We start from the raw sequence: 56,531 nt of genomic DNA, 5'->3' as shown, positions 1-56,531 counted from the left end.
TGTTTGTCTCTCCTCGACATGACACCTCCTCTCGTTAGGAGGCCCACATTGGCGCAATACGTTGTGAACGAGATTGCCGGCTTGACAGTCACGGCGCGGCGCTCGGGCTGATCTCGCACACGACGCGCGTCCCCTCCGAAATGGGGTGAGCAGCACAGCGTTCCGCCAGCCCCAGCCGATCCCAATCGACCGCCGTGCGAATGACAAAGCCCGACAGAAACACAGCGAGCGTCATCGCGCCGGCCAGCGCCATGCGCTGACGGCCCTTGTCCTGGTTCCAACGCCGCTCGCGAATGACCAGCGCTTCCTTCATGTGCTGCGCGAACAGTGGCAACGTGTCGTTCACCAGCCGGCTGACCAACGTCTGTTCCGAGAGGTGCAGATGATATTGCGCAGCGCGCGCCTGGGCGAGGACAACCTCGCCCTGCGCGATCGCCTTCTTGCCCTGTTCCAGGGTTGCAGCGGCCTTCGCAAGCTCGGCCTTCGCGGCCACGTCGATGCCACTCAACAGCGCGTCCGCACGGTCGGCCTGCGATTGCAGCACAAAGGCCAGGCTCTCCAGCGCGCCGGCTTGCGCGGCGAGCCAGCGGCCCAATGGGCCGTCTGGCTCGATGCCATCGCGACGGGCACCCTCGATCAGGCGAACGACGCTCTCGCGGAGCGCCGCCACTTCATCAGTCACGGAAGCCACTCGGCGATGTCCTCCGAGGACCGCTCGAACGCCCCCAGCCACACCTTGGTCATATGCTGAACGGTCGGCGGGACCTTCGCCCCACTCCGATCCGGCCGCCCAGCCGCCGCATCGTAAAAGCCGATACCGCGCTCGCGCAGGACATGCATGCAACTCAATCGGCGAAGCAGGATATACTGAGCGCCCCCCTTTAGCGCAGCGACAAAGTCGGGGTGTTTGATGATGGTGGTGAACGCACCCTCCGTCGTCTGGCCCTGCCGGATCACGCCCTCGTTCAGGACGAAGATCACCCGATCGCCGCGCGAGTCCTCGGCCTTGAACCTCTCCATTGCGTGATTGAAGTCTTCGACGTCGGGACCGAGCATGACGATGTTCGTCAAACCGATCCCGAAATCGCCGCAGAAGTCCTTCAGCATCAGGTCGAGCACCAGCTCCTGCATGACCCGATCGCCCCCACTTAGATCGAGGATCCGTGACACCCGGTCCTCCGTCATCTGGTTGAGTTGCTCCTGTATCCAGTCCTTCTGGTGTGCGATGTCGTCGCTTACAGGGCTACTCGCCCCATCCTCGATCGCTCGGCCCCTGGGATCCTTCGAAGGGTAGAGCGTGCTGAGCGTTCGGCTCTTCAGGTCCCCGTCCATCGGCTTGACCCGGCGCCCGTTCGCACGGGCCCGCTGTATCAGCAGATCAAGAAACATGGTTCCGCCGAGCCGCCCCCGGCCTTCGCGAACAATCAGGTCGATCCTGCCCGGCGAACTGTCCGGAACCGACCGCGGGAGGGGCCCAGCCCCGACGTCAACATCACCGTCCATGGATGCATTCTCCTTTGTGCTAACCGCCCCGCCGGCTGGCCAATTCTGCCTCAAGCCGAGCAAGCTTCTCCTCCCCGGTCAGCTTCCTGCCGGTGACCGCATTCTCCTGCCCAGGCTTGCGAATGAGGCTGGTCCCCGGCGGGTGAATACCTGGCGTCAACTGGCCACGCGGCGCCGGCTCCACCGTCGGCGAAGAGACGACCTCTGGCCTCCAGTCCTTTGAAATCCGCGAGGGATAGTTCTTGAACCGGTACACGGGTGGTGAGTCGTCAAGATCCCGACAGACCCGCTTCCATGTGTTGAGCACGTTGTTCAAGGCGATGCGGTCCGCTGGGATGCTGCCAGCAAGGTCCGCCCGAAGGTCCAGAAGCAGCTCCGACCAAGGTCGATCGTCCCCAACCTTGAGGCTTTTGATCTTCTTATGGTGTGCCCTGAGCCAAGCGTAGATCTCGCCACGCCCGCTCCACTTGTCCAGCTTGCGCTTCCGTACCAGCCGTTTTCGTTTTGGTTCGCTCATGCGGCTATGATCGTGCGCGACCTTGCGAATGAACTTGAGGCTGTCGCCAGCCCAGGTTGCTCACGCCCAGCACACTCCTAGCTCACGCGGAGCACACTCCCAACACACGCGAAAGGGTGAGCATATGGACCAATGCACCCTTGGTGCTTTTTGTCAGGGTGTCCGAAAGGGGCCGGCGAGGCCGGAGGTTCCGGCGGCGGCATACCGTAGAGCTGCTGAAGCAGCGCTTGACGACGCTGCTCGGAGGCTACCGCAACCTACACAGAAATGCTTCGGGCTCTGAGGGCGATAGCAATTGCACCGACCGAGGCAGAGCAGAATCTGGAGTCCTGCTCAAGGCCGTGGTGGGCCACCTTGCGGACCAGCGCCTGCTGCTACCCTGTATACGCGTTCAGCCTGAACCATGCGTGCCGAACATGTCCGTAAGGCTACGAAAGCAAGATGCCGGAACCAAGGTGACGCAGCGAGGAGACGCTTAAACATGTCAGTCAAGATCGGCGCCCGTGACCTGGACCAAGTTCGCGCCCGCGCCACCTGCCAAGTATGTGTTCAATGCGAAGGCAACGGGTGACATTCGGTGGAGGGCGGGCGGCACCTCGACGTCGAGGCGCACTCGCCAGTGCGGAGTCGCACCGAAAGACGCGAGCCTGGCATCGAGCTGGCGAACGAGCTTGGCGAAGGCGTGGGCGGATGGGGAGCCGGTGCGCAGCGGAGCGACAACTGGATCCAAAGGATCGACGGCCATCAGCGCGAGCAGCAACTCGCAGGCGTCCCTGAACGGAGTGCCGTAGAGCCGCGCAACCTTCTGGCCCTCCTCGTCAGAGGAAACGTTGACCGGGATGCGCAGGAGCAGTCCCTGCAACGAACGTCGGCACTGCCTGAGGATGAGAGCTGCACCGCCGGACACTGAGGACAGCGCTCCCACGAAGTTTGGATGCCTCCAGGCGGCGTTGCCCAACGCTCGCATCGTGTGGCCCATCAGTGCAGGACTGAAAACCTCTCCATCGGTGTAATGTCGGAGCCGATCGACTAGATGGTGCAGGATCGCGTTCCGTTCGCCCGCCCCATCGCCGACGAGCATAGCCAGCATGCTCGACGTCTTCCGGTACGTGTCCACGTCGTCGCCAGCCTGGCGATCCAGATCAAAAAGCAAACCTGTGAGTTCCGGCGGTGCGTCTTCGTGGAGCAGCGACAGGATCTCGAGAGTGCGCGGTATCTCGCGGCAGTGCAACTCGGGTGGAAGGGCGGTCCACAACTGTTCGCGGAATCCAGGGAAAACACGCTGAACGTTGTCCGGAGCGGTCGCGAGGCTTCGTCCCTCCGACCAGCACTCGCGCGTCACGGCGAACAGAAACCTCGCAAATTTCTCGTCACTGAGACGAAGTGACTGCGTCGCCTTGACGAAGGTGTCCGCACGATCCTTGTCCCACGGCACCTGCGGAATAAGTAGGGGCTCCCGGCTAAGCACCGACGTGGTGCCCTCGCCTCCCTTGATCCACTTGGCCTGCAGCCCAACGAACGGAGCATCGTCCGGGGAGGCAGGCTCCACCGAAAGAATGTAGCTATTTTCGAGGCCGTACCGGTAGGAAAGTCGCAGCCGCGCGCGCACTTCGTGGTCAAGAGGGAACGCGGGCGAATCGAGCCGCGCCTCCCACGCGACTGGCAGGCGTCCCTGGCGACCGACGAGCAGCGGGAAGGAGAACCACCGGTGCCCGCGCGCCAGCGTGAGGGTCTCCGGGACCGTGAACTCCTTGGCCGCACCGAGGAACGGGTCGGTAAACGTCCCTCGCTCGAGCAGCGGGAGTTCACCGAAGTGGCCGTCGCGCACGACCTCGAGCGACAGCTCGGGCAGCCACTCACGCCAGGTGGGAGAGCCCGTGTCCAGTCGGAGCAGGCACTCACGCGCGCCGGCCGCGAGTGTCCCCGACGTGACCACCGTTCGTCGCCGCAACCACGATGCGAGCGAAGACACCGTGGTGACGCGATGGGCTTCGGGCCCCTTCCTACCCTTGCCGACGTCGAACTCAACGGCAAGGTCCCGCCGAAGCGCCACTTCGTCGGCTACCTGCACGGAGTTAATATGGAAGAACACATCAGCGCTACCGTCGTCGGGATGGATGAAACCGAAGCCCTTCTCCTCGTTGAAGATCTTGATCCGACCCGTCTGTCGCCCAGCCCCATAAAACCGTTGGTAGTCGCACGGGCCGCCGATCAGCACCGCACGGGCCTTGCCGATCTCCGAGAGCGCATCCCTCACGCTCTGATCGAGGCGATCGATCCATCGCGCCACCTCGTCGTCGAACCATGCAGGGTCCTCGAAGAACTTCACGACGTCGGGCGTCGCTCGCTGTCTTGAAGCGATTTGTACAAAGATCGAACCGCCACGCGCGACAAGCGCACCGATCTTGCCGCTGCGGAGGAGGTCCTCGACAACGCGCTCCTGGAACTCAGGCGCCAGCGTGCTCACGTCTCGTTCGACCAGCATCCGCGCGTAGGCGCGGAGGACATGTGGCCAACCGAGCATCTCCAACTGCTCGTCGGGAGGGAGCAGCGGTTTGCGCTCCCAGTAGATCCCGCGCGACGACGGATGTGCCTGCTCGAGCTTCTTGTCATGCCGGGCGGTCAGCACGGTCAATGAGATGCCGCCGAACTCCATGTCGACGACCACCACCGTCTCTCCCGGGCGGGGCCCGCGCTCACCTGCCGCCGAAGCCCAGGACATCGCGGCCGCGACGCTCCTCCACACGGGAACCGGACGATGGAACGAGCCTCCGAACGCGCTTCGCAGGCTGCGCTGCGAGAACTCATCGACGGCATCGGGGACGGCGTACGCGACCCGTGCATCGGTCGGCACCTGAAGTTCTGACGCGAGATTCCCCAGCAAGCGGTCCGCCGCCAAGGCGAGCATCCCTGCGTCGGCCTGCTCGCTCGCGTCCAGGACGTCGCCGGTGGCTCGCAGCGAACGACCGGCAGCGCCGAGGACCAACTCCCGGTCCGTGCGCCCTTCAACCCAGTCGATGCCACCCTCTTCGCCCGGCACATCGAGCGCCAAGGCCCACGGTGCCGAGAGCAGCGGCAGACCCTTCTCCGCGCCGACGTGCAGCGAGGCGGTGCCGAGCTCGATGCCGAGCCTTGCACCGTCCGTCAGCACAACGGCGGTGTGTTCTCGGCGCTCGAGGTTCGGGTTCACATTGCAGCGCTGGAGGATTTGCCGAGCCATCTGCGTGGCAAGGGGCGTCAGCCCGGCGAGGTCGGCGAACGCGCGGTCTGCCCCAAGAAGCGAGGTCTCCAAGCCGTCGATCGCGATACCGATTCCGCGCTGAGGCTGGAGTCGCTCCGAGGTGGGACGCATCTCGAAGGCGAGCGCAGAGACCGACTCCTCCACGAGGAGCCCTCGCCCGCCCGAGCTGGCGACGTGGGCGAGGATGAACTCACCCTCCAGCGAGAGGCGGATGCGGAACGCCGCGTCGTTGTGCCCGCTCGGCAACACCAAGAAGTGCAGCGGCGGATTCAGAAACCAGTCGGCCCCGACCGCCTCGGCGCCCAGCACCTCGACTCCGAGGTGGTGCTCGTCGCCGCGTTCCGTGAGGACGCGTCCCAGCGTCTCCACGACCACCACCCGCTCACCGGTCACGAGCTGCGCTGCGACCATCCAGCACAGAAGGACGCGCGTACGCTGGAGGGCGTCGTTCCAAGACTCGCGCAGTGCCTCCTCATCGTCGCGCAGCCACTTCCATGCGCGAAACACCCGCGAGTAGTGCGGGTCGCTCAGCAGGACGTTGTTGGGCTGCAAGCGGGTCAGGGTGGGGATCTCGGCGAGTTCGGAGCGTCTCATCCGCTCATCGCAAAGGCGAATGCACTCCTCCAGCCGACGCACACGCTCTACGTCCTCGGTTGTTCCGTCGTAGGCGTCTCTGTGGTCCAGCCGGCTGCCGGCGCGCCGAACAAGGAGCTTGGCGAACGACCGAAGGAGCCGGTTCTCGGTCGTGTCGACGGACACGTCGCGCTTCACGCCCAGCGCATGGGTGCGGCCCGAGAGCTTCTCGCGGATGTTCCTTCCGGGCTGTCGGGCAAGCCACGCCATCGATCGGGTGTCGACCTCGCGAAGCTGATGGAACGGGAGCTGCTCGTGGGTCCTGACAGTTCGATGGCGATGCCGGTCGAGCAAGTGCTCGAGGGAGTCCGCGGTGAACTCGGCGGCGACGAGGAGGCGATCGCGCGGAAACGGCCGACTCCCCTTCGAGGTGGCGATTCGAACGTCGCGCAGGATCTCCGTGAGAGGTCTCGGGAGAGGGGCGCCTGTGCGCGGATCGCGGTGGGCGATCGTGGCGAACACGTGCTCCGCGACCTGGTGGGAAATCCACCAAGCCGCTTCCACGGTCGGCGCGCTGGATGCCGCCAAAGCGTCCAACTCGTCGAACTGCGGGATCGGCGGCGGTAGCGCCGCTGTCTTGGGAGCGGCGCGGTCGCGCGCCGCGCGCGCCTTCTTCATTCAGCGTTCTCCAGGTACCTCGCGCTGTTCCAGACGAACGCGCCGTGTCCCACACGGCATGCGATGTCGAAGTCGTCCGATAGCCCAAGACCCATGTCGGCGCTGTCGAGTTGCTTGCGGATGGGGTCGAGGCAGTTGCGCTTCGAGTCGCCGGTAGTCTCGATACCCCGGAGCTTCGGCATAACCTTGAGGACGAGTTGGTCCTCGTAGGCACGCCGCAACGTGCGCTGGAGCGCGTCCGCATCCTGGCGCGCGCGAGCGTCGATCACCTCGGGGTGGTTCGCCATGTAGTACTCGACCGACTGCCAGACGCGGTGACCTAGAGCTCGGCCCACGTATTCGAGCCGCGAGTTGATCTCCTGGAGCCCCTCCTTGAACGGCTTGAGCTCGTCCGACGTGAACGGCGAACGAAACTGCACCCACTCGCGCCACGCGCTCTCCGCGAGCAACGGCGACTCCGGTCCGAGGATGACCTCCTTACGGCTGTGAAGCTCACGCGGACGCGGGAAGTACAGCAGGTTGGAACGGTCGACGACCTTGTCGGACAGAGCCTTGGTCGTCTCGTCCTCGTTCATCGTGCCTACCCAAAGCACGTTCCGTCCCAGGCGCAGCGGGTACGGCGGCGTGCCGGCACCGAGGTCGATGTCGAGCGTGACGTCTCGACTCTCGCCACGACGCTGCTCGAGTCGGCTGAGGAGATCGCTGAAGTACTGCTCCACGTGGGCAAGGTTCATCTCGTCGAGCAAGACCAATAAGAGCCGGTCCGAGAGCCCATTCTTGTAGGTCTCGTGGTGACGGTCATGCTGAGCCTGCACCATCGCACGCAAGACCGTTGTCGCGTTGAATCGGTTGTCGACCGAGTTGAAGAAGCCGAACAACGACTGCGGGCTGTCCCAGTTCGGCTGGACCGCGAGCGAGAGGAACGCGAGCCCGCCGAAGCGCGAATAGAGCCGAGGAAGCTCCGACTTGCCGGTGCCGCTCACTCCAGCGAGCACCGTCAACGGTGACAGCTCTGCGGCCTTGAGCGACGTGTGAAAGGCCTGGATCAGGCGCTTCGGGAAGCGCATGCCGCTGCTTTCGCACGCGGCCGTGATCGAGTTGAGCCAGTCGAGCTCCTTCGGCGTGCTGCCCTCGGCGCGCTTGAAGTCCGTACGCCAGGGCTCCTCGATGGCGCCAACACGCGCGGCCCGCTCCTCGGGGCGCTCGTACAGGGCACGCATCCGGTCGACGTCGGCCTTGTACTTCTCCATCTCTCCGGCGAGCACCTCGAGTCGGCGTTCCGCGACCTCGCGACGTTCTCGTTGCTGCTCGAGATCAGCAACGCCGGTAAGCCAGCGGCTCTGCTCAGCCTTGAACTGCGTGAGCTCACGAACCAACCGGTCTCGTTCAGCCGCCCAGGCACGCTCCTGCTCCTGCAGGGTCACCAAGAGTTCCTTGTCGCTTGCACTCGGGCGGCGGAGAAGCTCCTTCTCGAGGTCGCTGATCTTCTTCGACTGCTGTGCGATGCGCTTCTCGATCTCGGCGGGGTCGTCCCCGAACCTCGCCAAGAGGTCGCGCGACGCGGCCAATTGTGACTCGAGCGAGATGACCAAGTCGCGGTCCCGTCGGTGGTCCTCACGCAGAGCGTCCAACTGGCGCTCCAGCGACGTCACCTGGTCACGCGCTCTCTCCTCGATGGACCGCTCGATACCCGCGCGGTACCCGGCGAGATCCTCCTCCTTCCCACGCAGGTCGCCAAGCCCGCGGCGAAGCTCAGCCTCCAGGTCAGCGAGGCGAACGCGCTCTCGCTCGATCTCCTCAAGGGCGGATTGCTGCTCCTTGGCGAAGCGCGCTCTCTGCTCACCAAGCGCAGCATCCTGTGCGGCGCCCTCGGCAGCGAGCTTCGCGAGGTGCCGCTTCCGCTCCGCCTCGAGCTCTGCGTCGAGAGCCTCGGTGCGGGTTCGCCGCTCATCGGCGAGCCGCTTCTCAAGATCTTCGACTCCTTTCAATCGACCCGCGTCCAGCTCGGCCTGGAGGCGCTCTACCTCAGCGCGCAGCGACGCGTGCGCCTTGGTGAGGGCGCCGAGCGCTTCACGGTTCTTCGAGGCGAACCCTTCGCTCGCCTCGATCTCACGGTGAGCCACGTCACGAGAGCGCACTTCGAGCGAACTCTCCGTCTCTGCCGCCTGCTTCTGGCGCCTCGCGAGATCGGCGAGGTCACGCTGGACCTTTGTCTTCGCAGCCTCAACCTCCTCTTCACGCTCCTTGAGCGCCCCGGCTTGGTCGTTGACCTGCTGCTCGCAGTCCTTGAGTGCCTGCTCACGTGCAGCCAGGGACTGCTCGCGCGCGTCGAGTTGCTTGAGGCGAGCCGCAGCGTTCACGTCGAGCGCATTGGCAGCGCTCGTCTGGCCAGCGTCGACGGTGGTGGCTTCTTCGTTTGCGCCGCTCATGGTGTTCGGTCTCCCCTCAATCAATCGCTTCGAGCATCGCCCGAATGTCGTTGGCAACCATCGTCTCGATCTCGGCGACTTCGGCTGCCGTGACGACGACATCATCTCCGTGCCCGCGAGCATCAACGAGGCGGCCCACGTCCAGGAGCAAAGTGGGAAGCCGCTTCGCGACCTCGCGAAGCGGATGGTCCGACTGCTGCTGCGCTGCGAGCAACTGCGCCGCGACGCGCGCCGACAACGTCTCCCCCTGGCCCAGCGCGGCTCGCCGGATGCGGTTCGCCTTCGCATGCGTGAGAGCCTTGGGGAGCTGGCCCGACGGTTCTACCTCGAAGCCGACCGCAACGGCAGCGGACGCGAGTTGAACCGCGTTCTGTTCGCGGTCGTTCGAGATCGTCTGCACGATGGAGGCTGGCGTCGATGCCTCTGCTTCGAGCTCGGCGAACGCCGCCTCCATCACGATAGTGAATGCCACGAGGGCATCGCGAGCACGTGTGCTCAAGGTCCCCGATGCGGTAGCTGCGGAAGCAGCAAGCAGCTTCACGAGCAGCGCCGCGTGGTGCATCTCGATCACGCGCGAGCGAACGTTGGGGCGCTCGGCGAGTCCTGGATAGCTCTCGGATGCCCGCTCGGCTCGAGCGCGCACGCGAAGCAGCAGGTCGGCACCCCAGGACGGCTCGAACGTGTCGGTTTCCACGTCCACTGCACCAGCACCGACAAGCGCCCGGAGGACCGCGAACAAGCGGTCGCGCATCTCGACCGTGACCCCGGCGCTCGGGATAGTGGAGGTATCGTGCGAGGCGTTGATCCTGAGTCTTCCGATCTCCGCGAAGCACTCGAGCGCGTCAGGCTCTCGAGCGGCCAGGGTGACGAGCGGGTGATCGCTGTTGCGTTGCGCTGCTAGAAGGGCCGCCGCCAGTCGGCCAGGAAGCGTCTTGTTGCCGAAGCAGATGGCCCCCTTCACGATGCCACGGGTGACGCTCAGGAGCGGCAGCGTGCGCGACGAGACGGTGAAGCCAACTTGCTCGGCGACTCGCCGAAGCAACGGCGCGTTCTCGGGCGCGTTGTCTCCCAGCGCCGAGAACAGGCTCGGGTCAGGGTAAAGGGACACCATCCAGCCGAACACGCACTCGAGGGCCGCATAGGCGTTCCCGAGGAAGTCCTCGATCGGCTTGGCTGTCTGCGCGCCTTCGAGGCGGACGTCGGCATCGGCAAGCCGAGCGAGTACGTCTGCGGGCAGCAGCGTCGCGGCGTCACCGAGACGACGCTCAACGCGCCCCGTGGCGGCCTTCGTTGCCTCTGCCAGATACAGGGCGAGGTCTCCTTCATCGACGTGCCACGCCTGACCGGCGACCTTTTCTAGCAGCTCCGGGAGGCCGTGCTTCCCCTGCTTGGCAAGCTTCGTCAAACCCGGGCGAAGCACGTCGCTGATGCCCAGTCCAAGGGGATCGGCAACAAGCCAAGAACGCTGCCGCGCGTCCTTCGGGAGAAAGACGTACGACGCTACGAAGATGGGCTCCGGCTCTACGTCGATGACGCGCAGACCGGCAGACTTGAGGCCATCGAGAACGTCGTCCGCGTCTCCGCGAGAGACCTCTCGTCTGAATGCGCGCACGCGGCGGGCGTGGTGTCGAGCGGCCCTCTGCGCTTCGTACGCGCTAGGTGCGGAGGGTTGTGCTCCGGATCCCGGCCAAACCACGTTGGCGAGGACTTGCTCCGGCCTTCCGGGGGTGCCCCGCTGGAACTTGGCCTTAGAGTGCTCGAACTCGGCATCGACAATCGGCAGACTGCCGCGATGGACGCGCGGCCAGACACGCCTTCCATCGACTCCATCGACGAAGACGTAGCCAGCGTCCTGCACCTCGCTGGGCTCGTCGTCGTGGTTCATCAGGCGCAGCGCTCGGTGCGTCGGTGCGCGCGCCTCATCGAGCATCCCGATGCTGAGGAGTTGCTCGATCACGAAACCAATCAGGTCCAAAGGGAGCGCGAGGCGGCGCGAGATCGCCTCGGCGTTGCTGACGCCGGCGCGGCACATGTCGAGCGCGGCGCGCTGAAAGACGTTGAAAGGCGGGTTGCCCCGAGACGGCAGGAGGACCTTGTACGCGAGCGCGGGCCACACCAGCCATCGATGGGCCTCGCGCCTGAGCGGCGACGACGTGGCGCCGAAGTCTACGATCGGCGTGGTGCGATCAAACACGGGCGGCATCTCGCACCTCGCTCAGCTTGTGGAACTCGACCAGCGGGCTGATCGCCTTCGGCGCGTTGGCCGCGTGGAGCATTCCGTCGTCGCCCGCAACGATCAGGAGCCGCTTTTGACGGCTCATCGCCACGCAGAGCCGGTTCGGTGAGGTGACGTGCCCGAAGATCCCGCGCGGATTGCTGCGGACCATCGAGAGGAACACGACGTCGAACTCCATGCCCTGGAAAGCGTCGACGGTGCCGAACCGGAGGCGCTCCGCGACGCGACCGTTGGGAAGCACCAACTCGCGGTAGGGCTCAACGATCTCCGTGGCGTCGTCGGTGCGAGCGACGATGCCAGCGTCCACGAGCGCATCCTCGATCACCTTGACCTGCTGCTTGTAGAAGGAGATCACGCCGAAGGTGAGCTCGCGACCCTCCTTCGAGTCCATGAGCCGCTTCAGCTCCGCGACGATCGCCTCTGCCTCGACGGGACGTGACTTGCTCTGGCCATCACGCTCCAGGCCGAGTTTGCGCGGGACGCTCAGCCACGACGCCGACCCGCTATACCCGGGCAGCGAGTGAACGAACTCCGAGGCAGGGCGGGGCGACCTGAAGGCCTCCCCGTGCGGCTTGTAGAACTGATCGCTGACGAACTGCCCCAGCACCGGGTGCATGCGGTACTGCTCGTCAAGGGTGACGACGCGAGGGATTCCGTCGCGCTTCTCTCGGTCCCCAAGATCCTTGAACAGCCGTTCGAAGAGGCTCTCTTTCAGCATCTCGCTCGTGCGCTCTCCCGCACTCTTGCCGCCCGACAACGCCTCCTCGAGCTCGCGCTCAAGCTCCTGGTCGAGGATGTGAGGGAGCTGGCGGTGGTCGCCCACGAGCACGATCCGTCGCTTTGCGCGGGCCATAGGGACGAACAGGTCGAGTGGCATCGCGCGCGCGGCCTCATCCACCACGACGGTATCGTAGCCCTCAGAGCCTTTGAGCGCTGCGAGTTCCTGCCTTGCCGACTGCTGGCAGGTCGCAGCGAACACGGACGTGTACGACAATATGGCGCGCTTGACGGCTTCGGGCTCCCCTTCGAGCGCGGCGAGAAACCTCCAAGTCGCCTCGTCGGCCCCGTCTCGCGACGTGTTCTGGTGCTGCTCGAGGTGGTCACGCACCTCGCCCAGCAGCTCGAGAATATCGGTCCGAACACGCGGAATGGTGTCCTCGGTGCGATCGGGAGGTAGCATGTCGAGCAACAGCCGTCGGCGAAGCGCTCGAAGGTCGTCGAGGAACGGCGGGTCTCCAGCTCCAGTCCATAAGGTAGCGGTTTCGAGCAGCTTCTTCGCCTGCTCGTCTCGACGTTCTGCGCGGGCAAGCGCGCGCGCGAGCCGATCGGCGTTTCGCGGCCCATCATCGGCGAAGGACCGCCCGTCGCAGCGCAGCGCGCGCACGCAGCGAACGAGCCGCTCGTGGTCAGGGTCTCCACGTCGTGCCGCTCGTGCATGCTCGGACAGGTCGCGCGCAAGCGTGACGAGGCGATCGACAAGCGCGGCGGGCACCGCTCCTAGGAGGTGGGGCGTGAAGCTGCGAAGCAAGGAAGCTGTGTGCGCGCGCGTGCCTGGCGCCAAAAGATAGCCCTGCACCAACTCGGAGAGCTCTTTCTGCAGCGCCGAAGCCGGCCGTGACGGCAGGTTCTTGCGAATCTCCGCGCTTCGTTCGTTGCACCACCTGTCGATCGTAACGTCGACACGGTCGGCGTCCTCGGTGCTGTTCGATCTCCCGCCGAACTTGATGGGAGGGAGACCATTGATGTTCATCCGCTGGATCGCGTTCTCTACCGCGTCGTGCTGGAAGCCGCTAAGCAGTAGACGGCCCTGGACACCGTCCTGCGTGTCCCAGACCTCCTGGAGCCGCTCTACAAGTGCGACGATAACTGTTGTCTTCCCGGTGCCTGGTGGGCCTTGGATGAGTGCGATGTCCGGAGTGTTCAGCGCAACCTGAAGTGCCTTCTCCTGCGCCGGCGTCGGGCTACGCGCCCCGAACACCTTTCGCCTTACGTTGGGCGTCACGGGGGCGATCGCGCCTCGACGGGGCGTTGCCACGGGACGCCCCTCGAGCAGCAGACCAAGCTGTGGCATCGGACAGCGTGCTTCTCGGATGGCGCCTTCTGCCTCGGCTCGACGCTTTAGCCTTGTCTTGTCTCCATGAAGCGAGACCACCAGTGCGCCCGTGCCCGGCGGGGTGCCGTCGTCGCTCCGCCGCTGAAGCAACGTGATGGTGCGATCTCGCCGGTGGAGTTCCACGCGTCCGTCGAAGGTCGCCGGCGACGGGGCATCCTTCGGGCGAGGCTGGGCCTCGTACTCGGCCCATGACATCTCGCGTGTGAGCACCTCCGGGACCTCGCTGACGGCTTCGACGCCGAGCCCTTGCTCCTCGGTGAGCGTGCGCTTGAACTGGTCTGCGTCCTCGAGTGTGCAGTCGTTCGCCAGTGAGAAGCGATACCGTCCGTCCGGTAGCGACTCGACGTGGTCGTACTTGAGCCAGCCAGCCCTCCTCGCCCTGCGCAGCGCTGCTTCGTTCTCCATCGAGCCGTAGCGGCTCCACAGGTCCAGGAAGCTCGAGCCAGCGGTGATCAGCGACGAAAGCTGAGCTGCCGCATCGGCGCGGAGCTTCCCCGCTACGGTTGCATCGACAAACCGGACGTCCCCCGACACCAGCGCGAGTTGCTCTCCGCCCTGACCGCGCCCGCGAGCGACGCGATCGACGAGCAGCCCCTCGGTGGAGTCCGGGCGCTTCACCCGACGAATGAACGCGCGCGCCGTCCGGCCAAAGAGCGCGAAGGCTCCTGTCGTGGACTCGGCCGTCGCGAACCCTCGCCTGCCGGCCTCTCCGTCGAGGAAGAACTGCTCGTCCAGCCAATCCAACGCACGCTCGGGAGAGGCGAGCTTGCGGTCGATCCGCTCCAGTGCCTCGAGCGCCTTCTCGTCGATGCCGAGTTCGATGGGCGGGAGCGTCAGGGCGTGCAGGAACGTGCGGACCTGCAGCGTGAGCACCTGGGCTCCTGCATCGACGACCCACGCGATGTGGGGAAAGTGGCGCGTGCAGAGGTCGTCGAGCAGCACCTCGTGCTTTCGACCATCGCCCTGGACGCCCAACACCTCTCCTCCGACCCGAAGCGTCGCCTGCGCCTCTCGCTCAGAGAACTGAAGCAGCGCCTCGGCGCCGGGCACCGCCGCGTTGGGCAGCGCGCCGCTCGCCGACGTCCAACGAAGGCGAAGGCTCTCGAGCTGGCCATAGGGTACCTGATCGATCTTCACGTTCCCTCCGAATACAGTCGGAGGACAGCCATGCGGTGGGGGCGGTCCAACGGGCCGAAATGCAGGACCGGTTCGTTTCCAGCCTTGGGCAGCGGCAGCTTGAGCTCGGCGCCCAGGCGCTGCATGCGTCCACCAAGGACCACGTGGACCTCGTGGTTCGCGAGCGCTTGGATGGCGATCCCACTCTTCAAGACTCGCACGCGGAGGACCGGCGCGTCCTCGGCATCTGCGAGAACCGGCTCGATGACGTGACGGAGCACGACGCTGTCTTTCGTGACGTCGAGCATCTTGTGCCAGACGGCCCGGGAGCTGACCGCGGATGCCCCAGCCGCGTCGTCGAGTTCGGGATCCCAGCGGTTCACCTGCATGTGGATGAACGACGCGCGCGGGCTTGCGGTGCAGAACTGACAACTCCCAGCGGTCACATCGAACGACGAGCCGCAGCTCCTGCAGGAGACGACGCGATCGGCTGCCCGACGGAGTGCCTCGGCCCACTCGGACATACTCGGCCGCGCCACACGATGCTTTCGACCAGCATCGAAGGTCCGCTGAAACAGCTCGCGAACGGGCTTCGAAAGTACGAGGTGCCGGGCGATCCCTTTGCTGGTGCGGTTGGAGTCGTCCGCGGCGTCCTCGATCCACGGTAGCTCGCCGCGAAACGCAAGCTGCTCGCGGTCCTCGTCGCCGTCGTCATCCCAGCCGCCCTCATCGACGTAGTCGCCGAGGAACGGGTGCTGCTGCGTGAGGACCCAGAACGCCAGGATGGCAAAGGAATAGGAGTCGGAGAGGGTCGAGACTCCGGCGCGTCCCGTCACGAGCTCTGGCGCACCGAAGCCTGGCGTGAAGATCCCGGGCGCGTTCGCCGAAAGGTAGTCGAGGTTGTCGAGGTCGATCAGCCAGACCTCGCTCGCCTCGGCCGTCTCCGAGATGAACACGTTGTTTGGGGAGACGTCGGCGTAGACCAGCGGCACGGCGTGCAGGCGCGCGAGTAAGCCCGCCGTGTTGGCGAGCAGTTCGAGCCGCCGCCCGAGGCCACCGGACGATTGGTAGAACTCGCCGAGCTTCGCCGTCCCTGGTTCGGCGATGAGGGTCCGCATCGGCACCATGCCCGTGAGCAAGCGCATCGTGTAGCCGACGTGGTCGCGCAGCATCGACAGGGGCTGCGCGAGGTGAAGTCCGGGCAGCGGCAACGCACGCACGTCCTCGAGCCGCCGTCGAAGCGCGGAGTGCTTCTGCGCGTCGGGCGAGAGCGCGATGCCGGGTGCCTTCGTGAGCTGGCCCCAGAGCTTCTGGGCCGACCGGGCTTCGGGCGCGGCCGGTGCGTCTTCCACCGCGCCGATGAGCTTCACGGCGATGTGCGGACTACGCGTGCGGAGCACGACGCCTTGGCCACCTCGTCCGAGAGGCTGCTTCAGCAGGTGGTGGACGTTGCCGTCGTCGTCGACGACGGTGCTGGGGAAGTCGCTCATTCGGATGCCTCCGTCGTGGCGTCATTCCAGAGCACGGCCACCGTCTTGTCGTCGCGATGCCGAGGCGTCGGCCAGTCACGAAGCTGCTTCGCAATGGCGCGTGACCTTGCTGCAGCAGGGCGTAACCCGTACTTCGTAACGAGGACCGTCAGGAACTCGGCGCGCTTCTCTGGCACTAGGTCATCGGCGACGCCGTCCGTGGCAAGCAGGATGGATGCAGCCCCTGTGAAATTCGGCTCGAGGTGGAGCCGCCACTCGCGAACATCCGAGGCGACGCCCAGGCCCGTCGTCGCATTTCCGAAGCGCTCACTCGGCGGCTCCAGAGTGGTCGTCCCCGCGGGCGTCTTCAACATCACCAGGCCGTCGCCGAGTTGCGCAAGCAGCAAAGGCCGGTCCTTCATCGTGACAGCGAACATGCAGGTGGTCGCGCTCTCGTCGCGGCCATTCTGGTGCACGCGCATGTTCCACAGCGCGTGAATGAGTCTCAGTAGGAGCTCAGGCGGGGCTTCAGGAAGATTAGCCCAGTGGCGAACAGCGTCGGCGACGGCGCGGCATGCCTCACGCGACCCGCCCGCGGAATGAGGGCGGCTCCCCAGACCATCGCAAACGACCGCAAGCGCAGTACCGTGCCCGAGGCGCCCCAACCAAGCATCCTGGTTGGGCTGACCGTGCCTGCGATGTTCTGGGCCTCGAACGCTGGCTCCCATGACGCTCCACATTCCCGTTGTTCTCATACGCGATCGAGATCGAACGGGTTCTGCATCTGCGGAACTTCATTCGGGTTCGCACTCCGCGAACGCGTCGTGATGGACATCGTAACGAACTGAAAGAATTCCTTGAGGCGGCGGGCATCCGCAGCGACCAAGACTTGCTTCTTCTCGTCGTTCAGGAAGCGCCGCAGCATTTCGGTGTCTGCATCGCCGCCGATTGCGAGCGCCATGCGGTCCGCCTTCTGCGCGCGCCCTTGTTTGGTCATGCGTTCGAGACCCATCTGCCAAGCGTCGGTCGGCCAGCCATCGGAGATGAGAACGACGGTGGGGCGATAAGCGCGCCCCGGGACCTTCTCCTTGTCGTCGATAATGTCAGCCGCCAGCGTCATCGCCTGGCCCATCGGCGTGCCGCCATCGGCCACCATGTCGTTCCAGTTCACCGCGCTTGCGGGCTGAAGTGGGGTGTGAAGCTTGGCCTCGCCACCGAAGGTAACGATGGCGACGTGGATCTCGGCGCGAAGATCGTCGGTCGACCCGAATGTCGCGAGCATCTCGCGGACGGACTGGTTGAGGGCTTCGATCTTCCCTTCAGCCGCCATGCTTCCGCTTACGTCAGCGAGGAGGATGACGGGGAGTGGGCGCGCGGCCGAGGAGATGAACTCTTTGAGCTGTGATGTCATGATTTGCTCTTTTTGGTCTTGTGTTGCGGACTACGCCGCGAAGGCGAGCGGGCAGCGGTGCGTGCGGCGGTCGCGGAGCCTGTTGAAGCAGCTGTTGCGGTACAAGGTCAGAATGACGCCGTCGGCGGTGACGACCTGAACCCCATCGTAGGCAGAGAGGTCTATGCGTTCCTTGGCGTAGCGGGCGATTTCCTTCCGGCCGATTACGTAGATGTCGGCGCCACGGACGCAGACAACGCGCCCGTAGGCCAGCGCGGCGTTAATTGCGTCGGCGCGGAGCGCGCGCGTGGTCATGCGGTCCTTAGCGTGGTTGGTGAGGGTGAACCGGACTTCGGCTCCGGACGTCTCGAAGAGGTTGTCGTTGGCATTCATGTTGAGTCTCCTGGTTCAACACCACCCTCACGGGGTTGGCGTTGGCGAAGACACCAATCGCAACTGGCGTGCCAGCATTCGAAATACGTGAAGGTCATGCCTCCACGTCGTACTTCTTCAGCCAGTTTGAGAGCGTCTGGTAGCTCGGTGCGCCGACCAACTCCGCGGCACGCGCTTTGTTACCCGCCGCGTCACGGAGCGCACGGCCGAGGTAGTGCTGTGCCACTTCTTTCAATATTTCCTGTAGGTTAAGGCTGCTGCCGAGGGGTCGCCCGAGAACCTCGTGCCGCTGTGTGTGCGGCAGCGCGAGGAGGGATTCGCGAATGTCTTCTGCGGAGATCGTGCCACCGTCGCTCCAGATGGCGGCGCGCTTCAGGGTGAGCAACAACTCGCGGACGTTGCCGGGCCATGGATGGGCGACAACAAGATTTCTTGCGCCAATAGAAAGGTTCTTGTGGACGTAGCCCGGCTCGGCCTCCGCCTCATTGTTAACCACCTTCAACAGTTCGTCGACCAGGAGTCCGGTGTCACCTGGCCTCTCCCGCAGCGGGGGCAGCTTCAGCACGGCGACAGCGAGCCGATAAAAGAGGTCCTCGCGGAACCGTCCGGCCTCGACCTCCTGGATAACTGTCCGATTTGTCGCCGCGATCACCCGCACGTTGATCCTCTTGGGCTCGCGGGCTCCGAGGGGCGTCACCTCGCCCTCCTGCAGCACCCGCAGAAGCTTCACCTGAGCTGCCAGGGGCAGCTCGCCGAGCTCGTCGAGAAAGAGTGTCCCGCCGTCAGCCGCCTCGAAGTAGCCTTTCCGCGCATCGACTCCGGTTCCAACTCCCTTGAGTACGCCGAACAGCTCAGCGTCCACTAGGCTTTTGGGGATCGCACCGCAGTTCACCGGGATAAATGGCTTTTTGCGACGTGAACTCGCTTGGTGAATGGCTTTGGCAAGCAGCTCCTTGCCCGTGCCCGTCTCGCCCTCGATGAGGACGGGCACATTCCGAAGTGCCACCCGGCGCGCCCGCTGGATCAGGCGCGCCATCACTTTGCTTCGGTGGATGATGTCCTTGAACTCTGGAGCAGATGGCGAGTCCGCTGTGCTTTGGCTGCGGAGCCGCTCGTCCGGTTCACGTAGCAGGTCGGGCAAGAACTCGGCTGCGATGTCAAACGGCACCGTGACCGTCTTCACGCCATGCTCGCGCGACGACTCTATCAGCTCGGCAGAGAAGACCGTCTTGCCGAGGAGCAGCCATACGGCGGCCATCGGCGGTGAGCCAGGGCTAAGGTGAAATGTCAGCGCCGCATCCTTCTCTTGTGCTTGGCAGGCGCCGAGCGCGGCCTTGTAGATCCCGCCCCAATCCGTCGGGCCGCCGAGCACTTCGGGTCGCTCGATGACCTCCACTTTCGTCCGTGCCTTGAGCCATGAAACGTAAGGCTGGAGCATGTTTTGGTGCTCGGCTTTGCTGAAGCTCTCGAGAAGCACCACTCGATCGAACCCGCGCACTTCGACCGCCTGCGCGACGGGTCCAACGTCGCCAGTTGCCTCCTTTGAAGGACCCAGAAGGTCGGACACGCCGACCCAAGCAATCAGAACTCGCATCATGTAGAGAGATTACAAGAAATCTTGCATTTGTAGAAGATTCTTTGCGCCGCGCCGTTCTGGCGCTCTGGAATCGCTGTGGCTCCGTCCTTTGCCGCCATTCGCACGCAACATGCCGATGATACCGCCGACACAGGAGACGGTGCATGAAACAAGGGGCCAACGCTAATGGCGACGGGGGTGAATCCGACCTCACCATCATCCGCGAACAGACACGCGAATGCCTGGAACTGCTACGTGCCCTGGTCAGCCTCCTGGTGAATAAACCCGAGCGAGAGGGGCCAACCCTCGAAGACCTCATCGCCGCTCTCGTCGCTCAGCAGCGCGACGCGCTCGTCCTCCTGCGCCAGATCGCAAGCGACCAGGGCGCGATCCTGGACCGGCTGCCTGCGCTGCCAACCGACGGGGCTGGGGGCAGTGCGAGTGGTCATGCCGCGCACAACGGAGTGCAACGGCCGTGATGAACTTCCGCAAGATCGCCGCCGCCTCGGCCGGCCGGCTGCTTTTGCGCTACTTCACCGAGAACACCCCGGAGCCGATCCATCCCGCGCCGGTCGACGCCGCCGGGCGGACGCTGGAGGAAGGCGGACGCCTCACCGCCTACTACACGGGCCGGGACAGCCGGGCCGCTTGGCGGCCGGACATGCCTGCGATCCTGGCCCGGGCAATTGGCATCGACCCCAGCCAGATGCCCCGCGACACCGAGATGGCGCGCCTGTTCGAGGCACGCCGGGCCGACAACGGCGAGGCCTGGTCCGCCCACCCCCGCAAGCTGTCGGGGGTGGACCTGGTGTTCAGCCCCGACAAGTCCGTCACGCTCGCAGCCGAGTTCGCGCCCACGCCGGCGGAGTCCGCGCTGATCTGGAACGCCATCGACCGCGCGGCCGACCGCGCCATGCGCTATGTCGCGCACGAAGTCGGCTGGGCGCGCCGGGGTAAAGGCGGTGAGGACGGCGCCGATCCAGGGGCGGTCGGGTGGGTCACCTTCCGGCACCACACGGCCCGGCCTACCCTGCAGGTTCAGGACGGGGCGGATGGGCAGACTTACCTGTTCGACGCGCCAGTCGCCGGCGACCCGCACGCCCACATCCACAATTTCCTCATGAACATCGTCGCAACCGCGGACGGCCGGATCGGGTCGCTCGACCTCCGGGCACTCACAGACAACCGGATCAAGGAGTTCGGCGCCTACTTCCAGGCGGTCCTCGCCGACGAACTGCGTCGCCTCGGCATTCAGGTCGGCTACAACGAGAACGAGCAGGCCGTCGTCATCGAGAGCGTCCCGGGCGATATCGGCCGGGCTTTCAGCAAGCGCGACCGGCAGATCCTGCATAAAGCGCGGACCTTCGCGGAGCGCCAGGGCCTGTCCTGGGACGACCTCTCCGCCGAACGTAAACTCGATATCGTCGAAGAGGCCAGCGCCGAGGGGCGGCTCGGTAAGATGAAGGCCGATGAGCGCCGCCTGTGGCGCGAGCAAGCCGAGGCGCTGGGCTGGAAGCACGAGAGCGTCATCGGGGAGACGACCCACGCCAAACGGACCGACGAGGAACGGTTCGAGCAGGCCTATCACTTCGCAGCTCGGCACTTGGCCGAGGAGTTCCGAACCGCCGCCGTCATCGATCACGAGAAACTCGGCGTGCACGCTGCGCGCGGCCTCATTGGCGCCGGTATCGCGGGCGGCCCAGCCGACATCAAGCAGGTAGTCGAGCTCATCGAGACGCGCGGTATCCGGATTGGCGGCGAGCATGTCAGCCTTGTCGTCGGGGTCTTCGATGACAAACTGCGTGTCAGCAACACACGGCAGATCAGGATCGAGGAGCGCTTGCAAAGCCTGGCGCACGCGACGGCACGGGACCGGTCGGGTGCGCTTGGCTCGTCGGATCTCCGCCGGGCGATGGATCGTAGTCAGGTCAAGTTTTCCGCCGACCAGAAGGCGGCGATCTTCGCGCTGGGGCAGGGGGGCCGACTGACCCTGCTGACGGGCGCTGCCGGCGTCGGCAAGACGACGATCCTTGAGCCTGTTGTGGCTGCCTGGAAGGCGGACACGCGGTTCGACCCGAAGGGCAGGGAGGTTATCGGCACCGCGCTGGCATGGCGTCAGGCGGACGCCCTGCGGGACCCCGGCATCGACCGCGCCTACGCTCTCTCACCGCTGCTGGCGATGATTGAGCGCGGCGACATCACCGTCAGCCGCAACACTGTCCTGGTGATCGATGAGGTCAGCCAGGTCGGGCCGCGTCCCTTGCTCAAGCTCCTCGAGCTGCAGGCCCGGACGGGCATGACAATCAAGATGCTCGGCGACCGGGAGCAGGCCCAGGCGATCGAGGCGGGAGACAGCATCGAGCTGCTCCGGCGTGCCCTTCCTCCGGAGGCCCTGCCCGTCCTGCTCTCGACTGTCCGGCAGGCAACCCAGCGCGGCCGAGAGATCGCTGCGCTCTTCCGTGAGGGGAAGGCCGCGGACGCCTTGACGATGAAGCGATCGGACGGCCATGCCCGTCTCCTCGGCGGCGACCGCGACCAGGTGGTCGGTCAGATTGCCGATCTCTACATCGAGCGGCGGGACATTCTGGCCGCATCCGGGAGTAAGCGCGGCATCACCATCAGCGCGCCAACCAACGAGGACGCGGCCGACATCAGCCAGGCGATCCGGGCCCGGCTCAAGCAGCGCGGCGAGATCGCAGCCAATGAGACTCTCCACAAGGCAATCGACCAGAACGGTCGCGAGTATGATCTCGCCTTGGCGACCGGTGACCGAGTTCGGCTCTACCGAAGGACGTGGGGTCACTCTGGCGGCCGGGAGCAACAGGTCGGCAATAACGGCGACGTCGTGGAGGTTCTTTCGCAAAGCGACAGCGGCCTTCGCGTCCGGACGGCCAAAGGCGGCGTCGCAGACATCGACTGGCGCCGACTGGCAGACAAGGAAACCGGCCGGATCTTACTGGGTCTCGGGCATGCGCTGACGATCGACGCGGCGCAGGGGCTCACTTCCGACGAGCACATCAACGCGCTGCCGCGCGGGACTTCCGCCGTCACCGGCTTCACCAGCTACGTGGCGGAAAGCCGGGCGCGCGGGACGACGTGGACGCTGATTTCGGAAGGGGCCCTGCACGAGGCCGAGCGGCATCGCCAAGCTGTCGGCGAAGCAACGCCCATCACCCACGACACGCTTTGGGCGCGCGCCGCTGCGGACATGTCCGAGAAGCCCTACAAGGCGCTCGGTATCGATCTGCTCAACGCGGCCCGCCACGACCGCGAGCGCGCGATCGACGCCTTTATCGGGGCGCACCACGCGATGGAAGCGGCAACCTTGGCTGATCCGGGCTGGGGAAAGAAGGCCGCCCAGCGCACGAGGGCGCTGGCGGTCAACGAGCAACTCTCTCGCCACCTGCCGTCGCTCGATACCGCCATCCGGGAAAACGCTAAGGTGCTTCGAGATACGGAACAGTTCACGGTTGTCCAACATCATCTGCGAACGGTGCGGGCGGAGGCCGAGGTGGCAAGGATGCGGCTGGCCGGCGTCGTGCCCGCACCCGCGCCTTCCCGGTCGCCGTCGAGTAGCCCCAGCCCATAGAGTAGGCGCGCTTCAGCCAGTCACAGCAGTGTCGGGCAACGTCATGACAGTCGGCGCGCCGCTGGCCTGGATCGGCGAGATGGCGTAGCGGCGACAAAAGCCACGGTATGCCACCTCACCTTCCCGCAGCAGGGCGGGCGCGAAAGACCGCGCGCAGGCGTAGGGCACGACCTGAATCTCAAAGACATCTTCTCTGACCTGCTTGAGCGCCTCGGAGAAGGCCCAGGCGCGAGCCGCCATTTCGTGGATATAAAAGGGACCGGCCAGGCCCTGACCGGAGCACAATAAGACTTCGCCGGACCAGAGACGACAGCTGTCCTCACGGGTCGGCGGGTTGCCCTCGTCGATCTGCCACTCGACCTCGCGACCCAGTGCCAGGGCTGGATCTCCGGGCCACTTCACCCCGGGTTCGGGCGGGAAGCCACCTGTCGTGAGAAGCTCCGTCACCTCGTTCCCGGTCGCGGCCCTCAGACGCACCTCGCGGTTCACGAGCTCGGCCGTCAGTGGGAAGGGATACGCATCCGTCAGGAATGCTCCGTTACCCGGCACCGCAGCAGCACTAATCTGGTCCGCCGTGTCTGCCGGAATCCGAAGCCCTGGATCGATCCTCATCTTCACACCCTCGCGTGAAGCGCCGTTCGCACGCCTCGCGCTAATTCTCTGAGCAGGCAACATTGAAAGAGGATTGTGCGAATGGCTTTTACTTCTGTCATCCGCCCCACAGTCGTGGCGTTGCTGCTGGGTGGATGCACCGCAACCGGTCTTGTGGTCGAAGATCCGCACCCGGATATCCAACAGGAAGTCTGGAATATCGCCAGCCGCTACGACACCTCGTTCAAGGCAGGCGGCATGGCAGGCGTCACCCAGGAAATAGAAAGTTGCTATCAATCGGCGACCGTGCCGGTGACGAAAATATGGGCGCTTCGAGACTGCCTAATCCTCGACTACACCGGCTTCTACACAGACATAAAGGTCGGCCGACGCCTCAATCACATATCGCTGCCGTATTTCGTCCCGGAGACTTTCGCCGCGCGCACCTCTCGATACGCGAAAATGGATGGCTTCACGTCACCGGCGCAGTTATCCAACTACTTCAAAGATACCGAGGATCTCGTTCAGATCGACCTCGCCCAACTCAACCAGGGGCCTATTGTGGTCAATCACCCATTGCAGCGGCCAGCGGTGAAGCCTGATTTTCCGACCTGTTGGAACGTCGGGCTCGTCGGTTGCTACAAAGACACGAAACCTTGATTCGCAACGCCCGACGGCAGGGTGAGGCCGCCGCCGAACCGGCGGTGCTCCCGAGAGGACCAGTCCAATGCGATTTCCAGTCTCATTGATTGCCGCGACAGTCGTGCTTGTGCCGACACTCGCATCCGCCCAAACCGTGGTGACAGATCCACAGCTGCAAGCGACGACGCAGCAACTTCTGACTGTTGAGCAGCAGCATCTCGCTGTCGCGAAACAGCAGCTCGTCGTTCTGGACACCATCGAGGCACTGCTGCAAGCACAGGCGACGCGCACCACGGCCACGCAAGCCTTGGCCTATGGCAACAGTATCGCCCAGGCCCAGGAAGCAGAGCGCACACAGCAAGCCGCGAAGTAAGACCACGCCACCGAACCGCCGGCGATACGTTTATCCTTTTCTCGCCGGCGGCGACCGTCATCGCGTGCGGAACGCATCCCGCGACAGCGGCGCGGCATTTTCGGTTCCATCCGTAGGTGACCCAATCACGGAATTCACTTTCTGCGTAAGCGAGACTGCGCTGGTCCACTCCCACGCCGCTGTGCCAGCTCCGAAGAGGCGGGCCTCGCCCTGCCAGTTCGAACCCGCCGCCATCGCAATCCGATAGAAACCACTCGGCAGCAGCACCGTCGTGATCACGCCATTCGACAGATAAACGGTGGCCACCCATTTTCCGGTCGCCCAATCACGCACGCTGACGATCCAATGGCGGTACGGCGTGTCGGTGGGAATACGGACAGTCAGTGGGGAATTCCAGTCGGACCCAGGGCGCCGATCGACGAGAGTGAAGCCATCTTTTGGAAACGCGACGGCATCCGCCGCCGCATCTGGTGCCGGTTCGGCTCGCGGCGGCGCAATAGGCTTGCCGGTAGTCGGCATTGGAGGGGTGGGCCGCCATTCCTGATAAGCAGCGCCAGCGAGCAACACGGCGACGATGGCCACAGGCGCCGCCCAGCGCACCCAGATAAAGCGGCGAACACGCAGCGTGATCACTGGGCGGGGAGCCGCATGTTGCTCCCGACACCAATTCCTTTCAGCAAAGCCCACGCTCATTCCCCATCGGTGAAGTAGGCCGCACGACTACGGATATCCGTAGTGCACCGCGCTCCAAATCCAGGCGCCATCCTTCCAAACGTAGCGGCCTTGCAGCCACGACCGCTCATCGACCCGACGTAGTTCCGTATCGGGGGGCACCCACACATACTTCGCCCCCCGAAGCTCCCAGCGGCCAGGAAGAAGGGCTTTGGTCACCGGCGGCGGTGCAGGAGGCAGAGCAGCGACAACCGCGGGGGCAACCGGCTGGATCTGAACCGGCGCGGCGACCTGGGGTGGGAACGTGACCGCGACGGCCGGGGTGCTAAGTGCGGCGATCGCCGCGTCGACGTTGCGCGCAGCGCCCTCACGATCGTGGACCGCGAGCGCCTGCCGCGCGGCCCGGGTATCGGCCAGGGCAGGCGGCGCAGCCATCTCAGGCTGCGCGTTGTCGTCCAGAAGCCGCGTTTCCGCCCTCTCTAGCGCCTCTTGCGCTTCTCCCGTCCGCCCCCCTGCAAGCGACAGGCGTGCCGCCCGGAGGAAGGTGATCGGGGGAGCGCTTAGCCCGACCGCCGGAGTCGGCAATGCAGGCGCCATAGCGCTTTGCGTATCCGAGGGCGCGATATTGCTCGCGTGGATGTCGAGAGGAACCGCAAGGGCGGGGCTTGCGGTCAGGGAAAGCAATAAACCGATGTGGAGATGCATTCGATTCTGTTGCGGAAGAGCGGCTATCATGGCTGGTCCTCATTGCGCTCAGGGATCGGCGGTGCGTTGACGCGGAATGTGGATGCGGCGCTGTCCGAGCTTGCGTTCATGCGCGTGCAGCCACGCAGCCGCGGTTGCGCGCGTCTCGAACGCCTCGGGCGGAATGGTTAAATCGAGCGTGTGACAAACGGCGTGGATCTGCAGGATCTGATCGGCCGACGGCAAGTCACTCTCCAGCAGGAGCTTCGCCTCTCGCCGCCACTCCAAGGCAATGGCCTTGATCTCGGGAACCCGAACCGAGGGCACCCGGACGGAGACCATGACGATCCCGGCGGCGGCGGCGCGTCGCTGATAGAGTTCATTGTCAACAGACCGCCTCTCCTTGGGGCGTGGTTTCCGGGAAGCCGGCATCAGGCGGCCTCCTGTGTCGTCGCCGACGCCGCCTGCCGGACGCGCCTGCGAAGCCGGCCGACGAGGGCAAGGAACGCCTCATGTGACATGGCCGGCGGCTCAATACGCTCGCCGGCCTGCAGAGCGTCGTCGCGCGCCGTCAGGATCGACAGCGCGATCTGGCGGGCGACGCTTGGTTCCGCGCCTGCCTCCCGCTCGATCTCCTGAAGCCGCCGGATGAACTGGATGTCGACCGGTTCGTGCGGCGCGCCATCAGAGCCCAGGTCTCCGATTCTGTTGACGACCGCCTCGTCCAGCAGGCGCATGACGCTCGTCACCGGCGTGCCGTCTGCCGGCGCAGAAGGAGGCGGAGGTCTCGACTCCTCGGGCACCTGGTCAATCGCCAGCAGGGCATCGGCGGCGCATGAACCGAGGCCCTTGCCCGCGTCCAGCGCCGCCTGGAACCCCCGTAACATCGCGTCCAGCGTCGCGCTGAGTGCCTCCTCCTGGCCGAGTGCCAGCGAGCCCCTGGCGATTGTCTCGGTGACCCTGTTGATGTGCGCCGTCCGCTCTCGGACCCGGTCTGGGTCGGGCTCGCGTAGCATGAGGCAACGTCCAAGCCGTTTCGGACCGCTGTCGTCGATAACTGCGTGAAACACCCGCGCATAGACCCGACGGCCGCCGAACAGCACGATGGCCTCGCCCTCGATCAGCGACGTCAAATCCTGCCAATCAACCCGCGAGACCGGCCGTACTTCGGCGTGCTGCGCCTCCCGGTAGTTACCATCCTCCGATCCCTGGTAGGAGGTCGCTTGCGTGACGAAGGTCTCGCCCGCGGTCTTCTGGAGCCATTCGCGCGTCCGGCCGGAATCCTGCTGGCGCATGGCGATGGTAAAATTCGCATTGCCCAGCAGGGAGGCTGTCTTCTCGCCGAGCCGCGCCCAGATGCCCGACGTCTCCTGAAAACCCAGCATGAAAGAGATGTTCAGACCGCGGCCCATCGCCAGCATCCGGTCGAGGCCGCTCGTCGCGTAATAGGCGAGCTCGTCCAGAACGACGGGGAAGGGCGCTGAGCCCATCCCGGGCTTGTCAGCCTCGCTGTAATCGCCCTCGAGAGACGCGCCCAGCAGCTGCGCCATCATCCCGCGGAGCGAGGCGACGACCAGCTTGCCGAGTGCGGCCAGCGTTGCGTCGGAATTTTCCAGCGCGGGCAGATTGACCACGAGAATGCGACGATTGAGCACGATGTCGCGCATGTCGATCTCGCCGTTCTCGACACGGAAGATGTGGCCGAGGCTGACAGCGAGTTGGGTGAACGTGGCAGTGAAATAGAACTGCGCGAACCCGTGTTGCTTGGATGGCTCGTCGCCCTTCTGCTTGTCGAGCGGCACCGTTGGATCATAGCCCGGCAACTCGCCGAGATAAGCACGCAACGGCCAGGTCACGTCCTCCGGAATCTCCCCGCTGACATCCAGCTCGTGCGTGCTGCCGTCATCCGGATTGCGCAGGAGCACCTTCTTCTCGATGGCAAGTTTCCAGATCCAGCGCAGTTCGATGCTGGAGCGGATGATCTCGATGTTGAGTGAAATCCCCTTGTGGTCACGGAGCCAGACCAGCACGGGCGCGATCGTGCCGACGAGGGCGACAGCGCGCTCACGAAACACTCCGTTTGGATCGTTCTGCCCCTGATCGCCCAGCTGGCTCGCGAGCAATTCCCGGATCGCGTCCGCATTGCCGATCGCGAACGGATTGAAGCGGTCGCTGTCCTTCACCCCGGACGCCACCATGAAGTTCAGCACGCGCACATCGTCCTCGCGGCCGAAGCGGCGGGCCAGCGCGAGCACCTTGCCGAACAGGTCGCGATGGGCCTTGCCGTCCACCAGTACGAAGCCCGAGCCTTGCGCGAGGGCATTCGAGAGCAGGCTTAAAATCGCAGTGGTCTTGCCGGCGCCGGTCGTGCCGGGAATCGAGATGTGTTGCCGCGCGTCCTCCGCCGTCACCCACAATTCCTGGCCATCCACGGACCAGCCGATGAAGATGTCGCCCTTGGCCCTTTGCGGCTTGCGCGAGCCGGGCTGGGGATTGCCGTAATCGAGACAGTCGGCCGAGCGCGGCAGCCGGATCGGCAGGCTTGGCCGGCGGGTCAGGACCCATGTTGCGTAGAGCAACGAGGCCGGCACGGTCAGGTCGATGACGGCCGGCTCAAACCAGGTCGCGACCGCAGCGGACACCAGAACGAGAAAGCTGCCAGACCCACGTAAGCCCTCGGAGAGGCGCGTCGTCAGGGGCCGGATATCGCGCAGGCTTTGCGCGCCGGAGCGCTCGAATTGCGCCTGTGGCCCGACGATCTGGCGCGCGATGGCCACGGCTCAGTCTTCCAGCCCGAACGGCTTGGCTCCCGAGCTTACGGCCGAGGGCGGCGGACTTCCGGGAGATGGGGTGATCGTTGGCCGCTGCTGCAGTTGCTGCGTGAATGCCTGCGGCACCTGATCCGTCGCGGGGCCTCCCGCAGGCAGCGGTTGGGATGGCTCTGGGGTGAGCGCACGCGAGGGGAATGCCTGCTCGTAGCGCGGGACCGCCGGCGAGGGCGCGGCACTGGCCGGGGGCACCGAGGCGTTGCCTGCCATCATCAGAACGTTCTGGCGCGGCGCCGTCTTCTGCCCGACCACGAACGCGACGAACGCAAGCCCGGCGATCGCGACGCCTTTGATCAGTGGCCGACGACGGCGCGTCTCAAGCAGCCGGGCCGGCGGCGGGTCCATTCCGGGTCTGTCCTGGATTGGCGCCAGGGGCGCGGCTCCGATGAAGATCTGCACGGTCGTGCCCTCTGGAACGTCGAAATTCATGCTGCTGGCCCTCCGGAACCTTGGGTCCCACATTGGAAGACCCTGATGCGAATGAGGGGCTGCGCGCGTGTGACCGGCGGAGCGCATCGATTGCCTGATCGAATTTCGGGGTGTCGATGCCCCGCCCGGCCACCCTTTCCAGCGCCCAATGGTCGCGTGCGCCAGCCGCCTCGGGTCGAGGATTGGGGTGAAGGTAGCGGCCGACGCCTTCGGTCTCAAAGCCGAGCGAATGCAAGGCGTACCAAAGCGGCCGGTCAACCAGCTTGAGCCAGGCGAATTGGGCAGGTGGGAGGACGCCGGCCTTGAGCCGTGCTGTGTTGAGCAGCGACATCAACGCCGTGTGGGTCCATGCGTGACGGTCGGTGATGAGGCGGCCCGCCGCCGTCGGCCCGCCCGGCTCCCCAATCAACACGTCCACCTCCTGGAGGCACTCTGCGGGAAGTGCCAGCGGTTCGGCGGGACCCTCGGCATCGCCCGATCCGACATCCATGAGGGCCTGCGAGCATGCCCCGAGCAGGGCGAGCGCCTCGTCGCGCCGTTCGACGAGGTGCAGCGAGAAGGCGGCGAACATGACCCGGACCACCGGAGGCGCGCCCTCCGGACCTGTCCAGCTCGTGCCCAGTTGGGCGACGAGGGCGCGCCGGGCCTTCGCCTCATTGAACCGGCCGTCGGACGCACGCGCGTTGCGGGCGATCCATTCGGCAGGGGACAGCGCGTAGTCGGCCGGACGAGGCGAGCCCGCGGCAGGCGGCACGAGACGCAACTGACGCTTCACGAAGGCAGCCGTGGTCGTGAACACCTTGGCCTGCTCACGGATCAGCCCGTTCAGATCGAACTGACGCCGGAATTGCGACGGCGCGTTGCGCGCCATGCAAAGAAGGCCGAGCACGACGATCAGCAGCGTCGCCGGCAAACGCCAGGTGCGGCCGATGGCGCGGCTAATGCCGTAGAGATCGCGCAACGTGACGCCGGCCGGATCGGACCCGCGCATCTGCGCGTCGGCCAGATCGAAGCGATCGGTGAAGATTTGGAGCACGCGGATTTCTTGATGCCGCCAGGCGATGACAGCGGCACTTATTTCAGTGTGAAAATGCGTCCAGAGAAGATAGGAGCCGAGACCCGCGCCGAGCGCGATGACGATCAGGTTGAAGACCGTCATATCGTCGTTCGAGGGCCATGCGGCACGGGGATGAGGCTGGGCCATCATCATCCCTGACCCGGAGCGGCCGCAGTCGCGAGGGCGGCTGGCCGATTTGGTAACAGCGGAATAATCTGCTGAGCCACAGAGCGAAGATCGGCTGGCAGATGTGGCCGCAAGCGCAAGACCTGCTGCAACACGGAACGAAGATAGGCCTGCTTATGGCCAGGGTCGTGGGAGTGGTAGTAGCCGACACCTTCCCAAAAATCGCCATGCGCCTCGTCGAGACACTGACGCAGAATCCAGGCGCCGGCCTCCAGATTGGCGCAGAAATTGTCGCGCAACGCGCGATAGGCGCGATCCTTCGTCGTCGACCAGTGTGCCGCCACCTGCGGCACCCAGATCTGGTTGACCTGCATCGGCCCGATATCGACGGTGCCGTTCGTGTTCTGGCTGACAGCGCCAAGCGAGCCTCCCTCGACGTTGAGGAGGATCACAAGAATGGCGGGCGGAACGTGATAGGCGCGGGACGCTGCCTCCAGGCACCCCTGGATGGCGACGCCGTTGCTTGTGTCGGCCGCCCTTGCCGTCCCGGCTGCGAGCAACAGAGCGACCAGGCTGGATAGCACGGCGCTTCTCACGGCGACGCCCCGGTGGACGATGTCGGCGTCGCCCGGCTCCGTGCCGCCTCCGACCAGATCAAATTGAAGTCGTTGACGACAATCGCCCCCGCTCGCGATGCCTGCGCCGTTGCCTCCATGGTCGCCAGCATTACCGTCGCGAAGCTGGACGCACCGATGCCGCGCACACGGAAACCGAAAAGCGCAGACGGGTCGCGGACAACATCGAGATCGAATCCGGCACCCGTCAGATCGCGCCACACCACTTGTCCGGCCGCGAGAAACGCCGGGAGAAGTCCCGTGCGAGACGCCGCGGCTTCAGGATTGACGGAAAGGACGTCACCCGTGCTTCGGTCATGATACGTCACCCCAAGCGGATCGCGCGACAGCAGCGCCTGCATGGTCCGCTCCACCCGGTCGAGGTCGAGTGCGCTCACGCGTGGCGCCTGCGGTTCCAGACCGGCACAGCGGTCCGAGTGCGTCCCACGAGCCAGCGTCGCCCGAGCCGGAACATGGCGGGCAGCGTCAGGCCCGCAAAAGAGATCGCTCCGAAGAAAGTGATTCCCGCGAGCGCGATATAGAGCGTCGTCCAGCTCCAATAGACGCAGGCGGCAAGCAACGGAAAGCAGGCCCGCGCATCGAGCATCAGCACGCGCACGGGCTGGCCGGTGTTACGCCACATAGCAAGGCTCCGGCATTGCAAACTTAGCGATCACGACAGCATTCTCCTCGCCAGGTTGAGGGTTATCATCGTCGCCGAAGCTGCGAATGAGCGCCTCTTTCACGCTGCGGTGCTCAGCCGATCTGGCGTAGCTCGTAAGCGGCAGTGGCTTCGGTGATTCGACCCGCGCGCGCCGCGCTCGCGATAGCAGCCCGGTATGACTGGCCTTTCTCCTCGACGGCGCGGCTGGTCAGCGCGGGCCACTCGCCTGGATCCGTGCGCAGGAATTGGCTGCGCAGCTCGGCATCGAAGACCAGAAATTCGCGCAGGGGCGTGCGCTTCCCGTCAGCTGAGCGCGCCAGGCGCTGATTGATGATCAGACGCAGCGACTGCGCCACCGCCGAGATCAGGTTTTCCCGCTCGCCCGGGGGGCAGAGGCTGGCGATGCGCTGCATCGTCAGCGGAACATTGTTGGCGTGAATGGTGGTGGTCAGGACATGACCGGAGATCGCGGCCTGGATCGCCGCGTCCATCGTCTCGGAGTCGCGGCATTCGCCGACAATGATGTCGGTCGGTTCGCGTCGCATTGCACCGCGGACGAAGGCTGCGAAACTTGGCAGATCGCGCGGGATCTCGGTCTGGTTCATCGTCGAGGTGGGGCCGCGCACGCGCTCCAGCAGAAACTCGACCGGCGCCGCTCCCTCGATGATATCGAAGTTGCCGGTCGGATCGAGCAGTTTGGCGACGGTCATCCCGGCGATCAGCGTGCTTTTGCCCGAACCAGTTGCACCGGACACGATGACCATGCCGTGTCCCGGACGGTAGTTGTCCAGAATGCCTTGCTCGACCAGCTGGTCGCTCAGTGGCGGCGGCATATCGGCGATCGGCCGCATGACAATGTTGCCGCCGTCGCGGCGAGGCGTGCGCGTGGGGGTAGCGTTGAGGCGGAAGCGAAGCCGCCTCGAGCGGCTCAATGAAATCGAATAAGCGGTATCGAAATCCTTGCCCATCTGCAGACGGGCCATGCCATCGGCCCCATAGACATGGTTGACGATCTGGCTGAATTCGTAATCGTCCACCGCACGCTCGGTGACCTGATGGTTCTGTCCGTGAATGCGCACCCAGACCGGATGGCCGCTCTGGAAGGCGATGCGTGAGGCGTTCGACTCGAAGGCCCACACGAGAAGGCCGTCGAGACCCGGTGCATGACGGCGGGCCTCTTCGACCCAGCGCAGATCCCGACGGTCGGCATCCGGCCAGCGAACACCGGTGGTACTGGCGGGCCGGTTACCCGGCCCGAGATCAGCGAGACGACCGTCCAACATCTGCTGCCCTATGCGCGCTGCTCACTGCGGGCACCCGGCGCCCGGCCGCCAGCGGCGCGGATTGGCCTGCAAGCCGGGCTGATCGGTGATGCGGATGGTGGCGTCGCCTACGTGCAGGCTGTCGCGTCCACCCTGCACAGGGGCATTCTGGAAGGCGAGGCGAGGCTGTTCGACGAGTCCGGCCCGCAGCAGCACGCGGTAGCGGGCCATGCCAACGATATCGCGCTCAAGACGGCCCAAATCGGCGAGGAAGATGTCGACCGCCTGCTTCTCCCCGGACGCCCAACCCTCCGCCACCCATTTGTTCCAGTAGGCGGCCTCCTGCTTGGTGCGAGGCAGGGTAGCGTCCTGAGGGCGATGCGGGTTGGACCAGGACCGAACGAGATAGGTGCGCCAGTTCGGCGGCGCGGAAGCGAGCTGCGCCTCACGCGTGATCTGGTAGATGCACGACGTTTCGCGAGCGACCTGGGCGCTGTCGCCGAGGGCGAACGCCATCTGCGCAGCCGAGACGATCGGCGGACGCATCATGGTTTGTCCGGCACCAACCGGCAGGACGAGAACGCGAAAATCGTAGGCGCTGTCGAGCTCGGCCTGGTGGCGGCGGAGCATCTCGTTCAGCGCGAAACTCCGACCCGCAAGCCCGCCTTGCGCGCCATACGTCAGGGCCGCGGTGCGGACCATGTCGGCGCGGCCTGGTTCCAGACCATCGCCCTGCTCGTCGCCCGGCCGGGCGGCCTGCAATTGCTCCAGTGACGGGGGAGGTTCCGTGCCGACCACGAGCGGCTGCTGGGAGCCGCCTGTGATCGGCTTGTTCAGCGGATTGGCCAGATCGGGCACGTTGCTCTCGACCTGATCCAATGTCGGGTCGGGCGGGACCCGCGGAGAGGTCAGCGTGTCGTCGGCCTGTGCCGGCATGACGCCTGCGAGTCCGGCCAAAACCGTGGCAGTGGCAAGCAGGGCGCGGAAGTTAGACATGGTGGATCACCTGAACCTGGTGGTGCAAAGGATCGAGCTCGACCGCAGCCCGCGTGCCGGCCTCCTCGCCGAGCGCCTTGAACACTTCGTAGGCCGGCACGTTGGTGAGCTCGACGGCGACCTGAAGCGGCTGAGCGCCAGGAGGCGCGGACACGAAGAACGTGTAGCCGACGGACTGTGCCAGTTTCGCGACACCCTGATCCAGCGGACCTGACCACTTGAAGGTGACGAGCCGCTGCAAATCCTCTGGCATGACGGGAACCGAGGTCGTGACCTGGGTGGGCGTCAGCTGACCCAGCTGTGCCATCTCGGCATCGACATGCTGGATGCTCTGCCGCAGCGCCTCTTCGGGATTTGGCATCCCTGGGGTGGCAACTGTCGTCGGGACCGGATGCGCCGGGTTGGCGCACCCTCCCAGCAAAGCGGCCATGAGAAGCGCCGAAACCAAGGGTCGCATCAGGCACGCTCCGTGATCGAGAAGCGGGCACGCCCGATCTTCAGGCCCTCGGTCGTCAGGCCCCCGGTCTTCCGACCACGAACACGGGCCGCCAGCAGATGAGAGGTGGGCCACGCGAGGGGCTGGGGCTGTAGCAGCGCCGCTTCCCGTAGCGCCCGTCTGCGCCAGTCGTCGACCCGCCGCGCACTCCGGCGCGGACCTACCGGAACGATGATCGCCGCCCCGATCTGCAATGTCAGATGTGCCATCGGCCCCGCCTCCATCATGCGGTGATCCTATCGCGCGTTCCTGCGAATGAGCCCTACGCGGCTTTTTCATTTTCGGGCGGCTCCGATCCAGGCTCCAGCCGAACGAGCCTGTCTCGTTCCTCCAGAGGTCACCGCGCCGGCCTCGCGGAGCGGCGACAGCCGACGGCGATGGACGCATCCAGCCGATCGGCAATGCCGGCACCCCGCTCAGCCAACTCTCCCGTTTGTCGTAGATCGTCTTATCTCTCCATCACGTCGCCGCAGCGCGATGGTCTCGGCCATCGGCCTCGCCGTCGTGGCGAAGAACCGCGGCGAGGCTGGCTGCGGGATCCGTTCGGGGTGGTGCGTGCGCAGCCGAGCCCCGGCCCGGGCGATTCCCGCTGCGGAAGCGAGGGGGGACGCGACCCTTTCGACTGATAGACGGAGATCTCGCCGAAGACGTCGGCGGCCTCATGTGGGCTTCAAGCCCGCTCGCGAGAACGATCGTCGCCCTGCGGGAAGGAGACGCCAAGGGCGGATCGGTCTGCGCGCAGCGAGATCCAGCGCGACCCCACGGGGGAAGCACCTGCACCTTGTTTTCAATAGCACTAAGTGCTACATGAAGTGATGACTGATGCTGACGAGACCGCGCGGGCCTTCAAGACTGCTTGGTTCGCCAAAGCGGCGCGCAAGGCGCTCATCGACGATGATGAGCTTTGCGAGGCCATCGCTGAGGTCCGGAAGGGTCAAGCGGACGACCTCGGTGGCGGTGTGTTCAAGAAGCGCCTGGATAAGAACAGACATCGGAGCATCATCGTCGCCAAGGGACGCCGCTATTGGGTTTACGCCTACCTGTTTGCGAAGCAGGACCGGGCGAACATCGAGAGTGACGAACTGAAGGCGTTTCGCAAATTGGCCGATCTCTACGCCGCAAAGACGGACGTCGAGATCGGAAAGGAACTGGAAACCAAAGAGCTGGTGGAGATTTGCAAATGACTGCGAGGCGGAAGTTCAAGAGCGACGCCTTCGAGGCAATCCATAGCGCGGTTGCCGGGATGGATCGCGCCGGGACGATCGACAAAGCCACCATGCGGGATTTTGATGAAACCTGCCTGTCCGTCACGCCGCCCATCGCGCCGGCAGCGATAAAGCAGCTCCGCGAGAGCAACAAGGTCAGTCAGCCGGTCTTTGCCCGCTATCTCAACACCAGCGAAAGCACGGTCGAGAAGTGGGAAACCGGTGCCAAAAAGCCAAGCGGCGTCGCCCTGAAGCTGCTGGCCATTGTCCAGAAGCATGGCCTGCAAATTCTGACCTAGCCACCGCCAGCCCTGTATACGCGAATAGACTGTGGCCGCGCCGAATGAATGGACGTCGCCAAGGGACCTACTCTGCCGCGGCGGGCAATTCGTGGTCCCGCGGGTTCTCGTAGGGTCGCAAGACCAACCCCAGTCCGTGGCCCCGGATCAGCTCGTCCGCGAGTTCGTCCACAACGCCCGACTCGACGCGATCCGCCGCGTCACCCTTCTTCAGGCGAGCCTTGGTGCGGCGTTCGATCTCGTCCATCGCGGAGCCTCCAGGGAACACCTTGGACAGGCGACGCAGGCCCTCCGAGTAGCCAACACGGTCGTAGATCCGGTTACGCAAGCTGGTGTCGCCTGGCGTGGTCGATAGCGCCCAAAGTTCGATCGGTCCGAGCGAGTTGACCAGGAACTGCTCGTAATTCGCCTGCTCCGCGCGGAAGATGGCGAGGAACGGAGCGCCATCCCGGCGTGGACCTGTCAGCCGGTTGCGCACGATCTTGGCGCTCGCCTCCGTCAGTCCGAAACGCTTGACGATCTCCTCCCGCTCGCGCTGATCGTCGGCGCCCAGCACGAAGCGGCCGGTCGATTGCGCAATGATGCCGTCGCCCATGTCCGACAGACGCTGCGATGCGAAGCCGAGCTGAACATTGTGCTTGCGGCCTTCACGCACATCGAGTTCGGCCTGCGCGCGCACCAGCGCGCTGCCCTGCGTCCGATGCCACTCGTCATAGTCAACACGCTTGACCGTCTCATAGGCTTCGAGAAAGCGCTTCTTGTGGTGCTCGCGCACGCGCTCGGGGATGTAGACCAGATATTCCGGGTGCAGGAAGAAGTTGCGGGCGAGGATATGCCGCGCCAGCAGATACATCATCTCGGTTTGCCGGTTCGCCGCCGTGGAGCCGGTCGGAGCGACGTATTGCAGATCAAGAACGATGATGCGCGCAGGCCCGAAGTCCAGTTGCGTCGGCGCATTCAGCGTCGGAAATCGGCGGATCAGGTCCGAGATGTAGCGCTCGAAGATCTGGCTTGCCTTCTCGCTCGTCTGGCTGAGTTTCAGCGCGTCGAACTGGTCCTTGATCTGGTCCGATCGGACGGCGCCGATGAGGTCCTCGAGGATCGGTACGGCGTGGCGCTGCGCCCGCTCTGCAAGCCGGTGTTCGCCAGCGTCGCAGAGCGCGTTGACGACGTCGCGCCAATAGGGGGACTCGTGGTCGAGCTTCACCCGATGCCGGCGCAGCGCCTCGTCTACGTCACGATCGAGGCCGGGCCGATAAGGTTTCGATCCGCCGCCGATCTCCGTGCAGCTCCGATACACCTCGTCGATGACCAGAGAGATCAGCTGCGCCATGCCCTCGAAGGGCGTGCTCTCGTCAACGGGCAGCGTGGCCAACGCCAGGAAGTTCTGCAGAAACGCCTTCTCCAGCGGCAGCGGGTACTCGCAACCAACCTGCAGATCGAAGATGTTGAACTCGAAGCCCGGCGCGAATTGCAGCGAGCAGAACACCGCCTCGTGCTTGCGGTGCGGACCGAGGGCCTCCTGGATGAGGCGCACAAAGCCTTCGGCCGAGCGCCCGATATCCGCCTTCCCGATCAACGGCACCTTCGCCCCGTTCGTGCCCATCACCGCGGTGCTGAGACAGAGGCCAATATTGATCGTGTTGGCGAGCACTGACTTTCCCGAACCGGGTGGCGCCACAAAGATATCGACCACGAGGGGCCGCTTGCGTCCGCCAGCCGGGTCATACGGCCAGATGCCGCCGTCAGGGCGACGGAAGAGCACGCTGCCAGCCTCCCAGGGCGACGCCGTGCGGTTCCAGGGCAGCATGACCAATGCGTCGCCCAGCAGGGCAAGGGCAGGGTTTGCGGTCGACGCCAGCGCCAGACCGGGCGCCGTGCTCATCACCCCCTCAAGCGGATCGCCGATCACCGTCGTGGCCTTGGCGTTGCCCCAGCCCTCGATGCGCTGGCTCAGCGTCGACATGCGCCGCCGCAGCTTATGCGGCTCCTCGATGGGCGCCCAGGTGGCAAACGAGGCGCGGAGACGCACCGCGATATGGTTCTCTTTTTCCCGCGCCTCGCGCAGGAAGGCGAAAGCCCGCCGCAGATCGGCGTTACCGGGAAACATCGACAGGAAACTCGCGCCGACGTCCTTCAGCTGCATCGCCGCTTGCCCGCTCCCCTCCAACACGATCGCGGCGCGCCATGGGATGCGGTCGCGGCCAAGTACGGCGGCCAGTTCAACGAATGGCCGCGGATCCTCCGGGCCAATATTCATGTCGACCGGCGCGAAAGTGTTGTCACCGAAATCCACGCGCTGACCGCCCTGCGTTACCGCGTCCGCATAGAAAATCTGCTCGCGGATCGGCGGCCAGAGAAGATACTCAGCCTTCGGCTTTTTGACGTCCTCCTCCGGGCAGCGGGCCATCACCCGATCACCCGGCAGGCACGGGGTCCAATCGGAACCCGCCATCTCGCGATACATCGCGGACCGGGCAACGCCGAGCGCCTCGTGCGGGTCGATCACCCCGGCGGCGATGTCGTGCGCGCGCAGTGCCGAGAGCACGCGCGTCGTGAACGCCTCATGTCGCGCCGCCATCACCTCGCTGCGCAGAAACACACGCTGGGTCTGCCCGACGGCCCCGAGCTCCTTGGCAGTGGCCGCATATTCCGCCTTTAGCTGTTTTCGCTCCTCCCTGGTCAGCACTGACGTACGGGTCCAGAGGATGAGGTAGGCGGCTTCCCAGCGCATGAGCTTGGGCCAAAGCTTGGCACGCTCGTCGAGAATGTCGCGCAGATCGAGGCCAACCTCCTGTGCGATGTTGCGGCACGAGGCGAGGTTCAGCCGTTCGATCTCCACCAGGGCCGCGTCGGGGTCCGAAATATACCAACCCACGATCGCGTGGCCGCGCGTCTCCAGCGCGCCGGAGAGATCGAGGCGCATCGCCTCGTTGATCGCATCAAAATCCTTGCGCTCGGCCATGCGCTGCATGCCGTCGACGCGCAGCCATGTGACGTAATGACCCGACTTCGTGACCAGGGCGTTGCCGTGAGACGTGTCGATGTCGCAGTAGGATTCGAGAGGTTGCTTCAGTGCAAGGGATAGACCGGCGAACAGGTTCGACAAGAACGACATCACACGGAAACCTCGTTGTAGGAGGGCCGAGGTTCGACCGCTGATCCATTCGACCAAACACCCACGACCCTCGGATAGATATCCTCGTCGCCGACGAAAAAGCGGCCTCGCGGGAGCAGACGCAGGCCGGCCAGCAGATCGGACTGGCGCGCGCGGATCGGTGCCGGTAGTTGGCGCAGCGCTTCGGCGAGTTCGCTGGGTTTGCTCGACCCGAGACGGGAGACGGCGGCGTCCTCACGGGCCGCCAGTGAAACGCGAGCATAATAAAGCCGCGTGCTCGCCTCGGTATCCAATCGCGGGACAGCATCGTCGCAGAGAGGTTCCAGCAGGCGATAAAGTTCGATGTGTATTTCACGGCAAAGAACATTGATGACGCTCTGGCCGGCTTCGGGAAGCCAGATCAGCCGGGCTTCCTCGTCGATGCGAGGCCGTCCTAAGTCGCAAACCAACCAGCAAAGAGGACAGGTGGCCTGGGCGCCGTCTTGGCCCTGGAACGCTCCCGGCCGGGCGCAGAACGCACACCGGCGGGCGGCGTCCGGGACGCCGTCGGCGACCGCGCCGACCTGCACGTCGAGATACAAAGCCTGCGGCATCAGGGACCAAAGGTCGAGATCGTGGCGATAAGGCCGGCCACGATGAGGGTCGCGGCCAGGGAGAAGCGGCGAGCCTTGAGCGACAGGTTCGAGATCTTCGTGATCCAGAGCGCTGTCACGACCGCGATAGATGGCAGCAAGACCGGCACGGTCTCGCGCAAAACATCTGTCGTGGGCACGGCCGCAGCCTGGAGGGCATTGAGAATGCCGCTCGCGGCGTAAACCAGCGCCAACGCCACAAAGACGATTATCGCCGCGGAGCCGGGCTTGCTATCGCTTGCCGGCACGAAGCCCGAGGTGAGGGGTGAGTGCTTCATCTTACCTCCGAAAGAAAAGGCCCGCCACGTGACACAGTGGCGGGCCGCTTCGGGATCAGCCGCCGGCGCCGAATTGCACCAGGCCCGGGGTGTCGTTGACGGTCGCGTTGCCGCCCGAGCCGGTGACCGCCGCCTTGTTCACCCACACTCCGGCGGACGCGAACAGACCGCACAGTACCAGACCGGCGACGCCAGCCATCACGTGGCCCTGCTCCCGGTTCTGCGGCTGCCGGCTCTGCCACAGCTTCCAGACGCCCATGCTGAAGCAGAGGGCGGCCGCGGCATAGCAGGCCATGGTGAAAATGTTGCCCGACGCGCTGATGCCCTCGGACGACATCGTGTTGAGCTGCGCGCCGATGCTATTCGCCGGCGCAGCGGCCTGGGCGAAGGCATGGCCGATGGCCGCGAAGGTGAGGGACATCCCACCGGCAAGCGCCGGCAGGATCTTCCCCCGCGGATTGAAGCGACGGACGATCGCCGTGCGCCTGGTGATGGAAATGCTCACGTGAGGTTCTCCTGGTTGCGAGGGAACTGCCCCTCGACGTCGGAGATTGAGTGAGACGGATGCGAATGACGGAACCGCTCGATGCCTCTCAAGGATCGTGCGTCCATCTATGCTTTAGAAATCGCCGAGGCGGCGACCGAGCAAGAAACGCGGCCCTTTTGAGGCCGTGCTCGTATTTCGCTTCCGCACATAGACGCGAGGCAATCGCTCAAATCGATATGGACGACAGTCTGGGCCCTCCCGGTCGCCCTTACTCACCCGCCGGTCTGGAACATGCCGACGACGCCGTTGGCGATTGTGACGATGTTGATGCAGCATACCCCAAACAGGAATTGGATTCCGCAGGAGGTCGGCGATCCCTGGACATGGCCATTAACGATACCGCGCCAGCGCATCAGCGCCCAAAAGACACAGGCTGCACCGAAGGCCTCGAAGAAATACTGAAACAGCTGCACCACGTTCAGCACGCTCTGCTGCGGCGTGTTGCCGAGGATGTTGCCCGCGTTTGGCGGCGTCGTCGGCGTGTATTGCGTGATCGACACGACCATGTTCGTGCCCATGCTCACGTTCGCCATCGTCAGAAAGTTCGGGAAGGTCGCGAACACGCCGCACATGATAATCGAGACAACCGGAATCCACGGCTTGTGCCAGTGATGGTGGTGATGCCTGTGCGGTTGGGACCAGGAGAACAACGTCCAGGCGAAGAACATGAAGCACGACAACGCCATGAAATAGCAGAACGCCGGCAGCATGACAGAAATGCCGTCGGCGATCGCCGTCGTGAAATTGACCAGGCCCTGCATGTTGCGTTGCCTCCTACTGGCCGATGGTCCCACGCTCGGTCTTGACGACCCAGGTGGTGCCCTGCTGGACGACCGCCTTCACGCGGCCATAGCCCGGCACCGTATCCCCGAGTGCGACCTGCAGCTGCGCGCTCTCGTCGCCGGCCCGGTCGATCGCGGCAAGCATCGCCAACCCGGGAGAGGCCGCTTGCACCCGATAGCGTTGGACCGGCTGGCTGGGATCGGCCGGCAACGCCGCGCGGGCCACAACGAGCGTCGGACGAACCACCGATGTTGCCGGTTCGGAGACGGGAATGATGGGAGTGGCTGGCGCAGGATCGGCAGCAACCCCGCTCGCCTTGGCCACGGACCGTTGCGCCTCGGCGAACGCGAGCCGCCGCTGAAAGTCATCAATCCGTGCCGTCTCGTCGACGCGGCTCCGTGCGAGATCCGCTCGCAGCTGATCTACCTCCTTGCGCTGGTCGTCGACGAGCGCGCCAAGCCGGGTGACGAGCTCGAGGACCTGCACTTGCTCCGGCGTGCTCATCGGGGCCGCTTGCAATGTCGCTGCCAATGTCGCGGCATCCGCTTGCGGCGACGCGGCGGCCGTATCCGGCTGCGACTGCGTCTGAGCGTGCGTCCGCACCGGCAGCGGCTTCTGGGGCTCCGGTACGCGAAGCGAAACTGGCGCCGCGGAAGACGCGACCTGCGCTGCCGGCGCGCCATTTCCGGGAGCTCCATCACGATTGCGCATGCCGGCCACGATCGATTGGGTCAAATCGGGTTTGGCGGCAGGCGAGGGCGTCGCGGCCTCCGGCTTCGGAGCGACGGTGGACGGTTGCTGTGCTGCAATCGTGGCCGGATTTGACGAAATCGGGGGTCCACCTGGCTCTCCCGGAAGAAAGGCGGGGACAGGATTGTCAGCCGGCGCGGCCGAGTGAGCGGGCGGGGTCGGGGTGTCGGCCGAAGCGCCAGCGGGCGCACCTGCCCTCAACGCGAGGATCTCGTCCACCTCGGACTTCCGCGGCGCCGGGGTGTACGTTTCGCGCTTGCCGGGCGGAGGCAGGGGCGGCGCATTGACGCGCGCCAGATGCGCCGACGGCGCCAGAACCGCCGGCTGTCCAATGCCGGCCTCGTTCGCCAGTTGCCGCAGTGTCGACGCCATCATCGGCACCGGATACGCCGTATTGTAGGGCGAGAAGACGCAAGCGGCACCGATGCCCAGAACCAGCAGGCAGGCCGCCGTCCCAAGCAACAGGCCACGGCGACGAGGCGGGCGCGGCTCTTCCCTGGGCGAAAGCCGCTCTTCCGGCGACGCGGACGGCGCCTGCGGCGCACCTGCCGTCTCCGCGTCCGATTTGCCGCGCTCCAGGTCGAATACATCCTCCGGCAGCGACACATGAAGGGGCACGGACGCGGTGTTGCCGGGGTCGGGGTGAATATGCGTGTCCATGGCGGCCTCGCAGAAAAAAGGGGCGATGCGTGAACATCGCCCCTCTCAATGCGAACGACGTGGTGCCGGCTACGAGCGCTTGTCGACCACGTTCGACAGGAACATCACGCCGACGGAGACATTGGCTTCCAGCGAGATGGTTGGACCTTTCGGGGCCTGCGCATTGAGGGTATTGCCGATCTGCTGGGCTGCTACTCCGGCTGCCACGCCGAGCTGCTGATGAAAATTCAGATTGGTGTTCGTCGTGGCGCCACCGAACGGCGAAAGAACAGCGGTCGTATTGCTCGTCGTCGCCAATGCCTGCCCCAGCCCCGCAACGAAGGCGGCGGCGGCAGGCAAAATGAATCGCTCAGCATAGTGCTGGTCGATCTCGGATGCGACCCCCGCTTCCATTGTATCCGGCGCCGTCACCACGCCGTCCGCACTGATCTCCTGGCCTTGATGAATGATGCGGTCGATGTGGATCACCAACCGGTCAGCCTGCTTCGAAAACGATCCGATCATCCGGTCCCCGGCGATCGGGCCGCTATCGGCCTGCATGACGACAGGGCTCGACTGATCCGAACTCAGCGCCAGAATGGGGTGAGCGAACACGCCGCGTCCCGCTGGAACGAGCACACGACCTGTCCGCTCGTCCGACCGCAGCGATGCTGGGGTCGCCGCTGGCGACGAACGCGCCGTGGTTCCAGCGCGCGCATTGCCACTCGGGTCGGTTGCGTTGGGATCGTCCACTCGCTCCGAAGGCGGGAGAACCATTTCGGTCCTCGGAAGCCGGCCGCCCCATTGGCTGAACAGGTCGCCGATCTGCTTGTTGGTGGCTTCGACTGCCTTCGGATCGACCACGGCCTGCACGTGAATGACCTGCGCGGGTGCGACGGTCGGCGTCGGCATCTCGACGACTTCCTGAGGCATGACCACACGCACCGGCGCCACGGCATGCGGCTGACGCACAGGCTGGGGTGCGGGTGCAGGCGTGGGGACCGGCGTCGTCAGGTCTGGCGCGGGTGGCGACGGAAACATCGGCACGCTCGGTGCCAGGGCCGGTGTGTAGGACTCGCCCCGCTTGAGTGCGGCCTGCGCCTGCTGCGTATCAGCCTCGAAGCCAAGCGCGTTCATCTCCGGAGTGCTGTGCAGCCCACCCGGCAGCGGGTCCACCGGCTTCATGCGGGCGTCCTGCGAGACGGGCACGGCCTTGTGCCCACTCAATGCCACCACAACCACCAATGCCACGATGGCCGTGCCGCTCATTGCAATCACCGCAAGACGACGGGGCCCTGCGCGGCCCGCACTGCTCAGCAAGGGCCCGCCACGCATCTTCAGAACACCGGACATCAGGAAGGATCCTTCAGCAGGGCCGACACCGTCCGGCCGTTGACGGACAACAGAACGACGGGCGTGCTCGGCACGGCATAGACCGTCGTGCCGCCTTCGGCTTCCGACGCCGTCCACTCGGGCGAGAGCAGCGTGTAGCGCGTGCGCAGATAGACATTGCGCCCGAGGCGCCAGGCGCGGATGCCATCCGGTGAAACGCCTTCGACAGCCAGCGGCGTCGCGTCGGCCGGCGGCACGCCCTGCAACATGCCGGTCAGGAAAGGCGCACCCGTATCCGGCGCATCGGGGCGGGTGAGGATCTCCACCTTCGCGTGTGGCCCGCGATCGGCCACGTGGACCGACAGATTGGCGTCATACCGCCCGCCTCCCGTGACAAGGAGGAACGTCAGCGGCTTCGGCGCGCCTTCGAGGCTCACCACCAGGCCGCCGCGCGGCGCGAGCGAGACGGGCGTTATCTCGAGGACGTTCGACCCTTTCGTCGGGGCGCAAACGAAGAACCCGACCGCCATGGCGGCAGGCCCGCCGGCGTTCCCATTGGTTTGAACGTTGCAGTTGGCGCCGCCCGCAATCGCCGCGGGATTGCTGTTGGTGTCCCACTGCACCGGCCAGGGCTGTCCGGTGCTGTCGAAGAACGACACCGCTGTCGGATAGCCCTTGATCGTCTGAATGATGCTGGTCGCACCGCCGGGGGCGAAGGAGGTGTTGATCTGCCGATTGTCCGGCACGGCCATTTCCGTGACGGCCTGCTCCTGCGTCTGCTGGTTGGCGCGAAAGCGCCGCGCCAGGGCCTCAATCATCTCCGGGGTGAGTGGAATGGCGTCCTGCACCGCCTTCTGCGCGGCGGGATTGTCATTCGCACCGTTCTGTGCGGTGCCCGCGCCAGGCGGCACTGTGGGGGCCTGGGCCAGCGCGGGAACCGCGGTTCCGACCAAACCCAGAGCGGCGATCAGGATGCCGAGGCGCGCTTCGCCGGTCTTTTCCAACAGCCGCCTCATCGTGTTCCGCTCCATGTCAGTGTGGCGCCGCGACGAGCTGATCGATCGCCAGCCCGTCAGGATGGTCGTCGTCATTCGTGCGAATGACCAAGGCCGTGATCATCAAGTTGTTCGAACTCGTTTGATTGGCGTTCTCGCAGGTCTGGGTAATCGGCACCTGGATCTGGTAGGCGAGCGCGCCCTGCATGTAGCTGGTCTGATGGATCACGGCCGCGCGCTGCGACTGCGCGTGACACAGCAGGCGCGCACGTTTCAGCTCATCGAAATTGCCACGTCCGATGAAGCTGCCGGCGAATGTGTTCCAACCGCGCAACGTAAAGCGTCGGCTCGCCGTGTTCAGCTGAACCGGGTAGTTGTAATAATCGACATTATAGGGTGCCAGAATCGCCTGCACCGTCCAGTCCAGCAACTGCGTGTCGTCGACGATCGGACTGTCGAGACCGACGACCGGGCGTGGCGCATGCTTACCGTCGGTGAAAAAGTATCGAGGCGGGACTGGGTGAGTCCACATCCACGCGTCGTAGAGCAAGGAGACACACATCATCGCGCCCATTCCGAGGGTGAGGAGAATGCATCGGTTGACGAGTGCACCTTGGAAATCGGGATCGGAAAGACGGCGGGAAACGGCGGCGGCCTGATTGCGCATTGATGCACCCTCAGTGGTTTTTATGCGAGGCCGACTATCCGCTCGTTGTTTGCGAATGGCTCAATGAGATGGCGCGGCAGCCGATCGATTTCCGCGCGCGAGAGAAGCCGGAAGACTGGGCTGCGTCCCTCGATGCGTTGGTCCCGCAAGCCATTTTTGCGGCGAACCATCGGCGCCGTATTGCAGGCGCGATCATCGCGGTGACACCAGAAATAGGTGCCGCTCTCGTTGCAGCGTTTGACGATGTATTTGGAGACGACACAGGTCATCTTGCCGCGGAGCGTATCCAGTTCCGTCGTGATCAGCCGTCGATCCGACGCGATCGGGATGCCGAAGCGCGTGCGCATGGACCGAACGGATCCCGGCTCGCGGCCAATCCGCTCGGCAATCTCCCGCCAATGCAATCCGCTCAGGAACAGCAGGCCGAGCGTCCAAACGAAGATGTCGCTTTTCTGTGGATTGGCCATCTTGCCCATCCAGGTCAGGTCTCCTGTGAGATCGACCGCGCGGTGCGTTGCGGGAACAGGCACCTCGACCTTGCCGGTATCCTTGCCGGCAACCACCTGCAGCAGACCGAGATCCCGCTGCCCTTGCTTCGATCCCCCGGAAACCCGGACCGGCGGAGCCCTGCGGGCGCGGTCCGCCTGGACTGGCGCCGCACCGCCCCCGGTGCTGCCCAGATCGAGAACCCCCTGAGCGGGCAAAATGGCGTCAGGGCGGACGATTTCGGCCGCCTCGGGCTCAGCAGGAATGTCGTGGTGCGCCCCGCTAACGGAGGCCCCACCCGCTGCGGTCCCGCATTTGTCGTCTGCGGTCGGTTCAATGGCTTGAGCCGGGTGATGCCCGGCCCAGAGACCCGGCGGAGGATCTTGAAGACTGCGTGGGTCAAGCCGCCGCAACGCCTTACGGTCGGGCGTCGGCACACCCAGGCGCCGTGATTTCGATCGTATGGAGCCGACGCTTCGGCCCAATCGAACGGCGATTGTCTCGGGGTGGATTCCGACCAGCCGCCAGGCAATCAGGCGGCGAACGTCCTCGTCCGCCCAGGGATTGCGCCCAGCGGCACGACGGCGGGGGCGCTCGTGCGGCATCGGCAAGCCGAGCCGAACGATTTGCGCCTCCAACGCCATTCGCGAGAGGCCGAGGTAGTCGAGAATGGCATGGACGCCCTGACCGGCCGTGACCATGCCGCGCAGGAGGGTGTCGACCGGCAGGGAAACGGCGGCGGCAGCGAGCGAGAGCAGCCAACCAGCCCCGACGATCGGGGCCACCTCAGGCTCGACTTGGCTCTCCCAATGGACCGACACCACCCTCTCCGGCAATGCAACCGGGAAGGGCAATAGCAAGTTATAATATGCGAGTCCAGACAGAAATAGCCTGTTAAAACATTCACCGCCTGCGGAGCGACATCAGGTCGGAGGTGGGTGAGGGGCCGCCTCCTGGCTGGCAGGCTGGATGGCGTCCCCGATCGCAGGGGCGAGCCGCTCCAACATGCGACGAAAGACTGTAACGGCCTCTCGCTCCTCGTTGCTGTGGCGCATCAAGACCGAAAGAATAGCGTCACACTTGTCCGTCAATGTCCTTACATTCTCATGACTAAGCTCGGGGTGACGGGCCTCTGGTAGCAGGTCAGCGGGGGCGATATTAAAAGCCTTGCCCAACCGATACAGCGTCCGCAGTGTCGGATTGGCGGATCCGCTTTCGAGTTCGAAGATGTATGACCGCTTTGCTTGTATACGATCAGCCAATTCTTGTTGCGTGAGATTGTCCCTCAATCGCGCGGCTCGGATGCGCATCGCAACTGCTTCATACAGCGCGTTTTCATCAGCATCATGTTCTTCGGGCTTGCTCATCGCAAAAAATCGTCTTCCCCAGTCAATGGACGCAGGGACTTGAAGGCCTCACGCTGCGAACCGGTCGACGCCGCGCAGGCCCCCGCCCCGGCGCTTGGGTCCGTCCTCCCAGGTAACCCAAGCAGCAAACTTATCCTTTGAGCGGCGGGGGTGCCGCAACCCCGTTCGCAACTTTCAAGGGGAGGATTGCAAAGATTTTTGGGGATTGTTCCATGCGACATCTGGTTTTGACTACTCTCGTAAGCCTGACAATGGCAGGGCACGCGCGCGCAGAGTTTGTGGTCAAAACCGCGCAACCGGCTCGGGTGTTGGACGCGGTCCCACAACCCGGGCCGATTGCCCCGCCCGAACCGAACACCCAAAGCCAGGCAGAGGCACAGCCGACGCCCGACAAGCCCCGATTCAAAATGGCTTTTGGGTTCGGCAAAAGCGTGCCCCTCGCCTTCGCCTGCCGGCAGATCGTCCCAAACGCTGTGAAAATCACCTACGGCCCCGGTGCGGACCAAGCGGCCCTGGTCAACTGGAAAGGGGGAGACACCTGGAACCACGTGCTCCGGGACGCGGTCCAGCCCCTCGGCCTGCACCTGGTCATGACGACGATGGCGGTCGAGATTCGTCGATAGAAGTCATTCGCAGCTTTGTACCCCAGGCTCACGAGAAATGCCTTGGAGGCTGCGATGCCCAACCTCGATACGATCGCCGTGCAAGACTGGCTGAGGGCGCTCCACCCCGGTCATGTCCCGCCTGACTGGCCCCCGCCGATCCGCGCGATCGAGGAGCCAACGGTCCACGCACAGGCGCTGGTCGACCTCGGCGGCGACCTCGATCAGCTCGCGAGTCGGGCCGACGGGAGTCTGCACGCTCGTCTGGCTGACCCTGCCACGCTGGACGAGCTGCGAACGCTCCTCTGCCAGCTTGGCGCGGCGCGTCTGCTCGCCTTGATGCATTTCCTTGCCGAGAACGCAGAGCCGGGAAGCGTCCCACTCCCGGCCGTTCTCTCACGCGCTGAAACGGCCGAGGCCCTCGCCCTCCGGTCGGCTCTGCGGGCGCTCTCCCGGCGCTTCACCCTGCAGCGAATGTTCTCACTCGAGCGCCTGTCAGCGCTGCGGACCGCCATCGCCGACGCCAACAAGGAGGCCTTCCAATGAAACCCACCGTCGCCCTGGCAGCCCTGATGGCCGTGAGCGCCCCCGCGGCCGCGCTCGCCCAACAGACCACCACAGGCAGCGTCGGCTGCACCGCTATCGTCCAGGCAGCCGCCAACGGTACGACAGCGCGCATCGCGGCCGATAACCAGACCATCCAGCGGCCGGCGAGCGTCACCACGCTTTCCTGTCTCAACAACTTCTTCAATGGCACCGGTCTCAACCTCGTCACCAACCTGCTCGACCCGGCGACCCTGCTGCAGAACGTCGAGAGCCAGATCTGCCAGGCCGTGAACCAGACCTGGTCCCAGTTCCTGAGCGGGGCCACGCAGTGCGGCCTCACCTTGACCGGCATCAATTTCGGGTTCGGGGGCTTGGGCGGTGGATTGTCGTGCCCGAAGCTGACCTTCGGCGGCGGCGGTCCGCCGATCGGCTCAATCGGCATCGGCGCAGGCGGCTCCGGCAGCGGCCTCTACATCAACGGAACCATTCAGGCGCCACCCGGATACACGCTGCCGGCGAACGCCCAAGGCACCTTCTGAAGGAGCATTCACCATGCGCAGACTCAGCCTCGCTGGCTCGACCGCATTCGGCATCGTGGTCGGAGCCGTTCTGTTCAATGCACCCATGGCACTTGCCGACTGGCCCGTCATCGACGTCGCGTCCATTGCCAAGGAGGTCGGCATTATCGATGCGGTGAACGCGGTTAAGTCCGTCAACGACGCAATCAACTCAGGTATCTCGGACTTCAACAAGGCCATCGGCCTGAACACCTACGGCGACACCAACACGCTTCTGCGCCAAGGCTTTACGCAGAACGCCAACTACTCCAAGGCACAGATCGGCGCGCAGCAGCAGATCGTCGACGCATCGAACACCGTCATGTCGCAGTTTCAGCTCGGCATCCGCCAAGCCCAGATCCGCGACGAACAAGCGCCCAGTCCAACGCAATGCACGGCGCTCGACGGCGGCGTTGGAACACAAGCCGCGGCGGTCCAGGCTTACGATTTGGCGGCAACGCTTGCTGGCACCCACGACATGCGGGGTGAAGCGACGCAGGGCATGCCCTCCTATCTCGGCACGCGGCAGGGCGTTCAGTCGAACGCGGCGAACCATATCGCACTCTACTGCGACACGACGGACCAGGCAGCTGGGCTTTGCTCCAATGGCGTGAGCGCGAAACCTGATGCCGACCAACGATCCAGCAGTCTGTTCGGGGCCGGCACCTACCCGGACCAGGCGTCCGTTGTCGCTGCTAAGGACTTTGCGATCAACCTGATTGAGCCCGTAGCCCCAGCCGCTCTTCGGGGCGACCAACTCAATTCTCTGGCTGGGCAGGACGCGGCGGTTCAGCGACGCAGCTTCAACGCCCGTATGTCGTTGGCGCAAAGCTTTGTCGACGAAGCGATCGGCATGCAGTCGCCGTCGATTCCGACAACGCCCCTACAGCAACAGTATCTCACCAATCTCGGCCTCCCTGTGCCCGCAAACCTGTCGTGGTTCCAGGCCCTTCAGATCGAAGCCGAGCGCCGCATCAGCGACGTCACCTGGAACGCAACCCTCGCAAGTATGCCTCCCGCCGCCGTCGAGCGTGAGATCGCGTCCGAAATGGCACTGAGCAATTACCTGGCGTTCCAGAATTTCAAGCTAGCGATGAAGCACACGACGATTGGCGCCACGCAGCTCGCCGAAACCGCCGAACATAACTTCGTGCCGACGGTCCGCATGGCTGCGCCGGCAATGGTCTCGAATTGACAGGAGAACCTCATGGCCGAACAGGATGCAGGGCCGCAGCCCCAGCCACCGCAACCACCCCCGCCTCAGCCACCCCAACTGCCGCTGTCGGCGCCAGTGGCCGACGCGAAAGGCACCACGAGTCCGGAAGCGACGACCGGCGACACGGTGCGGCGTAGTGCGACGGGCACACCTGACGCCGGAACGCAACGGTCTGACGGTCCGAAACGGGCGGACGGACCCGCGACCGACAACACTCAAAAGGCCGACCCACAGCGGCCAGAGGCGGCCGGCGACAAAGCCAGTCGCCAGGAGACGCCCGGCCAGCAACAGGCGCCGCAACGCGATCCCACGCGTGAATTGCTGGACACACTTGCGTTGTCCTACGGAAGGGTCTCGCAGATCGACCGGCCAACCGCACAGGCGATCCAGGATGTCGTGCGTCAGGGCAGCGATCCAGCCCGCCACAACGACCCTATGTTCCGCCATCAACTCGCCTACACCGTCCAAGATACCGAGAAGGCTTTGCGCGCGCCTCTCACGATGCCAGCGGAATTGCGCATCGAAATGGTGGACCGCGCGGGGTCAGCGCCGGGCCTCGAAAACGAGCGCATGCAGGCGTTGATGCGATCAACCGCCAATGTCGGGGATCGCAATCTGGTTCGAGATATTCGTCTCGCGGGTGCTGAGATTGGCTCCAACGCCGACCAAAGTCGCCCACCGACCATGAGCAACATTGAGAGCCTGGAAAACCGCGCACGCCTTGCGCCTCGCGCGCCGGAAGGGCCGACTTCAAGCGATACGCCGACTCGACACGAGCGGGCGTCCGCCACGGCCCCAGCGCCAGACGCGGACCGGACCCGCTCGGCAAACGAAACCAACCATCAGTCACCACCCCAGCAACCGCAACCAGCGAGCGTCACAATCCACCGCACCGCCGTCGACGTTCTTCTCGACGGCATGCGTGGCGCGGTCGAGGGCCTCCGGGGAACGGGATCGCCGCCCTGGGAGCCGCCCCATACCCCGATGAAGGCACGTTTTGCGGACTTTGAGGAGCGGTTGCGCGCCGACAAGGATTCCAAGGCGGTCACGCGGGCCGAACAGAACGGCCAGGCCGCGCTCGACGCACTCCAAGGCTTCCAGAACAACGAAGGCGCCGGCATCATGAGCCGCATCCGGGAAGCCGCCCGCAACAATCCAGGCGGCATGGAAGGTGTCCTCTCCGAGATGCGCCCCGGCGGCCGCTTCGCCGATCTGCGGACCCATTTCAACAGCGCCCTCGAACACGATCGCGGCTTCGCGGCCGCCTACGATAAAGCCTCAACCGCTCTCGCTCAGTATGGCGATAGCCGCACCGCCGTGGATGCGATCATTGCCAAGTCGCCAGCAGCCGGCCTCGGCGCGAGGTTTGAAGCCCTGGACGCGCAGATCGGGGAGGCCGCTGGGAAAACACCATCCTCGCGGGATGGCATGAGCAAACTCGACGACATCACCAAACAGCTCGCTGAGATCTTCCAACGTGCCGTGGATGGCGTGAAGAGCGTGTTCAACCGGTCTGCCGGAGCCGAAGCCACCTCACGGCCAAGTCCATCGCCCAGCATGGGGGCCTGACCCCTTCGTTCGCATCCAACACTGGCAGCCTCACGACAACCATCGTGAGGCCGCCATGCGCTTGCTCCCAACCGCCCTGCTTTCCATTGCTGTCCTCGCGATCGCCGAACCGGCCCTCGCGCAGCAGGCCAACTACAATGTCAGCTGGGCTGCGCTCAATCCCGGCAACGATTGGGCGGCGCAGGTCCTGCAATCTCTCTTCCCGATGTACGGCGCAGGCAACGCGCCTTCGACCGGCAACGAAGCCACCGTCATCGGCCAGATCGTCGGCCAGTTCACCGGCTTCGTGGCCGCCGTCGCCGCGGCCTTCGTCTGCTACAGCACCATCATGAACATCCACCGCGCAGCCGAGTCCTCGCGGATCCTCGGCTCAGGCAACACCTGGATGTTCGTCGTCCGCGTCGGCTTCGCCGGGATCATGATGTTCCCGCTCGGCAATGGCTTCTCCGCCGGTCAGGGTCTCGTCTACCAGAGCGCGATGTGGGGCATCGGAATGGCGAAGGTGGTCTATACGAATGCCATCCAGGCCGTCGGTCCCGACGCCGTCGTCATCGCGCAACCGATGGTGCCCGGAACCGAACAGGTCATCCTCGGGCTGATCAACAACGAGCTCTGCGCGGACCTCGTCAACCTCGCCTCCAACACGTCGAACATGGTTCCGCCGCCCACGCCGGTGACCGGCACCTACCCGAGCGGCGGAGGCTACTCCACATTCAATTACGCGCTCTCGGTCGGCAACCAGTCCGGCACGCCCGCCTGCGGCACGGTCACGATCCAAACGCCGGCGGGCAACCAGGCGACGATCGCCGGACAGCCGGTCGATATGGCAGCGATCCAGCAGGCAGCACTCAACGACGTCCTGAATGGCTCCATCAGGGGCCCGGTGCAGCAGGTCGCGCAGAACCTCTGGCAGAACAAGACAGTCGCCTCGCTCGTGCCGCTTCAGGGCATCCTCACCAGCTCCACCCAGGCCTACACGCGCGAACTGACGGCGGCGGCGACCAGCGTGCAGAGCGCCATCAACAACGCGCTACAGAGCCAGGCGACGCAGGCCCGCAATGGCAATATCGACCTGCTGCAGGGGCAGGTGCAACAATCGACGCTCGGATGGACGGCGGCCGGCTCCTACTACCTTGAGATCGCGAGGGCCAACGCCACCACCCTGTCGCTGCTCGCCGCCACGCCCGTGGTCACACCGCCAAGCTATGACGGTCTCGGGCCGGCCCTCTCTCAGGACCTCGCGCCGCTGGAAGCAGCCAGCAAGGACTTCCTCAATTTGTTGCAGATCGCGATGCAGACCCAGGACTCGACCTCGCCGCCCGCTGGCATGCCGCAAACCCTGGCTGGCGCGCAGGATAACCAGTCGCAGTCCCTGCTGACCCGACTGTTCACGAGCATGAACCTCACGACGCCGCTGTTGAACTCCATCACCGGCTTCATCCTGCCGACCGGCAACATGTGGCGCGACCCGTTCGGCGGGCTGATGGCCATGGGGCAGACGCTGATCATCACCTCGATGATCGCCTTCGGCACCGCCGCCCTGCTGTCCTCGAGCACCATCTCGACCGGCTCGGCCATCTTCAACTTTCTGACCGGCAACTGGGGTGCCGCGGCCGCATCCGTCGCGCTGAATGCGGTCATGAGCTTCCTTGGCGTTCCGATTTTTCTCGGGCTGCTGGCACTCATGATCCCCGGCATCCTGATTGCCTACGTGCTGCCGATGATCCCATGGGTGCTGTGGATGGCCGGGGTTTGCGGCTGGATCATCCTCGTCTGCGAGGCGATGATCGCCGTGCCACTTTGGATGCTTGCCCACATGACCGTTGGCGGCGATGGCCTCCACGGGCGCGCCATTGAAGGCTGGGGCCTGTTGTTCAACGTTGTCTTTCGGCCGACGCTGATGGTGATCGGACTGTTCCTCGGCTACTTCGTCTTCGCCTGCATGAGCTACCTGATCCGGCAGACCTTCGGCATCGCCGCGGGCTTCGCGCTCAGCAACGGGTGGCTGGTCACCAACTTCCTGGGTGTTGCCGTCCTACTGAACATTTTCGTGATGACGCATATTACCGCCGCGTTGATGTCGTTCCGCTTGGTCGCTCTGATGCCGCACCACTTGCCGCGGCTGATCGGCTTCACCGCCGCCAACCGGGTTGATACTGAGGCCTTCTACCAGCAAGCGGCCTGGGCGCCCGGGGGACAGATCGCCGGCGGAGCTCAACGGGCCTTGGTTAAGGGTGGAGAAAGCCTCGGCGCAAACATGAAGCTGTTGTCCGGGGATGCGCCAAGGCGTATTTCTGGGCCGTCTGGCGATGAGGGCGGTGAGGGGGCTATGGATTCCACCCTGCGAGCGGCGACAGACACCAGCGGGCCAGAGGAGGAGGCCGATGTCTGATTTCATTTTGATGATGCAGTTGGGCGAGCAGCATCGACAGATGATGGATGTGCAGCTCGGCAATCGGCGCGACTATGCGTTCTTGTCTGAGCGGCACGGGGCTGCAGTCGCAAACTACAACAATCTGCTGCGCGACTACCGCAACCTGGAGCGCCTTGCAAAACAACGTATAGCGGAACTCGAGCGGCAGCTGGCCGAGGCTGACTTGGCGCGGCAGCGCGCGGAGGCGGAAGCTGCTTACGAGCGAACAAATGCCGCGATGAAGAAAGATTTTGCTGAACAGGCAAAGAAAGAGCCGTTCGCAGACTGAGGCCGCATGGTGATCACCTTCAAGGAGATCGCCATGCACCGCCTCATCCCCCTCATCGCCGTCGCGGCCCTTGCGGCCTGCAGCTCGCCGAACGTCCGGTCCGCGAGCAGCTACGACGCCCCGAAAGCCCCTCCTGTCCGACAGCCCGTCTACAATCCCTACGCGCCCTATGGGGAAGCCAACGCCACCTGGACACCGCCGACGTTCAATCGCGACGGCACCATCGTCAAACCGGCCGAACCGTCCACTCAGGACGACCGCCCCAGCTATGAAACCGCGCCCTGGGTAAACGGCGCGAGCGGCGGCAGCCAACTGGCACCGCCCGGCACCTTCTGAAGCCGCGCCCCTCCTCTCCTCATAGGTCCGGGCGCCACAACTCGGCCTCGGCGGAGGTTGCCATGCCCGAACTCGCCCGTGCCGCGATAGCCCTGCCCATCATCTTCGCCGTGGCCGGCCTGCTCCTGCTTGTCCACGAACTCGGCCACTACGTCGCAGCCCGCGCCTGCCGCCGCCCGGTCAGGCTGGTCACGATTGGGTTCGGTCCAAAGCTGATCGACTGGATTGATCGGCGAGGCACCACGTGGCGCCTCGCCCTCGTCCCGATCGGCGGCTACGTCGCGCTGCACGCGGACACCACGCAATCCGACCAGCTCTCATTCCGGTTCGGTCCGGTCCTGGTCCGCCTGATTGTCACGGCCGCTGGCCCAGTTGCCAACCTGATCCCCGCCGCCATCCTCTACGCCGGCCTCGCTGGGGTAACAGGCGAGATCGCCTTTATGGCAGTCGCCAGCTCCATAGAACCCGGGAGCCCGGCCGAAAGAGTGGGTTTCCAGCCGGGCGATAGGATCACCGCGGCCGACGGCATACCCGTCGTCCGCTTCGAAGATCTTCGCCCCATCCTCGAAAGCCACCCGAACCTTGCCGTACGCTTCGAGGTTATCCGCAATCGAGAGACGCTGGCACTGACCGCCGCCCTCGCGCCGCACGACCAGGACGGCCAAACAATCGGCCATCTTGGGATCTGGAGCCATGAACTCCGAACCCGTCATGTGGGCATACGGGAAGCCGTGCTTTTGGGGTTGCAGCGCTCCTGGCAGGCTGCCGAAGCAACCGTGGCTGATGTCGCCCGCGCGATCCGAACCGCCGGCCGCCCGAACCCGTTGGCCACGGCGATCGACGTCGCCGGCCTGAAGGGTCCGGCCTCAGCTCCAGGATTTCTGCTGCTGATCGCGCTCACCGCCTTCCTCTCGGTTGGCCTGGCACTCACCAATCTCCTGCCCATGCCGATGCTCGATGGCGGCGCGATCTTTGTTGCGCTTACCGAGCTGATACGCAGACGGCCCGCATCGCCGGCCGCTCTCGCCTTCGCCAACCGCGCCGGAGCGGCCGCCCTCGCGTCCCTCTTCGCTGCCGCGAGTCTGCACGATCTCTTTGCCCACTAGTACCTCGTCACAGTGATTTTGACCGGTTGAGCATGTCCCGGATTTAGCTCGGGCAAGTCGGAGCGATCGAGCAGGACAGCGATGCTCCGGGCAACCCCTGGCTGGCGTGAGATCCACCCGGCCTGCTCGAGGGTAAGCACCATCTGATGGACGGTGGGCGGTGTGACGCGAAAGAACCGCATCATATCCGCCTCCGCCGGCGGGCGCCCGTTCACCAGCGTGTAGGCGTGGATAAATGCCAGATATTGGCCCTGCTTGGGCGTGAACACCGGTCGCGAATCATCCGCGCTGCGATTCATCGTTGGCCTCGACAACAGGGGACCAGCAATGAACATACGATACCGGGTCGATCTGAGCGAGGCGGAGCGCGCAGAACTGACCGCGTTGCTGAACGGCGGCAAGCACGCGGCACGTAATACCAACGGCCCCGACCGTTGACTCGTCTGTGACTTGGAGCGACGCGGCGGTCCGTGATTCGCAGGCGTCTCCAAGACAGGGAGACAGCGATGACCGTAGCGATCACCGGCCAGGATCTCTCAGCC

General features: G+C 65.0%; 54 protein-coding genes (1 of these 54 running past the window's edge). 15 read left to right on the top strand and 39 right to left on the bottom strand.

Annotated elements, in window-relative coordinates; genetic code table 11:
• The 13 genes from CCS01_RS32770 to CCS01_RS12475 form a co-directional block, all read right to left on the bottom strand.
• On the bottom strand, window positions 1-20 hold the 5' end (the start) of the coding sequence (locus CCS01_RS32770; RefSeq protein WP_146101718.1) for a hypothetical protein. The gene continues 799 nt to the left of window position 1, outside the view; 20 of the gene's 819 nt are visible here — the first part of the coding sequence; the start codon lies at window positions 18-20; its stop codon lies beyond the left edge, outside the window.
• A 68-nt stretch (window positions 21-88) separates the two neighbouring features.
• Complete coding sequence (locus tag CCS01_RS12530; RefSeq protein ID WP_146101717.1) at window positions 89-682, bottom strand: hypothetical protein; 594 nt, start codon at window positions 680-682, stop codon at window positions 89-91.
• Window positions 679-1,503 carry a hypothetical protein gene (locus CCS01_RS12525; RefSeq protein ID WP_104519153.1) on the bottom strand — a complete coding sequence of 275 codons (825 nt, stop codon included), beginning with the start codon at window positions 1,501-1,503 and terminating at the stop codon, window positions 679-681. The genes CCS01_RS12530 and CCS01_RS12525 overlap by 4 nt, the downstream gene beginning before the upstream one ends.
• Before the next feature lie 19 nt (window positions 1,504-1,522).
• On the bottom strand, window positions 1,523-2,020 hold the full coding sequence (locus CCS01_RS12520; protein ID WP_104519152.1) for a hypothetical protein: 498 nt from the start codon (window positions 2,018-2,020) through the stop codon (window positions 1,523-1,525).
• Between the two features lie 484 nt (window positions 2,021-2,504).
• Complete coding sequence (locus tag CCS01_RS35705; RefSeq protein ID WP_104519151.1) at window positions 2,505-6,512, bottom strand: DUF2357 domain-containing protein; 4,008 nt, start codon at window positions 6,510-6,512, stop codon at window positions 2,505-2,507.
• The gene (locus CCS01_RS12510) at window positions 6,509-8,941 is read right to left on the bottom strand and encodes a hypothetical protein (RefSeq protein ID WP_104519150.1); all 2,433 of its coding nucleotides are present in this window, start codon (window positions 8,939-8,941) and stop codon (window positions 6,509-6,511) included. Before CCS01_RS12510 ends, CCS01_RS35705 begins: the two co-directional genes overlap by 4 nt.
• 16 nt (window positions 8,942-8,957) lie before the next feature.
• Window positions 8,958-11,135, bottom strand: coding sequence for a hypothetical protein (locus CCS01_RS12505; RefSeq protein ID WP_146101716.1), 2,178 nt, complete (start codon window positions 11,133-11,135; stop codon window positions 8,958-8,960).
• Complete coding sequence (locus CCS01_RS12500) at window positions 11,128-14,427, bottom strand: DEAD/DEAH box helicase (protein ID WP_104519148.1); 3,300 nt, start codon at window positions 14,425-14,427, stop codon at window positions 11,128-11,130. Before CCS01_RS12500 ends, CCS01_RS12505 begins: the two co-directional genes overlap by 8 nt.
• Window positions 14,424-15,896 carry a protein kinase domain-containing protein gene (locus tag CCS01_RS12495; RefSeq protein ID WP_104519147.1) on the bottom strand — a complete coding sequence of 491 codons (1,473 nt, stop codon included), beginning with the start codon at window positions 15,894-15,896 and terminating at the stop codon, window positions 14,424-14,426. Before CCS01_RS12495 ends, CCS01_RS12500 begins: the two co-directional genes overlap by 4 nt.
• Window positions 15,893-16,603 carry a PP2C family serine/threonine-protein phosphatase gene (locus CCS01_RS12490; RefSeq protein ID WP_239992142.1) on the bottom strand — a complete coding sequence of 237 codons (711 nt, stop codon included), beginning with the start codon at window positions 16,601-16,603 and terminating at the stop codon, window positions 15,893-15,895. Before CCS01_RS12490 ends, CCS01_RS12495 begins: the two co-directional genes overlap by 4 nt.
• Window positions 16,604-16,626: 23 nt before the next feature.
• Entirely contained in the window at window positions 16,627-17,286 is a 660-nt protein-coding gene (locus CCS01_RS12485) for a vWA domain-containing protein (protein WP_104519145.1), read from the bottom strand.
• Between the two features lie 30 nt (window positions 17,287-17,316).
• A complete protein-coding gene (locus CCS01_RS12480; RefSeq protein ID WP_104519144.1) occupies window positions 17,317-17,658 on the bottom strand; it encodes a hypothetical protein in 342 nt (113 codons plus the stop codon).
• A gap of 94 nt (window positions 17,659-17,752) precedes the next feature.
• A complete protein-coding gene (locus tag CCS01_RS12475) occupies window positions 17,753-19,255 on the bottom strand; it encodes a sigma-54 interaction domain-containing protein (RefSeq protein WP_104519143.1) in 1,503 nt (500 codons plus the stop codon).
• Between the two features lie 143 nt (window positions 19,256-19,398).
• Between CCS01_RS12475 and CCS01_RS32765 the strand changes: the two genes are divergently transcribed.
• Complete coding sequence (locus CCS01_RS32765; protein WP_146101715.1) at window positions 19,399-19,713, top strand: hypothetical protein; 315 nt, start codon at window positions 19,399-19,401, stop codon at window positions 19,711-19,713.
• A complete protein-coding gene (gene mobF / locus CCS01_RS12465) occupies window positions 19,713-22,823 on the top strand; it encodes a MobF family relaxase (protein WP_239992141.1) in 3,111 nt (1,036 codons plus the stop codon). Before CCS01_RS32765 ends, mobF begins: the two co-directional genes overlap by 1 nt.
• A 12-nt stretch (window positions 22,824-22,835) precedes the next feature.
• Here the strand turns inward: mobF and CCS01_RS12460 are convergent, their stop codons facing one another.
• Window positions 22,836-23,435: a hypothetical protein gene (locus CCS01_RS12460; protein WP_146101714.1), complete on the bottom strand. Its 600-nt coding sequence runs from the start codon at window positions 23,433-23,435 to the stop codon at window positions 22,836-22,838.
• A gap of 81 nt (window positions 23,436-23,516) precedes the next feature.
• On the opposite strand from CCS01_RS12460, the gene CCS01_RS12455 reads away from it, so the two are divergent.
• Together CCS01_RS12455 and CCS01_RS12450 are read left to right on the top strand one after the other, a co-directional pair.
• Window positions 23,517-24,074, top strand: coding sequence for a hypothetical protein (locus tag CCS01_RS12455; RefSeq protein ID WP_104519139.1), 558 nt, complete (start codon window positions 23,517-23,519; stop codon window positions 24,072-24,074).
• Window positions 24,075-24,141: 67 nt separating this feature from the next.
• A complete protein-coding gene (locus CCS01_RS12450) occupies window positions 24,142-24,429 on the top strand; it encodes a hypothetical protein (RefSeq protein WP_104519138.1) in 288 nt (95 codons plus the stop codon).
• 57 nt (window positions 24,430-24,486) lie between these two features.
• Here CCS01_RS12450 and CCS01_RS32760 read toward each other — a convergent pair whose 3' ends face one another.
• The 13 genes from CCS01_RS32760 to CCS01_RS33645 all read right to left on the bottom strand — a co-directional run bounded on the left by CCS01_RS32760 (window position 24,487) and on the right by CCS01_RS33645 (window position 34,484).
• A complete protein-coding gene (locus CCS01_RS32760) occupies window positions 24,487-25,062 on the bottom strand; it encodes a hypothetical protein (RefSeq protein ID WP_146101713.1) in 576 nt (191 codons plus the stop codon).
• Between the two features lie 87 nt (window positions 25,063-25,149).
• Entirely contained in the window at window positions 25,150-25,836 is a 687-nt protein-coding gene (locus CCS01_RS33655; protein ID WP_158258360.1) for a YXWGXW repeat-containing protein, read from the bottom strand.
• A gap of 18 nt (window positions 25,837-25,854) precedes the next feature.
• The gene (locus tag CCS01_RS12435) at window positions 25,855-26,217 is read right to left on the bottom strand and encodes a hypothetical protein (RefSeq protein WP_104519135.1); all 363 of its coding nucleotides are present in this window, start codon (window positions 26,215-26,217) and stop codon (window positions 25,855-25,857) included.
• On the bottom strand, window positions 26,217-28,562 hold the full coding sequence (locus tag CCS01_RS12430; RefSeq protein ID WP_239992140.1) for a type IV secretory system conjugative DNA transfer family protein: 2,346 nt from the start codon (window positions 28,560-28,562) through the stop codon (window positions 26,217-26,219). Before CCS01_RS12430 ends, CCS01_RS12435 begins: the two co-directional genes overlap by 1 nt.
• Before the next feature lie 3 nt (window positions 28,563-28,565).
• Window positions 28,566-28,958 carry a hypothetical protein gene (locus CCS01_RS12425; protein WP_104519134.1) on the bottom strand — a complete coding sequence of 131 codons (393 nt, stop codon included), beginning with the start codon at window positions 28,956-28,958 and terminating at the stop codon, window positions 28,566-28,568.
• Window positions 28,930-30,201 carry a secretion/conjugation apparatus DotM-related subunit gene (locus CCS01_RS12420; RefSeq protein WP_146101712.1) on the bottom strand — a complete coding sequence of 424 codons (1,272 nt, stop codon included), beginning with the start codon at window positions 30,199-30,201 and terminating at the stop codon, window positions 28,930-28,932. The genes CCS01_RS12425 and CCS01_RS12420 overlap by 29 nt, the downstream gene beginning before the upstream one ends.
• Window positions 30,202-30,248: 47 nt before the next feature.
• Entirely contained in the window at window positions 30,249-30,809 is a 561-nt protein-coding gene (locus CCS01_RS12415; RefSeq protein WP_239992139.1) for a lytic transglycosylase domain-containing protein, read from the bottom strand.
• Between the two features lie 8 nt (window positions 30,810-30,817).
• Complete coding sequence (locus CCS01_RS12410) at window positions 30,818-31,201, bottom strand: hypothetical protein (RefSeq protein ID WP_146101710.1); 384 nt, start codon at window positions 31,199-31,201, stop codon at window positions 30,818-30,820.
• A 32-nt stretch (window positions 31,202-31,233) separates the two neighbouring features.
• Window positions 31,234-31,482, bottom strand: coding sequence for an IcmT/TraK family protein (icmT, locus tag CCS01_RS12405; RefSeq protein WP_104519131.1), 249 nt, complete (start codon window positions 31,480-31,482; stop codon window positions 31,234-31,236).
• Between the two features lie 113 nt (window positions 31,483-31,595).
• The gene (locus tag CCS01_RS12400) at window positions 31,596-32,786 is read right to left on the bottom strand and encodes a type IV pilus twitching motility protein PilT (protein WP_104519130.1); all 1,191 of its coding nucleotides are present in this window, start codon (window positions 32,784-32,786) and stop codon (window positions 31,596-31,598) included.
• A 21-nt stretch (window positions 32,787-32,807) separates the two neighbouring features.
• Window positions 32,808-33,761 carry a type IV secretory system conjugative DNA transfer family protein gene (locus CCS01_RS12395; RefSeq protein WP_104519129.1) on the bottom strand — a complete coding sequence of 318 codons (954 nt, stop codon included), beginning with the start codon at window positions 33,759-33,761 and terminating at the stop codon, window positions 32,808-32,810.
• Window positions 33,754-34,191, bottom strand: a complete 438-nt coding sequence (locus tag CCS01_RS33650) for a DotD/TraH family lipoprotein (RefSeq protein WP_158258359.1) — start codon at window positions 34,189-34,191, stop codon at window positions 33,754-33,756. The genes CCS01_RS12395 and CCS01_RS33650 overlap by 8 nt, the downstream gene beginning before the upstream one ends.
• 26 nt (window positions 34,192-34,217) lie before the next feature.
• Window positions 34,218-34,484, bottom strand: coding sequence for a hypothetical protein (locus tag CCS01_RS33645; RefSeq protein ID WP_158258358.1), 267 nt, complete (start codon window positions 34,482-34,484; stop codon window positions 34,218-34,220).
• Between the two features lie 588 nt (window positions 34,485-35,072).
• Here CCS01_RS33645 and CCS01_RS12385 point away from each other — a divergent pair.
• Both CCS01_RS12385 and CCS01_RS12380 read left to right on the top strand, forming a co-directional pair.
• A complete protein-coding gene (locus CCS01_RS12385; protein ID WP_104519127.1) occupies window positions 35,073-35,441 on the top strand; it encodes a type II toxin-antitoxin system RelE/ParE family toxin in 369 nt (122 codons plus the stop codon).
• Window positions 35,438-35,761, top strand: a complete 324-nt coding sequence (locus tag CCS01_RS12380) for a helix-turn-helix domain-containing protein (RefSeq protein WP_104519126.1) — start codon at window positions 35,438-35,440, stop codon at window positions 35,759-35,761. The genes CCS01_RS12385 and CCS01_RS12380 overlap by 4 nt, the downstream gene beginning before the upstream one ends.
• Window positions 35,762-35,828: 67 nt before the next feature.
• Here the strand turns inward: CCS01_RS12380 and CCS01_RS12375 are convergent, their stop codons facing one another.
• The 11 genes from CCS01_RS12375 to CCS01_RS12320 all read right to left on the bottom strand — a co-directional run bounded on the left by CCS01_RS12375 (window position 35,829) and on the right by CCS01_RS12320 (window position 47,355).
• Complete coding sequence (locus tag CCS01_RS12375) at window positions 35,829-38,879, bottom strand: secretion protein (protein ID WP_104519125.1); 3,051 nt, start codon at window positions 38,877-38,879, stop codon at window positions 35,829-35,831.
• The gene (locus CCS01_RS12370; RefSeq protein ID WP_146101709.1) at window positions 38,879-39,460 is read right to left on the bottom strand and encodes a hypothetical protein; all 582 of its coding nucleotides are present in this window, start codon (window positions 39,458-39,460) and stop codon (window positions 38,879-38,881) included. Before CCS01_RS12370 ends, CCS01_RS12375 begins: the two co-directional genes overlap by 1 nt.
• An 11-nt stretch (window positions 39,461-39,471) precedes the next feature.
• Complete coding sequence (locus CCS01_RS12365; protein WP_104519123.1) at window positions 39,472-39,789, bottom strand: hypothetical protein; 318 nt, start codon at window positions 39,787-39,789, stop codon at window positions 39,472-39,474.
• Between the two features lie 55 nt (window positions 39,790-39,844).
• Window positions 39,845-40,294, bottom strand: a complete 450-nt coding sequence (locus tag CCS01_RS12360) for a hypothetical protein (protein ID WP_239992138.1) — start codon at window positions 40,292-40,294, stop codon at window positions 39,845-39,847.
• 254 nt (window positions 40,295-40,548) lie between these two features.
• On the bottom strand, window positions 40,549-41,097 hold the full coding sequence (locus CCS01_RS12355) for a hypothetical protein (protein ID WP_104519122.1): 549 nt from the start codon (window positions 41,095-41,097) through the stop codon (window positions 40,549-40,551).
• Between the two features lie 13 nt (window positions 41,098-41,110).
• Window positions 41,111-42,529: a hypothetical protein gene (locus CCS01_RS12350; protein WP_104519121.1), complete on the bottom strand. Its 1,419-nt coding sequence runs from the start codon at window positions 42,527-42,529 to the stop codon at window positions 41,111-41,113.
• Window positions 42,530-42,598: 69 nt separating this feature from the next.
• Window positions 42,599-43,861, bottom strand: a complete 1,263-nt coding sequence (locus CCS01_RS12345; RefSeq protein WP_104519120.1) for a DotG/IcmE/VirB10 family protein — start codon at window positions 43,859-43,861, stop codon at window positions 42,599-42,601.
• The gene (locus CCS01_RS12340) at window positions 43,861-44,931 is read right to left on the bottom strand and encodes a DotH/IcmK family type IV secretion protein (protein ID WP_239992137.1); all 1,071 of its coding nucleotides are present in this window, start codon (window positions 44,929-44,931) and stop codon (window positions 43,861-43,863) included. Before CCS01_RS12340 ends, CCS01_RS12345 begins: the two co-directional genes overlap by 1 nt.
• Window positions 44,873-45,502 carry a DotI/IcmL/TraM family protein gene (locus tag CCS01_RS12335; protein WP_104519119.1) on the bottom strand — a complete coding sequence of 210 codons (630 nt, stop codon included), beginning with the start codon at window positions 45,500-45,502 and terminating at the stop codon, window positions 44,873-44,875. The genes CCS01_RS12340 and CCS01_RS12335 overlap by 59 nt, the downstream gene beginning before the upstream one ends.
• A gap of 20 nt (window positions 45,503-45,522) precedes the next feature.
• Window positions 45,523-46,773, bottom strand: a complete 1,251-nt coding sequence (locus CCS01_RS32750) for a hypothetical protein (RefSeq protein WP_146101708.1) — start codon at window positions 46,771-46,773, stop codon at window positions 45,523-45,525.
• Between the two features lie 138 nt (window positions 46,774-46,911).
• The gene (locus CCS01_RS12320; RefSeq protein ID WP_104519116.1) at window positions 46,912-47,355 is read right to left on the bottom strand and encodes a helix-turn-helix domain-containing protein; all 444 of its coding nucleotides are present in this window, start codon (window positions 47,353-47,355) and stop codon (window positions 46,912-46,914) included.
• A gap of 212 nt (window positions 47,356-47,567) precedes the next feature.
• On the opposite strand from CCS01_RS12320, the gene CCS01_RS35165 reads away from it, so the two are divergent.
• From CCS01_RS35165 to CCS01_RS12275, 9 genes are all read left to right on the top strand, one after another.
• Window positions 47,568-47,978, top strand: a complete 411-nt coding sequence (locus tag CCS01_RS35165; protein WP_239992136.1) for a hypothetical protein — start codon at window positions 47,568-47,570, stop codon at window positions 47,976-47,978.
• A gap of 54 nt (window positions 47,979-48,032) precedes the next feature.
• Window positions 48,033-48,503: a hypothetical protein gene (locus tag CCS01_RS12310; RefSeq protein WP_104519115.1), complete on the top strand. Its 471-nt coding sequence runs from the start codon at window positions 48,033-48,035 to the stop codon at window positions 48,501-48,503.
• The gene (locus CCS01_RS12305) at window positions 48,500-49,042 is read left to right on the top strand and encodes a hypothetical protein (RefSeq protein ID WP_104519114.1); all 543 of its coding nucleotides are present in this window, start codon (window positions 48,500-48,502) and stop codon (window positions 49,040-49,042) included. The genes CCS01_RS12310 and CCS01_RS12305 overlap by 4 nt, the downstream gene beginning before the upstream one ends.
• 13 nt (window positions 49,043-49,055) lie before the next feature.
• On the top strand, window positions 49,056-50,255 hold the full coding sequence (locus CCS01_RS12300) for a hypothetical protein (RefSeq protein WP_104519113.1): 1,200 nt from the start codon (window positions 49,056-49,058) through the stop codon (window positions 50,253-50,255).
• A gap of 12 nt (window positions 50,256-50,267) precedes the next feature.
• Entirely contained in the window at window positions 50,268-51,845 is a 1,578-nt protein-coding gene (locus tag CCS01_RS32745) for a hypothetical protein (protein ID WP_146101707.1), read from the top strand.
• Between the two features lie 55 nt (window positions 51,846-51,900).
• Window positions 51,901-54,237, top strand: coding sequence for a DotA/TraY family protein (locus CCS01_RS12290; RefSeq protein ID WP_104519111.1), 2,337 nt, complete (start codon window positions 51,901-51,903; stop codon window positions 54,235-54,237).
• Window positions 54,230-54,547, top strand: coding sequence for a hypothetical protein (locus CCS01_RS12285; RefSeq protein WP_104519110.1), 318 nt, complete (start codon window positions 54,230-54,232; stop codon window positions 54,545-54,547). Before CCS01_RS12290 ends, CCS01_RS12285 begins: the two co-directional genes overlap by 8 nt.
• Before the next feature lie 6 nt (window positions 54,548-54,553).
• The gene (locus tag CCS01_RS12280; RefSeq protein WP_239992135.1) at window positions 54,554-54,883 is read left to right on the top strand and encodes a hypothetical protein; all 330 of its coding nucleotides are present in this window, start codon (window positions 54,554-54,556) and stop codon (window positions 54,881-54,883) included.
• A 62-nt stretch (window positions 54,884-54,945) separates the two neighbouring features.
• Entirely contained in the window at window positions 54,946-55,989 is a 1,044-nt protein-coding gene (locus CCS01_RS12275) for a M50 family metallopeptidase (protein ID WP_104519109.1), read from the top strand.
• On the opposite strand, the gene CCS01_RS12270 is transcribed toward CCS01_RS12275, so the two are convergent.
• Window positions 55,986-56,288, bottom strand: coding sequence for a LexA family protein (locus tag CCS01_RS12270; RefSeq protein WP_104519108.1), 303 nt, complete (start codon window positions 56,286-56,288; stop codon window positions 55,986-55,988). The two genes, CCS01_RS12275 and CCS01_RS12270, sit on opposite strands and share 4 nt — an antisense overlap.
• Window positions 56,289-56,531 lie beyond the last annotated feature (243 nt).

Source organism: Rhodopila globiformis (genome assembly GCF_002937115.1).
Lineage (GTDB): Bacteria > Pseudomonadota > Alphaproteobacteria > Acetobacterales > Acetobacteraceae > Rhodopila > Rhodopila globiformis.
Note: the sequence above shows the minus strand (reverse complement) of the source record. Positions and strands in the feature narration are given on the sequence as shown.

What these genes read in the sequence shown, in the direction of transcription:
- CCS01_RS12525 (WP_104519153.1), bottom strand. Translation starts at nt 1,503, where the DNA reads ATGGACGGTGATGTTGACGTCGGGGCTGGGCCCCTCCCGCGGTCGGTT.
- CCS01_RS12520 (WP_104519152.1), bottom strand. Translation starts at nt 2,020, where the DNA reads ATGAGCGAACCAAAACGAAAACGGCTGGTACGGAAGCGCAAGCTGGAC.
- CCS01_RS35705 (WP_104519151.1), bottom strand. Translation starts at nt 6,512, where the DNA reads ATGAAGAAGGCGCGCGCGGCGCGCGACCGCGCCGCTCCCAAGACAGCG.
- CCS01_RS12510 (WP_104519150.1), bottom strand. Translation starts at nt 8,941, where the DNA reads ATGAGCGGCGCAAACGAAGAAGCCACCACCGTCGACGCTGGCCAGACG.
- CCS01_RS12495 (WP_104519147.1), bottom strand. Translation starts at nt 15,896, where the DNA reads ATGAGCGACTTCCCCAGCACCGTCGTCGACGACGACGGCAACGTCCAC.
- CCS01_RS12490 (WP_239992142.1), bottom strand. Translation starts at nt 16,603, where the DNA reads ATGGGAGCCAGCGTTCGAGGCCCAGAACATCGCAGGCACGGTCAGCCC.
- CCS01_RS12485 (WP_104519145.1), bottom strand. Translation starts at nt 17,286, where the DNA reads ATGACATCACAGCTCAAAGAGTTCATCTCCTCGGCCGCGCGCCCACTC.
- CCS01_RS12480 (WP_104519144.1), bottom strand. Translation starts at nt 17,658, where the DNA reads ATGAATGCCAACGACAACCTCTTCGAGACGTCCGGAGCCGAAGTCCGG.
- CCS01_RS12475 (WP_104519143.1), bottom strand. Translation starts at nt 19,255, where the DNA reads ATGATGCGAGTTCTGATTGCTTGGGTCGGCGTGTCCGACCTTCTGGGT.
- CCS01_RS32765 (WP_146101715.1), top strand. Translation starts at nt 19,399, where the DNA reads ATGAAACAAGGGGCCAACGCTAATGGCGACGGGGGTGAATCCGACCTC.
- mobF (WP_239992141.1), top strand. Translation starts at nt 19,713, where the DNA reads ATGAACTTCCGCAAGATCGCCGCCGCCTCGGCCGGCCGGCTGCTTTTG.
- CCS01_RS12460 (WP_146101714.1), bottom strand. Translation starts at nt 23,435, where the DNA reads ATGAGGATCGATCCAGGGCTTCGGATTCCGGCAGACACGGCGGACCAG.
- CCS01_RS12455 (WP_104519139.1), top strand. Translation starts at nt 23,517, where the DNA reads ATGGCTTTTACTTCTGTCATCCGCCCCACAGTCGTGGCGTTGCTGCTG.
- CCS01_RS12450 (WP_104519138.1), top strand. Translation starts at nt 24,142, where the DNA reads ATGCGATTTCCAGTCTCATTGATTGCCGCGACAGTCGTGCTTGTGCCG.
- CCS01_RS33655 (WP_158258360.1), bottom strand. Translation starts at nt 25,836, where the DNA reads ATGATAGCCGCTCTTCCGCAACAGAATCGAATGCATCTCCACATCGGT.
- CCS01_RS12435 (WP_104519135.1), bottom strand. Translation starts at nt 26,217, where the DNA reads ATGCCGGCTTCCCGGAAACCACGCCCCAAGGAGAGGCGGTCTGTTGAC.
- CCS01_RS12425 (WP_104519134.1), bottom strand. Translation starts at nt 28,958, where the DNA reads ATGGACCCGCCGCCGGCCCGGCTGCTTGAGACGCGCCGTCGTCGGCCA.
- CCS01_RS12420 (WP_146101712.1), bottom strand. Translation starts at nt 30,201, where the DNA reads ATGACGGTCTTCAACCTGATCGTCATCGCGCTCGGCGCGGGTCTCGGC.
- CCS01_RS12410 (WP_146101710.1), bottom strand. Translation starts at nt 31,201, where the DNA reads ATGCAGGCGCTGCTGTCGCGCGATCCGCTTGGGGTGACGTATCATGAC.
- icmT (WP_104519131.1), bottom strand. Translation starts at nt 31,482, where the DNA reads ATGTGGCGTAACACCGGCCAGCCCGTGCGCGTGCTGATGCTCGATGCG.
- CCS01_RS12400 (WP_104519130.1), bottom strand. Translation starts at nt 32,786, where the DNA reads ATGTTGGACGGTCGTCTCGCTGATCTCGGGCCGGGTAACCGGCCCGCC.
- CCS01_RS12395 (WP_104519129.1), bottom strand. Translation starts at nt 33,761, where the DNA reads ATGTCTAACTTCCGCGCCCTGCTTGCCACTGCCACGGTTTTGGCCGGA.
- CCS01_RS33650 (WP_158258359.1), bottom strand. Translation starts at nt 34,191, where the DNA reads ATGGCCGCTTTGCTGGGAGGGTGCGCCAACCCGGCGCATCCGGTCCCG.
- CCS01_RS33645 (WP_158258358.1), bottom strand. Translation starts at nt 34,484, where the DNA reads ATGATGGAGGCGGGGCCGATGGCACATCTGACATTGCAGATCGGGGCG.
- CCS01_RS12385 (WP_104519127.1), top strand. Translation starts at nt 35,073, where the DNA reads ATGACTGATGCTGACGAGACCGCGCGGGCCTTCAAGACTGCTTGGTTC.
- CCS01_RS12380 (WP_104519126.1), top strand. Translation starts at nt 35,438, where the DNA reads ATGACTGCGAGGCGGAAGTTCAAGAGCGACGCCTTCGAGGCAATCCAT.
- CCS01_RS12375 (WP_104519125.1), bottom strand. Translation starts at nt 38,879, where the DNA reads ATGTCGTTCTTGTCGAACCTGTTCGCCGGTCTATCCCTTGCACTGAAG.
- CCS01_RS12365 (WP_104519123.1), bottom strand. Translation starts at nt 39,789, where the DNA reads ATGAAGCACTCACCCCTCACCTCGGGCTTCGTGCCGGCAAGCGATAGC.
- CCS01_RS12355 (WP_104519122.1), bottom strand. Translation starts at nt 41,097, where the DNA reads ATGCAGGGCCTGGTCAATTTCACGACGGCGATCGCCGACGGCATTTCT.
- CCS01_RS12350 (WP_104519121.1), bottom strand. Translation starts at nt 42,529, where the DNA reads ATGGACACGCATATTCACCCCGACCCCGGCAACACCGCGTCCGTGCCC.
- CCS01_RS12345 (WP_104519120.1), bottom strand. Translation starts at nt 43,861, where the DNA reads ATGTCCGGTGTTCTGAAGATGCGTGGCGGGCCCTTGCTGAGCAGTGCG.
- CCS01_RS12340 (WP_239992137.1), bottom strand. Translation starts at nt 44,931, where the DNA reads ATGACGACGACCATCCTGACGGGCTGGCGATCGATCAGCTCGTCGCGG.
- CCS01_RS12335 (WP_104519119.1), bottom strand. Translation starts at nt 45,502, where the DNA reads ATGCGCAATCAGGCCGCCGCCGTTTCCCGCCGTCTTTCCGATCCCGAT.
- CCS01_RS12320 (WP_104519116.1), bottom strand. Translation starts at nt 47,355, where the DNA reads ATGAGCAAGCCCGAAGAACATGATGCTGATGAAAACGCGCTGTATGAA.
- CCS01_RS35165 (WP_239992136.1), top strand. Translation starts at nt 47,568, where the DNA reads ATGCGACATCTGGTTTTGACTACTCTCGTAAGCCTGACAATGGCAGGG.
- CCS01_RS12310 (WP_104519115.1), top strand. Translation starts at nt 48,033, where the DNA reads ATGCCCAACCTCGATACGATCGCCGTGCAAGACTGGCTGAGGGCGCTC.
- CCS01_RS12305 (WP_104519114.1), top strand. Translation starts at nt 48,500, where the DNA reads ATGAAACCCACCGTCGCCCTGGCAGCCCTGATGGCCGTGAGCGCCCCC.
- CCS01_RS12300 (WP_104519113.1), top strand. Translation starts at nt 49,056, where the DNA reads ATGCGCAGACTCAGCCTCGCTGGCTCGACCGCATTCGGCATCGTGGTC.
- CCS01_RS32745 (WP_146101707.1), top strand. Translation starts at nt 50,268, where the DNA reads ATGGCCGAACAGGATGCAGGGCCGCAGCCCCAGCCACCGCAACCACCC.
- CCS01_RS12290 (WP_104519111.1), top strand. Translation starts at nt 51,901, where the DNA reads ATGCGCTTGCTCCCAACCGCCCTGCTTTCCATTGCTGTCCTCGCGATC.
- CCS01_RS12285 (WP_104519110.1), top strand. Translation starts at nt 54,230, where the DNA reads ATGTCTGATTTCATTTTGATGATGCAGTTGGGCGAGCAGCATCGACAG.
- CCS01_RS12280 (WP_239992135.1), top strand. Translation starts at nt 54,554, where the DNA reads ATGGTGATCACCTTCAAGGAGATCGCCATGCACCGCCTCATCCCCCTC.
- CCS01_RS12275 (WP_104519109.1), top strand. Translation starts at nt 54,946, where the DNA reads ATGCCCGAACTCGCCCGTGCCGCGATAGCCCTGCCCATCATCTTCGCC.
- CCS01_RS12270 (WP_104519108.1), bottom strand. Translation starts at nt 56,288, where the DNA reads ATGAATCGCAGCGCGGATGATTCGCGACCGGTGTTCACGCCCAAGCAG.